The sequence below is a fragment of the Ancylobacter sp. VNQ12 genome (assembly GCF_049445835.1).
Lineage (GTDB): Bacteria > Pseudomonadota > Alphaproteobacteria > Rhizobiales > Xanthobacteraceae > Ancylobacter.
On the sequence record NZ_JBMSDU010000003.1, the window covers coordinates 1 to 55,464 of the forward strand.

The window sequence follows — 55,464 nt, forward strand, 5'->3', positions numbered from 1 at the left end:
CGTCATTCAGACCGATGTCGCGCTGGCCATCGTCATCATCGCCGAAATCAACGGCGCACCGGCGTTCCTCGCCATCGCGGCCCCGGCAGAGGACGCTTGATCAAACTGCTACTTCGTCACCGCGCTGCTATGGTCGCGCCCTGCGGGTTGCGGTGGCCGTAGCTCCAGATTTCGGGCCGCGCGCCCGGCGTGTTGAGGAAGGGGTTGTCGCCCGGCACGCCGCCATCGGGAAGCAGGCGCACCACCTTGCCGAGATGGGTCGAGAGGTCCTGCGCTCTTGCGCGCTGCGACTGGCGCTCGCCCAGGGTCACGAACAGCGTGCCGTCGCGGCCGAACGCCAGCCGCGCGCCGTAATGCCCGCTCCCGGTGACGGCGGGCTGCTGGCGGAAGATGACCTCCACATTCTCCAGCCGGGCATTGCCGGCCTCCTCGATGAGCCGCCCGCGCGCCACGCTGGTACCGGAAGCCCCTTCGCGCGGCTCGGCATAGGAGAGATAGACGAGGCGGCTGCTGCCGAAATCCGGCGCCAGCGCGACGTCGAGCAGGCCGCCCTGGCCACTGGCGAAGACCGGGGGCAGGCCGGCGACAGGGCTGGAGACCGTGCCGTTGCGGCTGACGATGCGCAGCCGGCCCGGCCGTTCCGTCACCAGCATCCGTCCGTCCGGCAGGAAGGCGAGGCTCCACGGGTTTTCCAGCCCGCCGGCCACGGTTTCCACTTCGATGGGGCCGGCGGAGGAGGGCAGGCGTGCCGCGTCCTGCGCATGGCCTGCCGCGGGAGCGAAGAGGATCGCACACAGGACGACGGCAGGGAGGAGTCTCATCGTGCGTGCGCTCCGGATCCATCAAGACCGGTGCGCATGGTTAGATGAGAGCCGCCTGCAGGCCAACAGCTTCCCGCTGACAACGCGGTGAACGCGGCCGCGTCGAGACGCCTCAGCGCCGGTACCTCAGCCTTTGCGCCTCAACCCTGGCGTCCGGGCGTACCCTCGCGCCGCGCCGTCTGCAGCGTGTCGCGCAGCATGAAGCTGGTCAGCCCGCACAAGGCCACGAAGACCGACAGCAGCACCGCACCGACCGCGATGCGCGTGTCGTCGCCGGGCACCATGGACAGTTCAAAGGCCGACGCCTTCTGCAGGCCGAACATGCACAGCACGGCGACGATGGCGAGCGTGAGCGAGAGCACGACGCCGGCTTCCATCAGCGCGCGCCGCAGGCGGCGGGCACTGTGGCGCACCTCATCGGTTCCGACAGCGGTCTTCGCGGCAGCCTTGCTCATCGTCCTGCTCGTCATCATGCCCGACATGGCGAACTCCTCATCGTCGACGGCGTGTGTGCGTCTTCCGATGACAGGTAAATTCGCTGGCGATCCCGGCCCGGCTTCGGCGCGACTATGCTGGAGCCGGTATCATTTCAGGGCTATTTAGGGGCAAATAGTTAAGCGTTGCTAACCATTTGCCCCGCCGTCTGCGGGCGCCATTCGATTCCGACATGCTGCGGCTGCATGGCGACGCGGGCGAGCCAGTCGCGCACATTCGGGAAGGGGGCGAGGTCGAAGTCGCCTTCCTCGGCCACATGGGTGTGGGCGTAGAGTGCGATGTCGGCGATGGTCAGCGCCCCGTCGACGAAGAAGGGGCGGCGGGAGAGGTGCCGTTCCATGCTGCCGAGCGCGGCGTAGCCTTCCTCCAGCCAACGGTCGACGTCGTGGGTGCGCAGTTCGCGCCCGCCGCGCACCAGCTTGAGCCAGAAGCGGGCAGCGGCGATGGCCGGCTCGTGCGAATGCTGCTCGAAGAACATCCAGCGCAGCACGTCCGCTCGCGCCAGCGGCTCATCGGGCAGGAAAGGCGTGCCGTCCGCGAGATAGAACAGAATGGCGTTGGATTCGGCGAGGAAGCGCCCGCCCGGAAGTTCCAGCAGCGGCACCCGGCCTTCCGGGTTCTTCATCAGGAATTCGGGCGTGCGATTCTCGCCCCGGAACAGGTCGACGTCCACGAGCTGGAACGGCCGCCCGAGCTTTGCCAGCAGCAGGCGCACCTTGTAGCTGTTCCCGGAGCTCTGCATGGAATGGAGCTTCAGCACGCAAAAACCCCGGCATAATCGGATTACGGAGCGGCAGCGGCAGCTTATCGCATCAAACGGCCGGTCCGCAGGTGGGGAATCGCTTGCCGCGGCGCAAGGGCTCGACTAGTTGTCGCGCGCAAAACATCCTCCAAGGGAGTTCGGCCATGAGCCTGATATCCGCTGCCCTGAAGCGCATCAACCCGTCGCAGACGATCGCCATTTCCAATAAGGCGCGGGAGCTGAAAGCGACCGGTCGCGATATCATCGCGCTGTCGGCCGGCGAGCCGGACTTCGAGACGCCGGACAACATCAAGGAAGCCGCCATCAAGGCGATCCGCGATGGCCAGACCCGCTATACCGCCGTGGATGGCATTCCCGAGCTGAAGGCGGCCATCGTCGCCAAGTTCAAGCGCGAGAACGGCCTCACCTACAAGCCGAGCCAGGTGACGGTCGGCACCGGCGGCAAGCAGGTGCTGTTCAACGCGCTGGTGGCCACGCTCGACGCGGGCGACGAGGTCATCATCCCGGCGCCGTACTGGGTCAGCTATCCCGACATCGTCCAGTTCGCCGGCGGCACGCCGGTGCCGGTCGAGACCAGGCTGGAGGACAACTTCAAGCTCCAGCCGGCGGCGCTCGAGGCGGCGATCACGCCGAAGACCAAGTGGCTGATCTTCAACTCGCCGTCGAACCCGACGGGCGCGGCCTATTCGCGGGCAGAGCTGAAGGCGCTCACCGATGTGCTGGTGAAGTATCCGCATGTATGGATTCTCACCGACGACATGTATGAGCACCTGGTCTATGACGATTTCGAGTTCGTCACTCCGGCCCAGGTTGAGCCCGCCTTGTACGACCGCACGCTGACCATGAACGGCGTTTCCAAGGCCTATTGCATGACCGGCTGGCGCATTGGTTATGCCGCGGGCCCGGAAGTGCTGATCAAGGCCATGGGCACGCTGCAGTCACAGTCGACCTCGAACCCGAGCTCCATCGCCCAGTGGGCGGCGGTCGAGGCGCTGAACGGTCCGCAAGACTTCATCGCCGCCAACAACAAGGTGTTCAAGGAGCGCCGCGACCTCGTGGTCTCGATGCTCAACCAGACCAAGGGTCTCACCTGCCCGAAGCCGGAAGGCGCGTTCTACGTCTATCCGTCCTGCGCCGGGCTGATCGGCAAGACGACGCCGTCGGGCACGGTTATCGAGAATGACGAGATCTTTGCCAGCGAACTTCTGGAAGCGGAAGGGGTTGCCGTGGTGCACGGCTCGGCTTTCGGCCTCGGTCCGGCGTTCCGCATTTCCTATGCGACCGCCACCAAGGACCTGGAAGAAGCATGCCTTCGCATCCAGCGCTTCTGCGGTTCGTTGCGCTGAGTTTTTCACCAGACATCCGGCCGGGACGCGCGCCCCGGTCGGGTTCCGCCGCATGGCGGTGGGGCGCCGGTTCCCGAGAGCCGGTCATGCGCATCAGGGAGAGTGACCAATGATCCGTTCCGTTCTGTCGCGCGGGCTTCTCGCGGCTACCCTCGTCGCCGGCTTCGGCATGCTCGCCGCCGCCCCGGCTTCGGCCCAGAGCCGGGTTCAGGTCGGCGTGCTGGAATGCATCGGCTCCAAGTCGGTGAGCTTCATCATCGGCTCGAAGCGTACGCTGGACTGCACGTTCCGCGCCCCGCGCGGCAAGAGCTTCAAGTATGAGGGCTCGATCCGCCGCTGGGGTCTCGACGTCGGCGTCACCGGCCGCAACGCGCTGGTGTGGAGCGTGCTCGCTCCGTCGCGCGGCGTGGCCTCGTCCGACCTCGACGGCACCTATGCCGGCGTGTCCGGCAGCGTGGCGTTGGGCCTCGGCGTCGCCGGCAACGTGCTGGTCGGCGGTTCCAACAAGACTATCGCCCTGCAGCCGGTCAGCGTCGAAGGCCAGACCGGCGTGAACCTCGCGCTCGGCGTGGGCGATCTGCGCCTCACCTCGAAGTGAGCGTTTTCGACTGAGCCAGAGGCGGTCCCTCGCGGGATAGTCTCAGGTGAGGATCAAGGCCCGGCGTCATGCCGGGCCTTTTTTCGTCGTGCACGTTCTGTTGATGGCGGGCGATGAAATTTTCGACCATGACGTGGCGTATTCTCCTCATTGAAACCGTGGGAGAACCCTCATGTTTATCCGCCGCCGGCGTTCCTGGGAGTTGCCGGAAAGCGCCGCAACGCCCGAGTCCATCTATCTCTCGCGCCGTCATCTGCTGGGTGCCGGCGTCGGCCTCCTTGCCGCCGCGGGCGTCGGTGCCGTGGCCGGGATCGCGCCCGCCCAGGCGGCCGCACCGGGCGATCCGGCCAATGATCCGACGAACGACCTCTATCCGGCCAAGCGCAATCCCGCCTTCACGCTCGACCACCCGGTCACGCCGGAAGACATTTCGGGCAACTACAACAATTTCTACGAGTTCGGTTCCGAGCGGACCAACTACCAGTGCACAGCCGCAGCGGCCCGCATGCCGCGCCGGCCGTGGACGGTGAAGATCGACGGGCTTGTCGAGCAGCCGCGCGAGGTTGGTATCGACGACATCATCCGCGCCATGCCGCTGGAGGAGCGGCTCTACCGCCACCGCTGCGTCGAGGCGTGGTCGATGGCGGTGCCGTGGACCGGCTTCCCGGTGCGTGAGCTCGTCGCCTGGGCGAAGCCGCTGTCCGGGGCGAAATATGTCCGGCTGGAAACCTTCCTGAACCCGAAGGTGGCGCCGGCGCAGAACGGCTTCATCTATCCTTGGCCCTATGTCGACGGGCTGACCATGGCGGAGGCGGCGAACGACCTCGCCTTCTTCGTCACTGGCGTCTACGGCAAGCCGGCGCCGAACCAGTTCGGCGCGCCGCTGCGTCTTGCTTTGCCGTGGAAATACGGCTTCAAGTCGGTGAAATCGATCGTGCGTATCTCCTTCACCGCCGACCGTCCGATCGGACTGTGGGAGAAGGTGCAGGGTCGCGAATATGGCTTCTGGGCCAATGTGAACCCGGAGGTGCCGCATCCGCGCTGGAGCCAGGCCAGCGAGCGCGACATCGGCACCGGCGAGCGCCGCCCCACGCTGCTCTATAACGGCTATGCCGAGCAGGTCGCGGGTCTCTACGCCGATCTGAAGGGCGAAAAGCTCTTCATGTGATTGTCACAAACCTTTCCGGCCCCAGAAAAGAAAAAAGCCGGGCTCCAAGGAGCCCGGCTGAGTCTCGCCGCCGAAGCGGCGAACCTTCCAGAGGGGAACAGCCGAGGCAATTGCTTCGGTGTCTGTCTCCATATGATCAATGTGGAGGCAAGTTGCAATAAAATATGCCGACATACCAGGCATGCACATTTGTATGTGCGGCATTATTGTTTCAAAATTGCACGGTATTTGAGCGGTCGCAGCGGGGCACGACCGCTGCCATGCCCGGATGCGACCCGGCACGGGTGGTGTTAAGCTCCCTCCGCACTCCCCGCAGAGGGAGGCGGAGGATCGCCATGGCAAACACGTTTCGTGCGGTTCTGGTCCTATCGGCCCTGAGTCTCGGCCTGCCGCTCGTCGCGGCGGCGGAGCTGAAAGCGGCCCCGCGGCGCATCGCCGTCGTCGATATCGGCTTCACCGATTCGTCCGGCGAATCCCGCAACCAGCTCGACGAGCACGCGACGCGCCAGCGCGTCCTGACCGAGGGGCTCTACCGGCAGGTCGCGCAGCCGGGGCGGCTGGAGAGCCTGCACCTCGACTGCGGGGCAGGCTGCTCGCTGGACGCGGCAGGCGTCGAAGCGCTGCGCCAGCGGGCGCGCGAGGCAGGTGCCGCCTATGTACTGGTAGGCAAGGTGCACAAGATGAGCACGCTGGTCATGTCGATGCGCTTCGCCGTGCTCGACACGGCTTCCGGCAAGCTGGTGCTGGAACGGTTGCTCAGCTTCCGCGGCGACAATGACGAGGGCTGGCGCCATGCCGGCGACTATGCCGCGCGTGAGGTGGCGGGCGCCTTGCCCTGACGGGCGTCAGAAGCTCCAGCGCTGCGCCTTGGCGACGAGGAAGTCGCGGAACACCTGGATGCGCGCGACCGAGCGCATTTCCTGGGGGTAGACGAAATAGGCTTCCAGCGTCGGCGTCTCGCGCTCGGGGAACAACTGCACCAACGTCGCGGAGTCTTCCAGCAGATAATCCGGCACGATGCCGATGCCGACGCCGCGCTCCACGGCGCGCTTCAGCCCCAGCACGTTGTTGACGGAAAGCGCCGGCACCCGGCCTTCCTGTCCGTCCTCCAGCCCCGCGCGCTCCAGCCAGTTCAGTCCCTGGAAATAGGAGGGGATGGGGCCGCCGAGCAGGATGATGCGGTGCTTCTCCAGCTCGTCCAGCGTGCGCGGATGGCCGTTGCGCTTCAGGTACTCGGCAGAAGCGAAGGCATGGAAATGCACCGTGAACAGCTTGCGCTGGATCAGGTCCGGCTGCACCGGCTGGCGCAGGCGGATGGCGACGTCGGCTTCACGCATGGCGAGGTCGAGTTCGTCGTCGGTCAGGATCAGCGTGATGCGGATATCGGGATAGAGTTCGAGAAACTCACCGATGCGCGCGGTCAGCCAGTGGGTGCCGAGGCCCATGGTGGTGGTGACGCGCAATTCGCCATTCGGCTTCTCGCGCGAATCGGTCAGCTTGGCCCGCGCGGCCTCCAGCTTCATGAACACTTCGTGCGCGGTGCGGTAGAGCAGGTCGCCCTGCTCGGTCAGGATCAGCCCGCGCGCATGGCGGTGAAACAGCGGGATGTTGAGTTCCTGCTCCAGCGCCGAGACCTGCCGGCTGACCGCCGACTGCGACAGTCCGAGCGCCTCGCCGGCATGGGTGAACGAGCCCGCTTCCGCCGCGACGTGGAAGACCTTGAGCTTGTCCCAGTCCATGTCGCGGGCTCGGTTCGCCTTGTTTTCCATGTGCTGGGGGTTCCGCGTCATTCGGCTGCGTGGGCTAGGGGCTCGCGGGCGGCGAGGAAGCGCTCGGCTTCCAGCGCGGCCATGCAGCCCATGCCGGCGGCCGTCACCGCCTGCCGGAAAGTGTCGTCGGCGACGTCGCCGGCGGCGAACACGCCTTCCACCGAGGTCTGGGTGGAGTAGGGGGCGGTCCAGACATAGCCGGAAGGCTTGAGCTTGAGCTGGCCCGCCACCAGTTCGGTCGCGGGGGCATGGCCGATGGCGATGAACACGCCGTCCGCCGCGCGTTCATGGAAGGCGCCGGTGACGACGTCCTTCAGCACGACGCCGGTCACCTTTGGCGGCTCGTCCTGGCCCTTGATCTCGTGCAGGGCCGCGTTCCACACCACCTCGACCTTGGGGTGGGCAAACAGGCGCTCCTGCAGGATCTTTTCGGCGCGGAAACCGTCGCGGCGGTGCACGATGGTGACCTTGGCGGCGAAATTGGTGAGGAACAGCGCCTCTTCCACGGCGGTGTTGCCGCCGCCGACCACGATGACTTCCTTACCGCGATAGAAGAAGCCGTCGCAGGTGGCGCAGGCGGAGACACCATAGCCGCGATAGGCCTGCTCGGAGGGCAGATCCAGCCAGCGCGCCTGTGCGCCGGTGGCGAGGATGACGGTCTCGGCGATCCACACCTGCCCGGAATCGGTCTCAAGTCGGAACGGACGCTGCGAGAAATCCGCCTTGGTGACGATGTCGGTGACGATGCGGGTGCCCATCTTCTCGGCCTGGGCCTGCATCTGTTCCATCAGCCACGGACCCTGGATCGGGTCGGCGAAGCCGGGATAGTTCTCGACATCGGTGGTGATGGTGAGCTGGCCGCCGGGCTGGATGCCCTGGATCAGCACGGGCTCCAGCATGGCGCGCGCGGCATAGACCGCCGCGGTATAGCCGGCCGGGCCGGATCCGATGATCAGCACCTTGACGTGGGTGGCGGCTGAGGTGGAGGCCGACGACATGCTGAGCTCGTTCAATCTGCGGCAGGGACGGGTGTCCGTTGCCGACACGGGAATCGTGCAACGTGGCGACTCATGCACAGCCCGCAAGGGAGGCCTGGGTCAGCCATGCGAAAATGTAGGGTCTCGGTGGCCCCACCGCAAGGCAGGCCTCAACTATCCAATAGTTTTCCAGTGGGAAGATTGCGCCGGGCCTGCGCGCAAGATAATTGCTCACGCTGGCCGCTGCGCTATCTTCGCGGCCGACTTTGGCGTGTCTCTGTCGCGCCGCAACCGGAGGCGCCGCGTGGCTCGCCGAATTGACGCGATCGACTGGCATATCCTGCGCGAACTTCAGGATGATGGCCGCATCACCAATGTCGAGCTGTCGCAGCGCGTGGGCATTTCCGCCCCTCCCTGCCTGCGCCGCGTGCGCTCGCTGGAGGAGGAGGGCATCATCAAGGGCTACCGCGCCCTGCTCGAGGAGAAGAAGCTCGGCTTCGACCTGATGGCCTTCGCCATGGTGCATCTCATCAGCCAGGCGGAGGCCGATCTTTCCGCCTTCGCGGCGCAGGTCGAGCGCTGGCCGCTGGTGCGGGCGTGCTGGATGCTTTCGGGCGAGACCGACTTCATCCTGCTCTGCGTCGCCCCGGACCTGCGGACCTTCCAGAACTTCGTGCTCGAGCTCACCGGCGCGCCGAATGTGCGCAATGTGAAGACCGCCCTGACGCTCAAGCAGACCAAGGACGCGGCGGTCGTGCCGATGGAGGACGTCTCCCTATGATCGTGGCCACCGCGACCGACACCGGCTATGTCGAGCTGACGGCGGTCCTGCTCGCCTCGCTGGCCGCCAATGCGCGGGACGACTACAACCGGGTCTATGTCTTCGGCGACCGGCTTTCCGCCGACGAGAAGCAGAAGCTGCGCGCGAGCTACCGGCTCGACAATCTCGAAATCATCGACCTGACGGAAGACGACATGCGCTACCTCGCGGGCATGCCGATCTCGCTGCATGTGTCGCGCACCACCTATGCCCGCTTCCTGATGCCGTTCAAGGTCGACCAGAGCGAGACGCGCCTGCTCTATATCGACTGCGACGCGATCGTGAATGACAGCCTGGCGTCGCTGCGCGATCTCGACATGCAGGGCCTCGCCGTCGGCGCCGTGCATGACGATGCGCGCCGCCGCGAGAACCGCCATTTCGAGCGCAACCTCGCCATCGGCCTGCCGGAAGACACCAATTATTTCAACGCCGGCATCCTCTTGATCGACCTCGTGCGCTGGCGCGAGGAGAAGCTCACCGAGCGCGCCTCGCAATTCGCCACCGAGCACCCGAACCTGCCGGTGCTCGACCAGGACGCGCTCAACGGCGCCCTGCGTGGAAACTGGCTGGAACTGGACGAGCGTTGGAACCTGCACCGCCGGCTGGAGAAGGGGCACTATAAGGGCCCGCCGGTCGACTGGGAGGGCGCGGGGATCATCCACTATATCGGCCAGATCAAGCCGAACCACGCGGATTCGCTGCATCCCGCGCGCGACATCTTCCTGAAACACCGCAAGAACACGGCCTATGACGGCGCGCCCATGAAGGGCAAGCTCGACCGCAAGATCGAGAAGCGCGTGCGCAAGCTGAAGCGGCTCGTCGCCCGCGTGCGCCGGCTGTTCACGCCGTCGGCAGCCTGAGCGGCGCCCGCGTGAAGCGCGTCCTCATCCTGCGCGACGCCAAGCCCGGCCATTTCAACCAGGCCGAGGGGCTGGCGCTGGCCGTGGCGCGCCTCACGCCCATCGAGACCGACCGGCTGGAGGTCAGGCCCGCGCGCTTCGCCACCAGCGACATGCGCAAGCTGGTCATGCGCCGCTGGGGCCGCGACGCGCGGTTCTGGCTGAAATGGCTCTACGGCATCGATCTCGACGCGGTGGCAAAGCCGGACGTGATCGTCGCCTCGGGCTGGCCGACCATCGCCTGCGGCCTGCTGCTGTCGCGTCATTTTGAGGTGCCCTTCATCTTCGCCGGGCCGCTCGACGGCTATGAATCCGGTCCGCTGACGCTCAGCATCGTCTCCTCGCCGCGACAGGCGGGCGATCCCGGCACCGCCTATGCGCCGATCCCCTCCACCATCGCCCCCGAGGCCTATGGCCCGCCGCGCCGGCTGGCGACGCCGGAGGATCTTCGCGGCGCCTCGCTCGCTTTGCTGATCGGCGGTTCGGCCTATCGGCGCGAATTCCCAAGGGATGAGTGGGAGGCGTTGCTCGCCTTCGTGCCGGCCATGGCGCAGCGCTATGGCGTCAACTGGCGCGTGTCGAATTCGCGCCGCACGCCCGATGCGGTGTCGGACCGGCTCAAGGCGCTGGCGGCCTCCGGCGCGGTGGCGGAGTTCGTCGACTACCGCGACGCGGGTGCGGGTTCGGTGCGCGAACTGTTCGGCAGCGATGCCGTGATCGTCACCGAGGATTCCATGAGCATGCTGGCCGAGGGGCTGGCGGCGCGCCGGCCGGTCATCGGGCTGAAATCGCGCCTCGTGCACAAGCACTACGCCAATGAGGTGATAGCCGGCATGGCTGGTCCGCACCTCGCCATCCTGCCCATGGCCAGCGTGACGCCGGAGCATTTCGCACGGACGCTGCTGCGCCTCACGCCGCCGGTGGAGGATGCGCGCGACCTGCTGGCCCGCGCCCTGGCGCCGGCGCTCGGCCTCGAATTTTCAGGAAGTCCATCGTGACGACGCGTGCGCCAACCCTTGCCTTCGTCTGCATCAAATGGGGCGAGGCCTATCCGGCGGAGGATGTGAACATCCTCTATCAGGGCGTCGCCGACCATGTGAGCGAGCCGTTCCGCTTCATCTGCCTCACCGACCGGCCGGACGGGCTGCGTCCCGAGGTGGAGGTGGCGGACCTGCCGGCGACGGGCGCGCTGGCCCTGCGCTGGCGCGGCTGCTGGCCCAAGCTCGGCATGTTCGCGCCCGGCATATTGGCGGGGGTCGATCTCGCCGTCTATCTCGATCTCGACATCGTCATCCTGCGCTCGCTCGATCCCATCATCGCGCATGTGCGCGCCCGGCCGGGGCTGCATGTGCTGCGCGAGTGGAACCCGAATATCTGGGAATTGCTGCCGGTCTCGCTGCGGCCGGATCGCGGCGCGCAGAGCTCCATGGTCGCCTGGCGGCCGGGCGAGCAGGACCACCTCTATACCGACGTCATGGCCGATCCCGAGGCGGCCTATGCACTGGTGAAGAACGACCAGCTCTATATCGGCATCAAGGCGCATGAGCGGCACTATTTCCCGCCGCATTTCGCCGTGTCGTTCCGCCGCCACCTCGTGCCGCACTACCCGCTGAATCTCTTGTTCAAACGCATACGCAAACCCTCCCGCGCGGCGGTGGTGGTGTTCCATGGCGCGCCCAAGCCGCTGGAGGTCGCGGTGGACAATGCCGGCGCCTGGGGCACGCGCATGCGTCCCGGCTTCGGGCCGGTGGACTGGGTGCGCGATTACTGGAAGCGCGGGCGCGAGGGCGCGCGCGAGGCGCTGGCGCGCAGGACTGGAGCCGGTAAGGGCTAGTCCCCGCGCCAGATGTCCTCGTAGACGGCGTTGATCTTCTGCGCCTCGCGCTCGATGGAGAATTCGGCGAGCACATGCGCGCGCGCCGCGCGGCCGACGCCTTCGCGGGCCTGCTCGTCCAGCGCCATCAGCCGGGCGATGGCCGCCGTCAGCGCCGCCTGATCGTCGACCGGCACGAGATGGCCGGTCTCGCCTTCCTTCACCAGATCGGGCGCGGCGCCCGAGCGGGCGGCGACCACCGGCGTGCCGCTCGCCATCGCCTCGATCGGCACCAGCCCGAAGCCTTCCCAGCGGGCGGGAATGACGCCGATGGAGAGGCAGCGGAACCACTCCGGCATCTTCGCGATAGGCTGCTCGCCCAGGATGAGGATGCGGTCGGTGAGCCCGGCGCTGGCGATGCGCGCCTTGAGAGCGGCGAGGAAGGGCTGCTCGGTGGGCGTCGACAGGCCGATGACCACCGCCGTCCAGTCGGGATGGCGCGGCAGCAGCTCGGCCATGGCCTCGACGAACAGGTCCTGCCCCTTCTGGTGACGTACGCGTCCGAACACGCCGATGCCGTAGCGGCCGGGCAGTCCGGTGGCCTTCCACGCCAGCGCGCGGTCGGGGGCGGGGTGGTAGCGCTCGGTATCGACGCCGTGCACCACGACGGTTGCCGGGCGATCGAGATAGGAGGCGGCCTGCGGCGAGGTGGCGATGATCCGGTCCATCTGGCTGATCAGGAAGCGCAGGAACGGGCCATGGCGCTTCTGCGCCGCCGAGGTGAAGACGAGCTTCCAGGGCTGGCGCAGTACATCGCGCAGCAGCATGCCGAAGATCATCTCGGTGTCGCGACGCGCATGCCAGATGCGCCAGCGGCGCCCGCGCGGCCGGCGCCAGCTGCCGAGCCGGAAGTCGCGCCAAGTGATTTGCGGCACCGAGGCGGGCAGGGGACCGAGGGCGCGAATGGCGACGTGCTTCGCCTGCGCCGGCACGACGCCGATCACCGTGGCGACGACGCCGGAGAAGCGCCGCTTGAAGCTCGGCGCCACCGCCTCAATGCCATCCGGCCAGAGGCCGCGTTCATCCGGGTGCATGTTGGGACAGGGAAGGTGAGGGGCCCGCGCCTTTGCTGCGCGGGCCGGAGTGTCATCAGGCGAAGCGGACGCCGGCGATCTCATAGGAACGCGCGCCCTTGGGCGTGACCACCTCCACCGAGGTGCCACGCTTCTTGCCGATCAGCGCGCGCGCCAGCGGCGAGGAGATGGAGATGCGGCCGGCCTTGGCGTCGGCTTCCATGTCGCCGACGATCTGCCACACGCGCTCTTCTTCGGTATCCTCGTCGATGAGGGTCACCGTCGCGCCGAATTTCACGACATCGCCGCTAAGCTTCGCCACGTCGATGATCTCGGAACGCGACAGCTTGTCCTCGAGTTCGGCGATGCGTCCCTCGTTCAGGGCCTGCTGTTCCTTGGCGGCGTGATATTCGGCGTTCTCGGAAAGATCGCCATGCGCGCGCGCCTCGGAAATGGCCTCGATGATACGCGGACGCTCGACCTGCTGACGCTGCTTGAGCTCAACTTCCAGCGCGGCATGGCCGCTGGCGGTCATCGGAATCTTTTCCATCGGTCTTTATCTGACCTCCCAAAAGCAAATGAACCTCCCGCGGGGGCTCTCCGGGCGGTGACGCCTCGAAGAACCATCCGCGACAGGCCAATTTTTCTGTCGTTTCCGACCGTGATGCGCGCCGCTGGCGCGATCAGTGCCGGCCGGAGATGAAGTAGTCCTGCAGGGCGCGCACTTCCAGATCGCCGCCGATATAGGCCTTGATCCCGCGCGCCGCTGCAATCGCTCCGGACAGCGTGGTGTAATACGGCACTTTGTGCAAGAGGGCGGCGCGGCGCAGCGAACGCGAATCCGAGAGCGCCTGCGCGCCTTCGGTGGTGTTGAAAACCAGCTGCACGCCGCCGTTCTTGATGGCGTCGACGATGTGCGGCCGGCCTTCCAGCACCTTGTTGATCTTGTCGCTGGGGATGCCGTGCTCGGCGAGGTAGCGCTGCGTGCCCGAGGTGGCGATCACCTTGAAGCCGAGCGAGACCAGCAGGGCTGCGGTGTCGAGGATGCGCGGCTTGTCGTCCTCACGCAGCGAGATGAACACGGTGCCGGAGGTCGGCACCTTGGTGCCGCCGCCCAGCTGGCTCTTGGCGAAGGCCACCGCGAACGACTTGTCGAGGCCCATCACCTCGCCGGTCGAGCGCATCTCCGGGCCGAGCACCGTGTCGACGCCGGGGAAGCGGGCGAAGGGGAACACCGCTTCCTTCACCGCGACATGATCTCCGCTGAACGGCTTCAGGCCGAAGGAGGCGAGGCTCTCGCCCGCCATCACCCGCGCTGCGATCTTGGCGATCGGCTCGCCGATCACCTTGGCGACGAAGGGCACGGTGCGGGAGGCGCGCGGGTTCACCTCGAGGACGTAGATGTGGCCGTCCTTGATGGCATACTGCACGTTCATCAGCCCGCCGACCTGTAGCGCCAGCGCCATGCGCCGCGTCTGCGCCTCCAACTCGGCGATCATCTGCGGGCTCAGCGAATAGGGCGGCAGCGAGCAGGCCGAATCACCCGAATGGATGCCGGCTTCCTCGATGTGCTCCATGATGCCGCAGACGAAGGTGTCCTTGCCGTCGGCGAGGCAGTCGACGTCGACCTCGATGGCGTCAGAGAGGTAGCGGTCGAACAGCAGCGGGTTCTTGCCGAGCAGCGTGTTGATCTGGCCGGTCTTGTCGTTGGGATAGCGCGCCTTGATGTCGTTCGGCACCAGCCCCGGCAGCGTCTCCAGCAGGTAGTCGCCCAGTTGGCTCTCCTCGCGGATGATCTGCATCGCCCGCCCGCCCAGCACATAAGAAGGGCGCACGACCAGCGGGTAGCCGAGATCGGCGGTGACGAGGCGCGCCTGCTCGACCGAATAGGCGATGCCGTTGGCCGGCTGGCGCAGCTTCAGCTTGTCGAGCAGCGTCTTGAAGCGGTCACGATCCTCGGCGAGGTCGATGGCCTCGGGCGAGGTGCCGAGGATCGGGATGTCGGCCTCTTCCAGTGCGCGGGCGAGCTTCAGCGGCGTCTGGCCGCCGAACTGCACGATCACCCCGTGCAGCGTGCCGTTCGCGCGCTCGCGCTCCAGCACTTCCAGCACGTCCTCGGCGGTCAGCGGCTCGAAATAGAGCCGGTCCGAGGTGTCGTAGTCGGTCGACACCGTCTCCGGATTGCAGTTGACCATGATGGTCTCGTACCCGGCGTCCTTCAGCGCGAAGGCGGCGTGGCAGCAGCAATAGTCGAACTCGATGCCCTGGCCGATGCGGTTCGGCCCGCCGCCGAGAATGACGACCTTCTTCCTGTCGGTCGGGCGCGATTCATCCGCCAGAACGCCGGCGAACGGCGTCTCGTAGGACGAGTACATATAGGCGGTCGGCGCGGCGAACTCGGCGGCGCAGGTGTCGATGCGCTTATAGACCGGGTGCACATCGAGCGCGCGGCGCTGCGCAGAGACTTCCGCCTCGTGCAGCCGGGCAAGGCCGGCGAGACGGCTATCGGAAAAGCCCATCGACTTGAGCCGACGGAAGGCGCCGGCGGTCTTCGGCAGGCCGTGCGTGCGCACCTTGTTCTCGGTGTCGACGATCTCGCGGATCTGGTCGAGGAACCACGGGTCGATCTTGCAGCCGGCGTGGATCGCTTCATTGTCGAGGCCGAGGCGCATGGCCTGCGCCACTTTCAGCAGGCGGTCCGGCGTCGGCGTGCCGATGGCGGCGCGGATGGCGTTCTTGTCGTCGCCCTGGCCGAGGCCCTCGATCTCGATCTCGTCGAGGCCGGTGAGGCCGGTCTCCAGCGAGCGCAGCGCCTTCTGCAGGCTTTCCTGGAAGGTGCGGCCGATGGCCATCGCCTCGCCGACCGACTTCATCGAAGTGGTCAGCACCGGGTCGGCGCCGGGGAACTTCTCGAAGGCGAAGCGCGGGATCTTGGTGACGACGTAGTCGATGGTCGGCTCGAACGAGGCCGGGGTGGCGCCGCCGGTGATGTCGTTGGCGATCTCGTCCAGCGTGTAGCCGACGGCCAGACGCGCGGCGACCTTGGCGATGGGGAAGCCGGTCGCCTTGGAGGCCAGCGCCGAGGAGCGCGACACGCGCGGGTTCATCTCGATGACGATCATGCGGCCCGTTTCCGGGTCGATGGCGAACTGCACGTTGGAGCCGCCGGTTTCCACCCCGATCTCGCGCAGCACCGCCAGCGAGGCGTCGCGCATGATCTGGTATTCCTTGTCGGTCAGCGTCAGCGCCGGGGCGACGGTGATGGAATCGCCGGTGTGCACGCCCATCGGGTCGATGTTCTCGATGGAGCAGATGATGATGCAGTTGTCCGCCTTGTCGCGGACGACCTCCATCTCATACTCCTTCCAGCCCAGCACGCTCTCTTCCACCAGCACTTCGTTGGTGGGCGAGGCGTCGATGCCGCGCTCGATGATCTCGATATATTCCGACTTGTTGTAGGCGATGCCGCCGCCCTGGCCGCCCATGGTGAAGGACGGACGGATGATGGCCGGCAGGCCGATCTCGTCCAGCGCTTCCAGCGCCTGCGGCAGGGTCTTGATCTGGCGCGAGCGCGGCGTGTCGAGGCCGATCTTGGTCATCGCGTCGCGGAACAGCTCGCGGTCCTCGGCCTTGTCGATGGCCTCGGCGGTGGCGCCGATCATCTCGACGTCGAATTCGTCGAGCACGCCCATCTTGCGCAGCGACAGCGCGCAGTTCAGCGCGGTCTGGCCACCCATGGTCGGCAGCAGCGCGAAGCCGCCGGGGATCGCATAGCGCTCCTTGGCGATGATCTTGGCGACGATCTCCGGCGTGATCGGCTCGATATAGGTCGCGTCCGCCAGGTCCGGGTCCGTCATGATGGTCGCCGGATTGGAGTTCACCAGCACCACGCGATAGCCCTCGGCCTTGAGGGTCTTGCACGCCTGGGTGCCTGAGTAATCGAACTCGCAGGCCTGGCCGATGACGATGGGGCCGGCGCCGATGATGAGGATGGTGGAAATATCTGTGCGTTTCGGCATCGGATCCCGTGCGGCTCGCGCATTTGTCCGGGCGCACGAAAAAGGACGCGTGGGAAACGCGTCCTTGGGGCGGACCCGGATTGAACTTTCTGGGCGAGGGGGCTCCCCGCAATTGGGGGCTTCCCTTAACCCAGATTCCCTCAGGGGGGAAGGGCGCGCGGTGCGGGCGCCCCTCCCGTTGGCGAAAGGCGTAGCTCAGGCCGCCTTCTTGGTCTTCTCGATCAGCTCGACGAAACGGTCGAACAGGTAGTGGCTGTCCTGCGGGCCGGGGCTGGCCTCGGGGTGGTACTGCACCGAGAACACCGGCTTGTCCGACAGGGCGATACCGGCGTTGGAGCCGTCGAACAGCGAGACATGGGTCTCCTGCGCGGTGGCCGGCAGGCTGTCGCGGTCGACCGCGAAGCCGTGGTTCATCGAGGTGATCTCGACCTTGCCGGTGGTCTTGTCCTTCACCGGATGGTTCGCGCCGTGGTGGCCCTGGTGCATCTTCATCGTGCGCCCGCCGACCGCGAGGCCGATCATCTGGTGGCCGAGGCAGATGCCGAAGGTCGGTACGCCGGCCTCGATGATCTCGCGGATCACCGGTACGGCATACTCACCGGTCGCCGCCGGGTCACCCGGACCGTTGGAGAGGAACACGCCGTCGGGCTGCAGCGCGAGGATCTCCTCGGCGGACGTGGTGGCGGGCACCACCGTCACCTTGCAGCCAGCGCGTGCGAGCAGGCGCAGTATGTTGCGCTTGATGCCGTAATCGACCGCCACGACATGGTGCGCCGGCGCGGTCTGCTGGCCGTAACCCTCGGGCCACTGCCACGGCGTCTCGTCCCAGGTGAAGCGCTGCGCCGAGGTGACCATCGGCACGAGGTCCATGCCGACGAGGCCCGGCCACTCCGCCGCTTCCTTCTTCAGGGCGGGCAGGTCGAAATTGCCGTCCAGCGCATGGGCGATCACCGCGTTCGGCATGCCGCCGTCGCGGATCAGCGCGGTGAGGGCGCGGGTGTCGATGCCGGAGATGGCGATGATGCCGCGCGCCTTCAGCCACAGGTCGAAATGGCGGGTGGCGCGGTAGTTCGACGGGTCGGTGATGGCCGAATGCAGCACCACGCCGCGCACGCCGGAGGCGCCGGCCATCGAGATGGTCTCGATGTCGTCCTCATTGGTGCCGACATTGCCGATATGCGGGAAGGTGAAGGTGATGATCTGCCCGGCATAGGACGGATCGGTCAGCACTTCCTGATAGCCGGTCATGGCGGTGTTGAAGCACACTTCGCCGACCGCATGGCCCGTCGCCCCGAGCCCGAAGCCTTCGAGGACGGTGCCGTCGGCGAGCACGAGGAGGGCCGTCGGGCGGGGCTCGGCCCACACGTCGTCGCCGGAGAGCTGTTCAGCGCTACCGCTCATCTGATCTTGTTCCCTGTCGTTGTGTGCCCTAATTAGTCGGTTGCCGCGTCGGACGCCAGCCTCCCGGCTGCGTATCTGTCCTTCGACCAGCGGATGGCTGCGCCACAATGGGAGGCGCGGCGGTCGAAACGAGGCGGCGACCCCACAGGGGTTCTGGGGCGATAATCGGCTCACGGGCGGCGAAGCGGCGGGGGTAGTGCCCCGGCCCGGCTGGCCCAAAAATTTGCGAAGAGGCGGACAAAGTGCTGCGCGACGAAATCAATACCTCCCTCAAGGAGGCCATGAAGGCTCAGGACAAGCGGCGCCTCGGCACGCTGCGGCTCGTCAACGCCGCGATCAAGGATCGCGACATCGAGGCGCGCGGCCATGGCAAGGACCCGCTGTCGAATGACGAGGTGCTCGGCCTGCTGACCAAGATGATCAAGCAGCGCGAGGAATCCGCCAAGGTCTATGAGGAGGCCGGCCGCGTCGATCTCTCCACGCAGGAGCGCGAGGAAATCGCCGTCATCCAGTCCTTCCTGCCGCAGCAGATGAGCGAGGCCGAATCGCAGGCCGCCATCGCCGCGGTGATCGCCGAGATCGGCGCGCACGGGCTGAAGGACATGGGCCGCACCATGGCGGCGCTGAAGGAGCGCCACACCGGCGTGATGGACTTCGGCAAGGCCAGCGGCACGGTCAAGAGCCTGCTCACCGCGTGAGTGGACATGGCCGGGCGTCGGCCCGGCCATCCTGCCGTCTCCTACGCAGAGCCGGGTGGCACGCCCCGGTGGATAGCGGGGATTTCGGGCATATGGGGACTCGGCTCGCGGCCATTTAAGCGCCACCATATCCGCGTCAGAATGTCCCTGCGGCCTGGCTCTTGCCTGTGCGAGTCGGCTCGGCCGCGAAGAGAACCATTCCCGACATGCGCTTCCCGCCCTCGTTCCTCGACGAGATACGTGCCCGCCTTCCGGTGTCGGAGGTGGTGGGCAAGCGCGTGCAGTTGAAGAAGCAGGGGCGCGAATGGCGCGGCCTCTCGCCCTTCAATGCGGAGAAGACGCCGTCCTTCTACGTCAACGACCAGAAGGGCTTCTACCACTGCTTCTCCTCCGGCAAGCATGGCGACCAGTTCGATTTCCTCATGGAGGTCGAGGGGCTGCCGTTCCCGGAGGCGGTGGAGCGGCTCGCCTCCATGGCCGGCGTGCCGATGCCCGTGCAGTCGCGCGAGGAAGAGGTGCGCGAGAGCCGGCGCAAGTCGCTGCACGAGGTGATGGAGCTCGCCACCAAATATTTCGAGGCGACATTGCAGGGCAGGGGCGGCGCCAAGGGGCGCGGCTATCTCGCCGATCGCAGTCTCGGCCCGGCGACGCAGGCGCGTTTTCGGCTCGGCTATGCGCTGCCCGAGCGCTTCGCGCTGAAGGAAGCGCTGGGCGCGCGCGGCGTCAGCGTCGAGGACATGATCGAGACCGGGCTGCTCATCACCGCCGAGGATGTCGCGATCCCCTATGATCGCTTCCGCGACCGGGTGATGTTTCCCATCACCGATCTGCGCGGACGTGTCGTCGCCTTTGGCGGCCGCGCGCTGGAGAAGGAGGTCTCGGCCAAATACCTCAATTCGCCGGAGACCTCGCTCTTTCACAAGGGCTCGCTGCTCTATAACGGCTTCAACGCCCGCGCCGCCGCCCACAAGGGCGCGCCGGTGATCGCGGTGGAAGGCTATGTCGACGTCATCGCCTTGGTCGAGGCTGGTTTTGCGGGTGCGGTCGCCCCGCTCGGCACCGCGCTGACCGAGGATCAGCTCGGCCTGCTGTGGAAGATGGCGCCCGAGCCGCTCCTGCTGTTCGACGGCGACAAGGCCGGGCGGCGCGCCGCCTATCGCGCGCTCGACCTCGCTTTGCCGCATCTGAAGCCGGGCGTGAGCCTGTCCTTCGGCACGCTGCCCGACGGACAGGACCCGGACGATCTGGTGCGGGTCGGCGGCCGCGAGGCGGTAGATGCGGTGCTGGCGCAGGCCCGCCCGCTCGCCGATGTCCTTTGGGCCCGCGAGATGGAGAGCGCCAGTGTCGACACGCCCGAGCGCCGCGCGGCGCTGGAGGCGCGCATCGGCGAGATTATCCGCGTCATCGCCGACGAGACGGTGCGCAAGCATTACCGCAACGAATTGATGGAGCGCTTCCGCCGCCTGTTCGCACCCGTCGTGGTGCAGGGCGGCGTCTCGCGGCGCGAGGGCGGCGGCAATTTCTCCAACCGGTTCTCCGGGAGGGGCGGGCGCCGGCCGGCCGGTCCGCGCGAGATGATGTCCGGCACGGCGGGCGAGGGCATGCGCCGCTCGGCGCTGGTGCGCGGCGCGGCGGCGGAGATCCCGCGTAACGAGGCGCTGCTGCTGTTCGCGGCGATGAACCACCCGTTCCTGCTCGACCAGTTCGCCGAGGAACTATGCGACCTGCCGTTCCAGAATAAGGAAGCCGCGCAGTTGCGCCGGGCGCTGCTCGACGCCCATACCGCCGGGGCGGAAGACGCGCAGGCGATGGCTGGCTGGCTGGAGGCGGCGGGGTTCGCTCCCCTGGCCGCACGTCTCGCCCAGGTCGCGGTCGCGCGGCACGATTGGCCGGTGTTCGCCGATGCCGGCCGCGCCGACGTCGAACTTTGGTGGCATCAGCGCATGGTCTTGCACCGGCGCAGCCGTGCCCTATCTAAGGACTTGAAGGAAGCGGAGAAACGCCTCGCGGAGGAGCCCACCGAGATGAATTGGGCACGCTTTCTCGACATACAAAGACAGCTGGCGGCACTTGACGGAACCGAAGCTTTGGTAGAGGGGTTCGGCGCCGCGTCGGGTCGCCCGGGGCGGTCGATGTAGGAAGTCCCACGGGTCGCCGCCCGCGTGCGTTGCAAGCGCCGTGGTGCGAGTGGCCTTCTTTGCGTCTCGTCCGCCCTCGGCGGAAGGGTCGGGGTTGAAGATCGATGGGCAGAGTCGGTCCGTCCGATGATGTCACTCGCCGGGCGGTGTGGCCGCACGGCGCTTGAGGAGCACACGCATGGCGAAGCAGGCAGCGGACGCGACGGAAGCCCCCGAGAAGGATGGCGACACCCCGGATAGCCCGTTGCTGGACCTTTCGGATGCCGCCGTCCGGAAGATGATCAAGCTCGCCAAGAAGCGCGGCTATGTCACCTATGACGAACTGAACGAGGTTCTGCCCTCCGAGCAGAACACCTCCGACCAGATCGAGGACATCTACGCGATGCTCAACGAGATGGGCATCAATGTCGTCGAGGCGGAAGAGGCCGAGGCGGAAGCCGAGGGCGAGGAGCCGGCCGAGGCGGCCGACGACGAGGAAGAGTCCGGCGGCGAGGTTGCTGAATCGGCGCCGCGCGCGGTCATCCGTTCCGAGACCAAGTCCGAGCCGGGCGAGCGCACGGACGACCCCGTGCGCATGTACCTGCGCGAAATGGGCTCGGTGGAACTGCTCTCCCGCGAGGGCGAAATCGCCATCGCCAAGCGCATCGAGGCTGGTCGCGAGGCGATGATCGCCGGCCTGTGCGAAAGCCCGCTGACCTTCCAGGCCATCATCATCTGGCGCGACGAGCTGGTGGAGGGCAAGGTCCTCCTGCGCGACATCATCGACCTCGAGGCGACCTATGCCGGTCCCGAGGCGAAGAACGGCCCGATCGTCGAGGGCGGCTCGCTGGCGCCGGAAGGCGAGGAAGAGCGCGAGCCGACGTTGGGCGAGACCATCGCTTCCGACGATGACGACGACATGGAGAACTCGCTCTCCCTCGCCGCCATGGAAGCCGAGATCAAGCCGAAGGTGCTGGAGACCTTCGACGGCATTGCGGACAACTACAAGAAGCTGCGCCGCCTGCAGGACCAGAACGTCGAGTCCAAGCTCAAGAACGAGAGCCTCTCGCCGTCGCAGGACCGCAAGTACAAGAAGCTCAAGGATGACCTGATCCTCGACGTGAAGTCCCTGTCGCTCAACCAGGCGCGCATCGACAACCTCGTCGAGCAGCTCTACGACATCAACAAGCGTCTGGTGTCGCTGGAAGGCCGGCTGATGCGCCTCGCCGAGAGCTTCGGCGTGACCCGTGAGGACTTCCTCAAGCAGTATCAGGGCTCCGAGCTCGATCCCAAGTGGATCAGCCGGGTGAAGAACCTGACCTCGCGCGGCTGGAAGGGCTTCGTCGGCCAGGAACTCGACGGCATCCGCGATCTGCGCTCGGAAATCCACGCCCTCGCCACCGAGACCGGGCTGGAGATCCAGGAATTCCGCAAGATCGTGCAGATGGTGCAGAAGGGCGAGAAGGAAGCCCGCCAGGCGAAGAAGGAAATGGTCGAAGCGAATCTGCGCCTCGTCATCTCCATCGCCAAGAAGTACACGAACCGCGGCCTGCAGTTCCTCGACCTCATCCAGGAAGGCAATATCGGCCTGATGAAGGCGGTCGACAAGTTCGAGTACCGGCGCGGCTACAAGTTCTCGACCTATGCGACGTGGTGGATCCGTCAGGCCATCACCCGTTCGATCGCCGATCAGGCCCGCACCATCCGCATCCCGGTGCACATGATCGAGACGATCAACAAGATCGTGCGCACCTCGCGCCAGATGCTGCACGAGATCGGCCGCGAGCCGACCCCGGAGGAGCTGGCCGAGAAGCTCGGCATGCCGCTGGAGAAGGTCCGCAAGGTCCTGAAGATCGCCAAGGAGCCGATCTCGCTCGAAACCCCGATCGGCGACGAGGAAGACAGCCACCTCGGCGACTTCATCGAGGACAAGAACGCGATCCTGCCGATTGATGCGGCGATCCAGAGCAATCTGCGCGAGACCACGACGCGCGTGCTGGCGTCGCTCACGCCGCGCGAGGAACGCGTGCTGCGCATGCGCTTCGGCATCGGCATGAACACCGACCACACGCTGGAGGAAGTCGGCCAGCAGTTCTCGGTGACGCGCGAGCGTATCCGCCAGATCGAGGCGAAGGCGCTGCGCAAGCTCAAGCACCCCTCGCGCAGCCGCAAGCTGCGGTCCTTCCTCGACAATTGAGGAACACACCGGTTCGGACGGAAAAGGCGGCCGCGAGGCCGCCTTTTCTTTTGCGCGCAGGTCACCGCTAACGCGTCGGTGTTTCCACCAGCAGGCCGACGATGCGCCGCACCAGCGGCAGCACCAGCAGCAGCGTGGGGAAGGCGACGAGCCAGGACAGCCCCCAGGCCGTCGGCCAGGTGGAGAGGAAGTCCGGGCCGGGCCCGAGGCTGCGCAGCGTCGCGATGGCCGAGACCACGAAGGTCATCAGCACCGAGAGCACGAACGGCATGAGAATGCCGGCATAGCGGGCCGGCAGCCTGAAGGATGAAGAACGGGTCGATGAGGGAGAAGGCATTGGCCATCCTCGTTCGGATGGTCCCGGCAGTCCGGATGGCAAGAGCATCCGCCGGCCGGAACCGGGTTGGATGCGTTGCCTGACGTCGGACGCTTACGGCCGGCGCGCATGCGCGTCGACGCCAAACTCATAGCCGAAGCACTGTTGCCGCGCCAGCGGCGTTTCGTCCTTTCCGGGTGGTTGCTCCGCCGGGCGCGCTTTAGCGTCGCGTCATTCCCCGTGGAGGATGGCCGGCCATGTCGCTTGAGTTCCTGCTCGTCACTTTGCTCGTCGTCGCTTCACCGGGTACGGGGGCGCTCTACACGCTGGCGGCCGGGCTGGGGCAGGGGGCGCGGGCGAGCGTGCTCGCGGCCTTCGCCTGCACGCTGGGCATCGTGCCGCATCTGGTTGCCGCGCTGTGCGGCCTCGCGGCGCTACTGCATGCGAGCGCGCTGGCCTATGAGACGGTGAAATATGCCGGCGTCGCCTATCTGCTGTTCATGGCGTGGCAGACGCTGAAGGCGGACGGCCCGCTGCGGGTCGCTGCGGCGGGCAGCCGGCGGGCGCCGTTGCGGGTGATCGGCGACGGCGTTCTGCTCAACCTGCTGAACCCGAAGCTGTCGGTGTTCTTCGTGGCCTTCCTGCCGCAGTTCATCGCAGTGAACGAGGCCCATCCACTCCAGCGCATGCTGGAACTGTCCGGCGTGTTCATGGCGATGACCTTCGTGGTCTTCGCCCTCTATGGCCTGTTCGCCGCCGCGGCGCGCGACCGGCTGATCGAGCGCCCGGCGGCGATGGCATGGCTGCGGCGCAGCTTCGCGGCCGCCTTCGTGGCCCTTGGTGCCAAGCTCGCCCTGAGCGAGCGGTAAGGCTGCCGTCCGCTCACTCGCCCGGAATCGGATGGTTCTTGCGCCGCACGGCGCGCGTCGACATCTCTACATAGGCGATGGTGAAGGCGAAGCCGCTGAAGGCGATCACGGTCGCCGTGAGGAAGATAACGGTTTCGATGGGCATGGCGTCCTCCCTTGTTTCCCAGGGGAAGGCTACGCCGTGGTGCGTTCCGCGCCTTGCGGTAGGTCAAATACCCGCCATGCGCGTCGTCGCCACGGGCTCCCAGTGGCGGCGTTCAGGCGCCGTCGGAGCGGCCATCCTGCTCGGTCGGGAAGCTCCCGTCCTCGCTCGCCTCGCGGGCCGGTGCGGCCGGGCGGGGGGCGGACCTGCGCGCCGGTGCCGGGGCGGCGGGCGCGTCGTCATCGGGCGCGGGCACCGTTCCGGTGGCGGGAGAGGCGGCTGAAGGCTCGTCGACGAGCCCGGCATGTGCCGGGACCACGGGCTTGCCGGTGGCGCCGAAGCACAGGAACCACACCACGAACAGCAGCAGGAAAGTGTGCGAGGCGGCGGTGAAGAAGAACAGCGCCCCCGGCCCGTAGTGTTGCATGCCGAAGGAGGCCAGGGCGGGACCGACCACCGAGCCGATGCCGTAGAGCAGCAGCAGCCCCGCGGCGGTCTCCACCGCGTCGGCCGCGGCCGTGCGGTCATAGGCGTGGGCGGCGGCGAGCGAATAGGCCGGCAGCGACAGTGCGCCATAGGCGAGACCCAGCACGCACAGGCCGAGCAGCCCGAACTCGAACATGCCGAGGGCAAGGCCCGCCATCATCGCGCCGACCATCAGGGCGCCGAGGATGCGCCGCCGGTCCATGCGGTCCGACAGGAAGCCGACCGGCCATTGCGCCAGCGCGCCGGCGACGACGATGGCGCTCATGAAGGTCGCCGCGCCGTCGGCGGTCAACCCACGGCCGATGCTGAAGATGGGGCCAAGGCTCCACAGCGAACCGTTCGCCAGTCCGATCACGAAACAGCCCACCATGGCGACGGGGGCGGCGCGGAACAGGCGGAACACGCGGATGCGCGCGGTCTCGATCGGCGCCGGCTGGCCGCTGCTGGACACCACCACCGGCAGCGTCGCCAGCGAGAACAGGATGGCTCCCAGCGCGAACAGCTCGAAGCTGCGCACCGGGTAGAGCGTGATCATCATCTGGCCGGCGGTGAGCGCGGCGTAGTCGACGATGATGTAGGCGCTCATGACGAAGCCGCGCGTCTGGTTGGTGGCGCGGTCGTTGAGCCAGCTTTCGATCACCAGATAGAGGCCGGCGAAGCAGAAGCCGGTGATGGCGCGCAGCCCGAACCAGACATAGGGGTCGATGAACACCGGATGCGCCAGCATCGTCGCCACCACGCCCGAGGTCAGTGCGGCGAAGGCACGGATGTGGCCGGAGCGGCGCACGAGGTGCGGAACGGCAAGACAGCCGATGACGAAGCCGAGATAGTAGCTCGACCCCAATATGCCGAGGCTGATGGCGCTGAAGCCCTCGAATGCCCCGCGCAGCGGCAGCAGGGTGTTCTGCAGGCCGCTGCCGGTAACGAGGAAGAACACGCCGAGCAGCAGCGCGGCGACAGGGCCAAGAGTCTGGGCCATTATGGAACCAGCTGTGAACGGGTGATTGCGAAGGCGCGATTCGAGCACCTTCTCGAATCATACCGTTCCGGTAGCTGTGTTCTAAGGCGATGTCGAGACGGCGAAAGGCGAGACGGGTAAAGGCATGGTTGATCAGCCGGTGAAACTGAAATCGCGTCTGCTGAGCGCTGAAATCGCCCCGCTGGGCGCGGAACTCGTCCGCCTCGCCGACGGGGAAGGGCGCGACCTGCTGTGGAACGGCGACCCCGCCTTCTGGACTGGCCGGGCGCCGCTGCTGTTTCCCATCGTCGGGCGCCTGCCGGGCGACCAGCTGGTGCACGAGGGCGTGGCCTATCCCATGTCCCAGCATGGCTTTGCGCGCCGGCGCACGTTCATCGTCGAGGAGGCGACCAGTTCCTCCGTGCGCTTCGCGCTGCACGCGGATGAGGAGACGCGCAAGCAGTATCCGTTCGATTTTGCGCTCACCGTGACCTACACGTTGATCGAGGCGACGTTGACCATCGAGGCGGTGGTAAGCAATCCCGGCACTGAGCCGCTGCCGGCGAGCTTCGGCTTTCACCCCGCCTTTCGCTGGCCGCTGCCCTATGGCGGCACGAGGGTCGAGCATCGGATCGTGTTCGAGAAGGCCGAGGTCGAGCCGGTGCATCGCCCGGTCGGCGGGCTGCTGTCGGCGGCGAGCGAGCCGAACCCGGCGGTCGATGCCGTCTTCGCGCCGGACGATGCGATGTTCGAGCGCGACGCGCTGATCTTCCTCAATCCGCGCTCGCGCCACATCCGCTTCGGCGTGCCGGGCCAGCCGGGGCTGGAGATCGCGTTTCCCGGTATGGGGCAGCTCGGCATCTGGTCGAAGCCGGGCGCGCCGTTCCTCTGCATCGAGCCGTGGTCAGGCTATGCCTCGCCGGAGGATGCGCCGGCCGAATTCACCGGGAAGCCGGGCCTGTCCTTCGTTGCGCCGGGCCAGAGCCGGAGCTTCGGCATGGCGGTGCGCTGGCTCACCGATTCCGGCGACGATATCGGCGCCTGAGCGTGCTGCGGGAGAGCTTCACGCCTTGGGCTGAGCCAGGGACTGCGGCGCGGCTGGCGGGCCGCGCCACTGGCTGTCCGAGGCGACGATCCTGTTACGGCCGGAACGCTTGGCCTCATAGAGGGCCGCATCGGCTTCGCTGAGCAGCTGCTCTATGTCGATGTCGTTTCCGGGCTGCGAGGCGATGCCGACGCTGAGCGTCAAGGCGCCGCGCGTCGGATGCTGCAGGCCCGCTGCCTGCACTGTTTCGAGGATGCGTTCGGCGATGCCCACCGCGTCCGAGGCGCCGATGCCGCTGACGATGAAGGCGAATTCCTCGCCGCCATAGCGTACGGCCACGTCGTCCGGCCGCAGCGGCACGCTGGCGAAGATGGCACCGATCCGCCGCAGCACCTCGTCGCCGCTGCGGTGTCCGGCTAGGTCGTTGAGTTCCTTGAACTGGTCGATGTCGGCCATCATCAGCGTCAGCGGCGTGCCCATGCGCTGGCAGCGCAGCCGTGCGCGCTCGATCTCCTCGTCGAAGCAGCGGCGGTTGCCGAGGCCGGTCAGCGCATCGATGCGGGTGAGGCGGGTCAGGTCGAAATTGAGACTGCGTAGTTCGATCTCGTCGACCGCGATCGCCGCGAGCTTCTGCAGCACCCTTATATCGAAGCCCTCGGGAACGCCGGGCTCGTGGCGCATGATGCACAGCGAGCCGATGACGAGGCCGGGCGGCACGATGAGCGGCACGCCGGCATAGAAGCGCAGCGAGAGCTGCGGCAAGGCCGGGTGCCCCTCGAAGCGCTCGTCCGTGCGCAGGTCGCTGACGACCAGCGGCTCGCCGCTCGCCACGATGAGCTGGCAAATCGAACTGCGCCGCTCGATTGAAACGCCGATCGCGCTCGACGTGACGGATTTGAGCCATTGGGTGTCGGCGTTGATGAAGCCGATGAAGGCGAGATCCGCCCCATAGAAGCGCTGCGCCAGCCAGCTCAGCCGGTCGAAGCGCTCCTCGCGCGGGGTGTCGAGGATGTTGCACGCGACGAGCGCCGCCACGCGCTCCGTCTCGTTGGCAGGAGGATCGGGAATACGCCACATCTCGGTTCTCCACGCTCCGGTCGACGCGTCGCAGATGCCTAACCGTCAGAGCCTAGATTCAACCGCTTCGCCGAAATCTTCAACCGAATGTGAGAGATCAGCGATGAAGCGTTCGCACCAACGGTGAATCGTGTTGGTCTCCACCCGATCCATGTTTGTACGCCAACGCTCGCGCCGCTCTTCGATGGGCATGGTCAGCGCGGTGTTGAACGCATCCGCCATGCCCTCGGCGTCATAGGGATTGACCATCAGCGCGCCGGTCAGCTCGTCGGCGGCTCCCGCGAAGCGCGAGAGGATGAGCACGCCGGGATCGCGGGGGTCCTGCGCGGCGACATATTCCTTGGCGACGAGATTCATCCCGTCGCGCAGCGGCGTCACCACCCCGAGCCGCGCCATGCGGTAGATCGCCGCCAGCGTCGCGCGCGGGAAGGGCCGGTTGAGGTAGCGCAGCGGCACCCAGTCGAACTCGGCATATTCGCCGTTGATCGCCCCGCCCAGTTCCTCCAGTTCGCGTCGCAGCGCCCGATACTCGGCGACCTCGCCGCGCGAGAGCGGGGCGATCTGCATCAGCGTTACCTGCGACCGGTGCTCGGGATAGTGCTTCAGCAATTCGCCGAAGGCGGCGAACTTGTTCGGCAGGCCCTTGGAATAGTCGAGCCGGTCAACGCCGACCGCCAGCGTGCGTCCGGCGAGGCTGGAGGCGAGCCTTGCCTCCTCCTCGCTGCCGACAGAGGCCGCCGCGTCCTGCACGAAGGCCTCGGCATCGATGCCGATCGGGAAGGCGGCGACACGGAAGCGCCGCTCGCGCAGGCCCACCACCCCGGCGGGCGCGATCCAGCCGCGCGCCTCGGACGAGATGTAGGTCAGCAGCGCGCGCACATCGTGCTCTGTCTGTAGCCCGACCAGGTCGTAATGCGAGAGGTCGTTCACCAGCGCGGCGTGCGAGGGCAGGCTGAGGAACACCTCGGGCGTCGGCCACGGAATATGGTGGAAATAGCCGACCCGCCCCATGAAGCCGAGCTTGCGCAGTTCCGCCGCCAGCGGAATGAAATGGTAGTCATGCACCCAGACGATGTCGTCCGGTTTCAGGAGCGGCAGCAGCGAGCGGGCGAAATGCTCGTTGACGCGCCGGTAGCCCTCCCAGTCGGAGCGGCGGAACGAGAGTGAACCGAGCCGGTAATGGCAGAGCGGCCACAGCGTGCCGTTGGCGTAGCCGGCGTAATGCGCGCGCTGGTCGTCGGGATCGAGGTCCTGCAGCGCGTAGGTCACGCGGCCGGAACGGAAGATCTTCGGCTTGGCGGCGGCGCCGACCTGGGTCTCCCCGCTCCAGCCGAACCAAAGCCCGCCGCGCTGGCTGAGCGCCTCGCGCAGGGCCACGGCGAGACCGCCGGCCTTGGCGGCGCGCTCCCGAGGGGACGCCACCCGGTTGGATACAATTACGAGCCTCGCCAGAACGCTTCCTCCCATGTCTTCGACAGACGCATGGCCGTGTCGATCAGGCCGACCATCGAGTAGGTCTGTGGAATGTTGCCCCACAGTTCGAGTGTCTGGTTGTCGATGTCCTCCGACAGCAGGCCGGCCTCGTTGCGCCGGTCGAGCAGGCTGGTGAACATCTCGCGCGCTTCGTCGCGCCGTCCGATCAGGTCGAGCGCGCCCGCGTACCAGAACGAGCAGATGGTGAAGGAGGTTTCCGGCAGGCCGAAATCATCCTCGCCGGCGTAGCGCATGAGATAGCCGTTGCGCTTCAGCTCGCGGCCGATGGCGTCGACGGTGGCGACATAGCGCGGGTCGTCGGGCCGCACGAAGCCGAGCTCGGCCAACAGCAGCAGGCTGGCATCGAGCTGCCCGTCCACATCCGCGTCGACGAAGCTGCCCAGCTTCTCGCTCCAGGCGAAGGTGAGGATGCGGGCACGGATCTCGTTGCGGCGGTCGAGCCAGAACTGCACGCGGTCGGGTAGTTGCAGCACGCGGGCAATGCGGGCGAGCCGGTCGCAGGCGGCCCAGCTCATCACCGCCGAGAAGGTGTGGACGCGCTTCTTGCCGCGTAGCTCCCACAGCCCGGCATCGGGCTCGAACGCATAGTCGAACGCCTTCGCGCCGACGCCCTCCAGCAGGTTGAACAGCGCCGTATCGCCGCGATTGGGCAGCCTGGCGTCAAAGAACATCTGCGCCGCGGCGAGGATGACGTGGCCATAGCCGTCATTCTGCACCTGCTCGGCGGCCTGGTTGCCCACGCGCACCGGTCCCATGCCGGAAAAGCCGGCCAGCGCGGGGGCGAAGCGCTCCTCCAATGGCGTGCCGGGCACGATGGAATAGACCGGCGCCAGCCGCCCGGAGGGGTCCGAGGCGATCACCGTGGTGAGGTAGCGGATATAGTCTTCCATCGTGCGGGTGGCGCCGAGCAGGTTCAGCGCGCGCACGGTGAAATAGCTGTCGCGCAGCCAGCAGTGCCGATAGTCCCAGTTGCGGATGGAGTGCGGCGCCTCGGGGATCGAGGTGGTGAGCGCGGCGACGATGCCGCCGGTCTCCTCATAGGCGCACAGCTTCAGCGAGATGGCGGCGCGGATCACCTCGTTCTGCCATTCGAAGGGAATGGAGAGGTAGCGCACCCATTCCCACCAGTAGTCGCGCGTCTTCTCCTCAAAGCCGCGCGCGGTATCGGCGAGGCTGGAGGCGAAGGGCTCGTCCGGACCGAGCACGATTGTCGCCGCCTTGCCGAGCACGAAGGGGCGCTCCTCGCTGACATAGACGATGGGCAGATCGGTGGTGGCGCGCAGGGTGAAGTCGTCGCCGGCGAAGCGCATGTGGTTGGACCCGCGCACCGGGCTGGGGCGCTGCTCGCCCCATTTGAAATGGGGGCGCAGGCGGATGGTGACGCGGCAGGTGCCACTGAGCGGCTCGATCCGCCGCACCAGCATGGCGGGGCGGTAGATGCGGTCATAGAGCTTGAAGCGCGGCGCGAAGTCGGTGATGCGCAGCTTCGCGCCGGCCTCGTTCTCGAGAATGGTCTCGATGATGGCGGTGTTGATCTGGTAGCGCCGCGTCGCCTTCACCTCGCCGTCGAGCACGACGTCGAAGAAGCCGGATTCCGGCTCGGTCCCGCCGAGCAGCGAGGAGAAGATCGGGTCGCCGTCGATGCGCGGCCAGCAGCACCAGCTGATGCGGCCCCTCGGGTCGATCAGCGCGGCGATGGTCGAATTGCCGATGGCGGCGAGATTGAGATTGGCGCTCACGAGCCGACGCGCTCCAAAAGCTCGGGGATGCCGGCGAGCCAATGGCGCACCTCTTCCGGCGTGTCGAGGCGGAAATCCGCCTGCTGGGTGGCGCGCGGGCCGACGGCGACGGCAAGCCCGCCAGCGGCCCGCGCGGCGCGGAAGCCGTCCTCGTCGGTGACGTCGTCGCCGAGGAAGACCGGCTTGCGGCCGGTGAACAGCGCGGTGTTCATGAACTGGGCCACCGCCGTGCCCTTGTCGTGCCCGCCCTGCCGGACCTCGATGACGAAGCGGCCCTTGAGGAATTCGACGCTGCCGTCGAGGCCGCTGCCGAGTTCGATCACCTTGGCCATGATGGCCTCGCCGGACGACGCCACCGCGCGGAAATGCACGGCGAGCGAGAGCGGCTTGTGCTCGATGAACACGCCCGGCCAGGCGGCCAGCTCGCGCTCCAGCGCCTCTTCCAGAGGCCGGCGCCATGTCGGCGTCGGTATCGGCACGGAAGGCGCGTCGGGCGCGAGCCGGATCTCGGCGCCGTGCTGACCGGAAGCGGGGAGCCGCGCCGGTGCGAAGCGCTTGTCCATCCAGTCGATCGTCCGCCCGGAAACCAGTGCGACCGCGCCGTCCAGGGCGAACTGGAGGCGCGTCAGCACGTCGGGGAGATGGTCCGGAATGGAGACGCCTTCGGGATGGTCGGCATGCTCGATCAGGGTGCCGTCAATATCGAGAAAGAGCGCCCAGTCGGCTCGCGGCAGAGGTTGCAGGCGGTCACCTGCTGCGGTCCTTGCTGTCACCATGCCGATCTTTGATGCCTTTGCGTGTAGCTTTGAGGTATCTAAGTAGGGATATGTCTCCCATGCCCTCGACAACGCCTATCTCGAGATGGCGTTCCAATACCCCCGACAAGAAATCTCTGACGGCGCCCGAACAGTCCCGGCCGGCCGGTCGCTACGGCGTGGGAAGCGCCTCGGCGTGGAGCCGGATGCCGTCGCGGCCTTCCGACTTCACCGCGTAGAGGGCCTGATCCGCACCGTGCACCAGGGCGGTGCGGACGGTCTCGACATCGGCATCGGGCACCACCCCGTTCAGGCTCGCCACGCCGATGCTGATGGTCACCCGGCCGAGATGGCTGGTCGCGTCGGCGATAGCGCGCGCGGCGACCGCGCTTCGGAGATGGTCGGCGACCTGCAGCGCCGCCGCCGCATCGGTGGTCGGCAGCACCACGAGGAATTCCTCGCCGCCATAGCGGGCGATCAAGTCGCCCGGCCGGTGCAGCGCTTCCTCCATCGCCTGGGCCACCGAGCGCAGGGCGATGTCGCCCGCGAGATGGCCGTAGTGGTCATTGTACTTCTTGAAGTAGTCGATATCGACCATCAGCACTGAAAGCGGCGTGCCATCCCGCCGGCTGCGGGCGATCTCGCGCGGTAGCAGTTCCTCCAGCGCACGCCGGTTCCACAGCCCGGTGACCGGGTCGATGCGCGCGGCCTCCTCCAACTGGCGGTTGACGGCGCTGAGCTGTTCGTTGGCAAGTTCGAGCCGCTGTTCGAGCGTCTTCTGCTCGGTGATGTCGGTCAGTACGATGCACAGGGCGAAGACCCGCTGCCGGCTCGGCTCGGTGAGGGGGCGTATCGCCACGATGAAGGTTCGCCCGCCGAAGCCGAACTCCTTGTTCGGCACGCAGCCGCCCGCATCGACGGTCGCGAAGTCACGCACCACTTGTTGATAGAGGGCTTCGCCGCACAGGTCGCGGAAGTGCCGACCGACCACGCCGCCCTCCGGCTCCCCGAGCAGGCGCGCATATTCGCGGTTGGCCGCGATGAATAGGCCGGTGCGTCCTATGAGGCAGGTCGCGACCGGGAAGTTCAGATAGACGTGGCGGATGATGTCCGCCGAAATATACGAGAGCATGCGACCGAGCCAATCGACAAGAGTGGGCGCCTGCCGGTATGCAACTGATCCGGAACTCCCGTTCTGACATACCACAATACGTAACCGCCCGAACGGCGCGGGCATAGTCTGGGCATCGCGATGCCCGATTGGCCCCGTCGCGCAGCGCGAGACCTTGCCGCTCGCGGGCGCGCGGTTTACATAGCGCCCGACCCATTCTCATCGGCTTCGAGGGCGTAGCGCGGCGGCGCCGCGCCGCGCGCCCACTACGCGCCGCAGGCGCAGGATCTGGCACATGGCTTCGTATCAGTACGTCTATCACATGCACGGCATGTCCAAGGCCTATCCGGGTGGCAAGAAGGTGCTCGACAACGTGCACCTCTCCTTCTACCCGACGGCCAAGATCGGCATCCTCGGCCCCAACGGCTCGGGCAAGTCGACGCTGCTCAAGATCATGGCCGGCATCGACAAGGATTTCTCCGGCGAGGCCTGGGTCGCGGAAGGTGCGCGCGTCGGCTACCTGCCGCAGGAGCCGCTGCTCGATCCGACCCTGTCGGTGCGCGAGAACGTCATGCTCGGCGTCGCCAAGCAGAAGGGCATTCTCGACCGCTACAACGAACTCGCCATGAACTACTCGGACGAGACCGCGGACGAGATGACGGCCCTGCAGGACCAGATCGAGGCGCAGGGCCTGTGGGATCTCGACAGCAAGGTCGACCAGGCAATGGACGCGCTCGGTTGCCCCGAAGAGGGCTCCGACGTCGCCAGCCTCTCGGGCGGTGAGCGCCGCCGCGTCGCGATGTGCCAGCTCCTGCTCTCGCAGCCGGAACTGCTGCTGCTCGACGAACCGACCAACCATCTCGACGCCGAGACCACCAACTGGCTGGAAGGCCATCTGCGCAACTATCCGGGCGCGATCCTCATCGTCACCCATGACCGCTACTTCCTCGACAATGTGACCGGCTGGATTCTCGAACTCGATCGCGGTCGCGGCATCCCCTATGAGGGCAACTATTCCTCGTGGCTGTCGCAGAAGGCCAAGCGCATGGCGCAGGAAAACCGCGAGGACGAGGCCCGCCAGCGCGCGATCGCCTCCGAGGCGGAGTGGATGGGGGCCTCCCCGAAGGCCCGTCAGGCCAAGAACAAGGCCCGTATCCAGCGCTATGACGAGCTGGTGAAGAAGGCGTCGGAGAAGGCGCCCACCACCGCCCAAATCGTCATTCCGGTGTCGGAGCGACTCGGCAATAACGTCATCGAATTCAACGGCCTTACCAAGTCGTTCGGCGACAAGCTGCTGATCGACGATCTCTCCTTCAAGCTGCCGCCGGGCGGCATTGTCGGCGTCATCGGCCCGAATGGTGCGGGCAAGACCACGCTGTTCCGCATGATCAACGGGCTGGAAAAGCCGGATGCCGGCGAGATCAAGATCGGCGACAGCGTGCAGCTCGGCTATGTCGACCAGAACCGCGATGCGCTGGACGACAAGAAGACCGTCTGGGAGGAAATCTCCGGCGGCAACGAAATCCTCTATCTCGGCAAGCGCGAGATCAATTCGCGCGCCTATTGCGGTGCCTTCAACTTCAAGGGCGGCGACCAGCAGAAGAAGGTCGGCATGCTCTCGGGTGGTGAGCGCAATCGTGTGCACCTCGCCCGCATTCTCCAGCAGGGCGCCAACGTGCTGCTGCTCGACGAGCCGACCAACGACCTTGACGTCGAGACGCTGCGCGCCCTGGAAGAGGCGCTGGAAGACTTCGCTGGCTGCGCGGTCATTATCTCGCATGACCGCTTCTTTCTCGACCGCATCGCCACCCACATGCTCGCCTTTGAGGGCGATGGCCATGTCGAGTGGTTCGAGGGCAACTTCCACGACTATGAGGAAGACAAGAAGCGCCGCCTCGGCGTCGACGAGATCATCCCGCACCGGATGAAGCACAAGAAGCTGATGCGCTGACGTGAAGGGCGGGGCGGCAGGTTCGCCGCTCCGCGCTGTCGCGGCCCTGGCCTGCCTCAGGTCGTGTAGCTCAGGGCCGCGTAATAGCGGTTGCCGTAGTCGGCGATCAGCTGAGCCTTGTCGAGGCCGTTTATGATGCGGCGGGCATTGACCCAGTCGCCCCTGGTTCCCGCGAAGTGGTCGCCCAGCTTGCGGCCGGTGAACCAGCCGTCGATCATGCCGGCGAACAGGATCCGCGTCGCGATGGCCGGATCCAGCGCCAGATCGGGATTGTCGACTAACCGAGTGCCGAGGCCCAGCTTCTGGCCGGCGGTACGATAGTTCAGCTTCCAGGTCAGCTGCACGAAGCCGCGTCCGTGGTATTTAACGCCGTCGCCCGGGGTGGTGTTTTCCATCTTTTTGGCCAGGATCGGCCGCTCGCCCGTGATGTCATAGAGGCGGCGAAACCGTTCATCCGATCCGTATTCGTTGATCGGTCTCATCTGCCGATCGGTCTCGTGATGGGTCGTCGCCAGCATATAGGCCAACCAGCGATCGTCTTTGCTGGCGTGGTTTATGTCCCATTCGTCCAGCATGGCGGACAGGCCGCTCCGCTGCGAGGGCTTCAGCGCACCGCCGAAGAGGTGAAGGCCGACCTGATAAAAGAAGAAGTCGCGATTGAGCGGCATTTCAACCTCCGATTGCGATAAGATCGCGACCATATCTTACGATGTGGATATTGGAAGCTGCATTATGCAATCTATGGGTGTATTTCTGGCGCCGCCACCGGTGCGGCACGCGGATCTCCGTGGGCGGTGACGACAGGGCGTGATGGGTTGGCAGCGGCGCGTGCCTGCGGCATGTTGCCAGCCCCAGGCGGCAATCCGGTCATCCCATGCGCACCACTTCCGAGGACTGGAGCCCGAAGCTCTATTTGACGTTCGAGGACGAGCGCACCCGTCCGCCGCGCGATCTGCTCGCGCAGGTGCCGCTGGCGCAGGCGCGCCGCGTGGTCGATGTCGGCTGCGGGCCGGGCAACTCGACCGAATTGCTGGCGCGGCGCTGGCCGGACGCCGAGGTGATCGGCATCGATTCCTCGCCCAGCATGGTGACGCAGGCGACCGAGCGGCTGCCTGCCGCCCGCTTCGAGGTGGCGGATGTGGCGAAATGGGCGCCGCCGGCCGGCACCGACCTCATCTTCGGCAATGCCGTGTTCCAGTGGGTGCCGGACCATCCCGCCGTGCTGGTCCGCCTGCTCAAGGCGCTGCCGGAGGGCGGCGTGCTGGCGGTGCAGATGCCCGACAATGTCGAGGAGCCCTCGCACCGGCTGATGGCGGAGACCGCCGCCAGCGGCCCATGGGCGGCCAAGCTCGCCGGCGCGGCGCGCGATGTGCTGCCTTCGGTCGGTGCCTATTACGACCTGCTCAGGCCGCACGCCCGGCATGTCGACATCTGGCACAGCGACTATAACCACCCGCTGGCGGGGGCGCCGGCCATCGTCGACTGGTTCAGGTCGACCGCGCTGCGGCCCTATCTGGCGCCGCTGGACGAGGCCGAGCGCGCCGCCTTCATCACCGACTACACTGCCCGCATCGCGCAGGCCTATCCCGCGCGCGTGGACGGCAAGGTGCTGCTGCGCTTCCCGCGCCTGTTCATCCTCGCGGTGCGGTGAGGGGCGTTTCAGGCGCCCCAGAAACTCTTCATCTCGTCGGCATCCGCGAGACCGCGCTCATTGCCGTTCTTCAGGCATGGGCCGATCCATTTCGGGTCCATGATGCTGTCGATACGGGTGGCGCCGGGCATCAGCCCCACTACCTTGAGGATGACCTGCGTGCCCTGCGCCTTGAGGTCGGCGACCTCCTGCTGCAGCGTGTTGGGCAGGCTGGAGGTGCGCAGCCCCACCTTGGAGGCGTCCGCGCCACCATCGGTCAGCGAGATGATCAGCGCCTTCTTCACGCCGGCCACCACGTCGGAATGCGTGCTGGTCTGGCAGATGCCGCCATCCATGCACAGGCGGTTTCCGAGCCAGGTTGGGCCCATCGAGCCCGGCAGCGAGGAACTCGCTGCGCAGGCGTGGTTCACCTCGATGCCATCGTCGGCGGACACCACGATGCGTTCGCCCGTGTAGCAGTCGTTCGCGGTGGTGTGCAGCTTGGGCGAGGGCCATTTCTCCTCGCCGATGACCCGCTTCACCGCGTTGAAATAGTCGCTGGGTCCGTCGCTGTTGCGGGCCGCCATGGCGGCGCGGCCGATCGCCTGGATGGTGGCGGGATCGGCGGAAACGGCGGTGTCGGCGATCCCTCGCGCGCGCAACTGGCTGGGATTGGGCGCCATGGTCGGCACGATCATGGTGAAGATCTTGGGGAACTCGACGAAGAAGTCGAGCTCGGCACCGAAGCGCCACAGATGGCCGCCGGTCAGCAGCGCGCCGATCAGCGAGCCGGCGGACGTTCCGACCACGATGTCGGCGGTGGACATGTCGACGCCCTTGGACTTCAGCGCGTGGAAATAGCCCGCCATCCACGAGGCGAGGTAGATGCCGCCGCCGCCGAGAACCAGGCCGCGCTCTTTCCCCGCGCCGAGCTGCGGCTGGTAGGGGATCGGGTGGGCGAGGCCGTCATCCCATCCCTCCGTGCTCGTTGGAGCAACTGCGGGTGCCGCTTGCTGGGCCAGGGAAACGCCGGTGGAGGCGGCAAGGACGGCCGTGGTGCCGGCGGCGAGCAGGTCGCGACGTCTGAGCATGTGGGGAGGTCTCACGCTGGTGATGGCGCCATGGTTTCACACCCGGCGATAGCTGGGAAGCGGCTCGGCCTGTTCTCGGAGAGGTTCTCATCGTCCGCCGATTCGGCTATGTCCGGAGTATGCGACGTCTTCTGACGGGTCTTGTCTTTCTCGCCCTGAGCGCTGTTCCCCTTTCCGGAACCGCCCTCGCCGATGCCGCCTTCGACCGCTGGCTGGCTGCGCAATGGCCGGCGGCGCAGGCCATGGGCATTTCCCGCGCCGCCTTCGAGCGCGAGACGCGCGGGTTGGAGCCGGACTATTCGCTGCCCGACCTCGCCATTCCCGGCAAGCCGAGGAAACCGGATGCGCAGGCCGAGTTCGTGCAGACACCGGCGGCCTATGTCTCCGACAAGGCGATCGCAAACTATGCCGCGCGCGGGCGCAAACTGGCGGCGCAGTACGGAAGCGAGCTTGCCGCCATCGAGAAGCGCTTCGGCGTGCCCGGCCCTATCCTGTTGGCCATCTGGGCGCGCGAGACCTCCTTCGGCGGGGCAAAGCTCAATTATGACGCGCTGCGCGTGGTGGCGACGCAGGCCTATGTCGGCCGGCGCAAGGACGAGTTCCTGCCCGAATTCCTCGCCGCGCTGAAGATTCTCGACGACGGCCACGTCACGCGCGCGCAGATGAAGAGCTCGTGGGCCGGGGCCATGGGCCTCACCCAGTTCATGCCCACCGGCTATCTCTCTTACGGTGTCGACCTCGACGGCGACGGCACGGCCAATATCTGGGCCTCGGTGCCCGAGGCGCTGGCGGCGACGGCCAGTCTTCTCAAGGAGAAGGGTTGGCAGGGCGGCAGGCGCTGGGCCTATGAGATCACCGTGCCGGCCGGCTTCGACTGTACGCAGGCCGAGCCCGACGCCAGCGCGCCGATCAGCGAATGGCTCAAGCGCGGGGTGAAGGTGGCGGACGGCCGGCGTATTCCGCCTGCGGCGATGAAGGACCCGGCCTCGATCATCATGCCCGCCGGCCCGTTCGGCCCCGCCTTCCTGACGCCGGCGAACTATTTCGTGCTCAAGAGCTACAATTTCGCGGATCTCTACGTGCTCTATGTCGGCCACCTCGCCGACCGCATCGAGGATGACCGCCCCTTCGCGCAAGGGTGGAAGGACATCGCGCTGGTGAAGACGCGCGATCTCGAATTCATGCAGAAGGTGCTGACCCGCGACGGCTTCTATGCCGACAAGATCGACGGCAAGGCCGGCATGAAGACCCGCGCCGCGCTCGGCGCCTACCAGAAGGCGAACGGGCTCAACCTCGACTGCTGGCCCGACGCGCAGGTGCTGGAGCACATGAAGCGCGGCGGGTGAGAGCACGGATTGAATATTCGTCCGCTTTAGGTTGCTCTTCGCTCGGCTGGGACAAGCTGCGGGAGCATTCATGTTCAAGGTCGGGTTCCGTCAGGGCGTGCTGGACGATCCCACGCGGCGCGACTGGGACGATGACGGTCCACGCCCGATCCGCTGGTCCGCCTGGTATCCCGCCATGTCGGAGGCGGTGGAGCGGCGAGTGGAACTGCCGCCGGATGCCCCGCTCTTCGTCATGGGCGATGTCGCCCGCGAGGCGCCGCTGGCGCGGCAGGAACGGCCGTTTCCGGTCGTTTTGCTCTCGCATGGCACCGGCGGCACCGCCGCCGGCCTCGGCTGGCTGGCGCAGGGGCTCGCGCGGGCCGGCCATCTGGTGGTCGGCGTTGACCATCATGGCAACACCGCCAGCGAGCCTTATCGTGCCGAGGGCTTCCTGTGCTGGTGGGAGCGCCCGCGTGATCTCACCGTGGCGCTCGACAGGCTACTGGTGGAAGGCCCCTTTGCCGGTCGGCTCGATGCCGGGCAAGTGAGCGTTGCCGGCTTCTCGCTCGGCGGCCATGCGGCGCTGGCGCTGGCCGGAGCGATCACCGAGATGCCGCGCTTCCTGGCGTGGGCGCGTCACCGGAATATGGGCGAGGGTCCGCGCGAGTTTCCCCACCTCCCTGACCACATCGAGCCGCTGTTGGAGAGTAGCGAGGTGTTCCGCGCCTCATGGCAGCGCCAGTCCGCCAATTATCTTGATCGGCGCGTGCGGGCCGTCTTCGCCTGCGCTCCCGCGCCGACCGTGCGCGGCTTCACTCCGGAAAGCCTCGCCACCATCGATCTACCCGTCATGCTGGCGGTGGGTGGTGCCGATCACGAGGCGCCGGCGCCGGAATGCGTCGGCTGGCTCGCCGCGCACCTGCCGCGCGTGCGGGTCGAGCCGCTCGGCGAGGAGGTCGGACATTATGTCTTTCTCGCCGAGGGCACGGCGCGTGGGCGGGTCGAGATGCCCGAGCTGTGGCAGGATCCGCCGGGCGTCGACCGGTGCGCCGTGCAGGCACATGTGGTCGCGCTCGCGCGGCAGGCGCTGCGCCAGACAATCGCCTGAGCGCGCCCTATTTAACGGTGTCGAGCCGCCCCGGCAGTTCCGCGAGCATCGCGTCCCGCGCCCGCCAGCTGGTCGGGGTCTCCTGCCGAGTGGCGTCGCGGTCGAGGCGGGCGAAGGTGATGGTCCGCCCGTCCTTGGTGGCCCAGCCGACGAACCAGCCATAGGGCTTGCCGCGCACCGGCTTGCCGGCCTTGTCGAGCGCGAAGCCCATGCCGGTCTTGCCGTGCACTTCCCAGCCATTCGTGGTGTCGGGGACGCGGGTGATCGCGGCGGTCATTGTCACCGCATGGGCGGAGACAGGCAGCCTGCCGTTCAGCATCCGGCCGAGGAAGGCGACCTGCTCCAGCGGCGAGATGGTGAGCGAGGAACTGAGCCAGGCATTGGTCAGCCCGTTATGCCGGCCCTTGTCGCCGGAAATGTCCGCGTTGCCATAGCCGAAGCCGTCGACATAGTGCTTGAAGCGCGGGGTGCCGAGCTTGGTGGTGATCTCCTGCGAGTACCAGACCACGGATTCTTTCATCCACCAGGTCGGGTCGGTGTCGCGCTTCCACTCCTCGCGCCAGGCGGCATGGCCGGGCTTGAATGGCCAGCTCGGTTGGGTCGCGTTGATGAGGATGCCGGCATCATAGCCCATCAGCGCGAGGGGGATCTTGAAGGTCGAGGCTGGCGTCACGCGCGCTTCGCAGCCGGTGCCCTCCTGCGCCAGCACCTTGCCGCTCGCCGCCTCGGCGAAGACGGTGCACAGCGTCTCCGCCTGCGCGGCGGCCGGGACGAGGCCAAGAACAAAGAGAGCGGCGGCAATGCGCGGGAACATGGGTGCGGGCTCGCGGCTGATGCGGGGCCGACAACCCATCAGCCCGGCATGGCGACAATCTGGCAGCGGCGGGTCAATCCACCGCCGCTGCGGCCGCCGCCCGGTACTCTCAGCGCGGCATGCGGCTGATGACCCGCAGGTCCTTGCCCGCGCCGAGGTCGCGGGCGGTGAGCCAGAATACTTCGCCCTCGCTGTCCTCGGTGTCGAGCCAGAGGAAGGGCAGGTCGGGATATTCGGCTTCGAGTATTTCCTTGCCGGTGCCGATCTCGCAGATGATGCCGCCGCGCCCGGTCAGGTGGGCGGGCGCCTGATTGAGGATGCGTCGCACGATGTCGAGCCCGTCGGGTCCTCCGTCGAAGGCGAGCGTCGGCTCGTGGCGGTATTCCGGCGGCAGCGAGGCCATCGCCTCGGCGTCGACATAGGGCGGGTTGGTGATGATGAGGTCGTAGAGCCGGCCTGTCAGCGGGCCGAACAGGTCGCCCTCGATCAGGGTAATGCGGTCGCCCATCTCGTGCTCGGCGACGTTTTCCGCCGCCAGCGAGAGCGCGCTTGCGGAAATGTCGACCGCGTCGACCTGCGCATTGGGGAAGAACATCGCCGCGAGGATGGCGAGGCAGCCGGAGCCGGTGCACAGATCCAGCACGCGGCCCACCGCCTCGGGGTCCTCGATCAGCGAGAAGCCGGCGCCGCCGAACAGGTCGCTGGCCATCAGTTCGCCGATGAAGGAGCGCGGCACGATGGCGCGGCGGTCGCTCTTGAACGGCACCGAGCGGATATAGGTGCGGCCCAGGAGATAGGCGGCGGGTTCGCGGGTGAGGCAGCGGCGGTCTATCAGGTCGGTGAGGTGGTCGCGCTCGGCCCGCGTCAGCCGGGCGTCGAGCCAGGGCGAGAGGTCGTCCACCGGCAGATGCAGGCCCTCCAGCATGATGAAGGCGGCCTCGTCCAGCGCACTCGTCGTGCCGTGGCCGAAGGACAGGTTCGCCGCGTTGAAGCGACTCACCGCGTAACGCACGAAATCCCGCACCGTCCTCAGTTCGTCGGCTGCCGTCATCTGCCCGTCTCCCTCTTGCCGATGAGGGTCAGCACGGCGCGCGCGCGAAAGCAAGCTGTCCGGCAGGCGTAGGGCTGGTGCGCCGGCGGCGGGCCCCGCTTGTAATCGTCACGTCATGGATCGATAGGAATGAGACGCGACATCGAGAGGAATGCGAATGGGCCAGCCGGCGAACGACGAAGTCACCCTTGTCATCGACCGTTCCGTGGCGGTCGTGCTGTTCGAGTTCCTGTCGCGCACCGTGGACGATGCCGATGGCGAGGCGCTGCTCGACTTCATAGAGGACGAGGCGGAGATCCCCGCGCTCTGGGCGCTGCTGGCGGGGCTGGAAAGCGTGCTCACCGAGCCGATGGCGGAGGATTACGAGCGCCGCGTCCTCGCCGCCCGCGAGGCGGTGATGAAGCGCTTCGGCGGCGCCTTCTCCGACAAGGGCGAGGACTGATCCCGGAAAGCCCCGCTCGCGGTGGCGGCGCGTTTAGGCCGCGTGCGGGTCGGCCTGGAGCCTGGGCACGACGGTGACGGAAGCGCCCGGCAGCAGCGCGGCGATCTCCCCGGCCACGCGGTCCACCGCCGCCTGAACGTCGGCCATCGTCCGCCCCGCGGCAAAGCCGAGCTCGATGTCGATATAGGGCGTGTTGCCCGACAGCCGCGAGCGCACCGAGGCGAGGGTGTCATAGACGTCGAAATGGGTGACGAGCGCCCGGTTGATGAGGATCTGCTGGCGCTCCTCCAGCGCACGGTCCAGCAGCGAGGGAAGCGCCTGCTTCCACATCGACACGGCGAGCTGAAGCATGACCACGGCCACGAATACCGAGCCGGCGACTTCGGCGATCAGCCCGATGCCGGAGCCGCTGAACAGCGCGTTGGTCAGCAGGGCGAGCAGCACGATCGCCGAGGAGATCAGCTTGGCGAGGCGGGTGCGCACCTGCCCGGTAATGATGACCGATGAACCGTCGCTGCCGGCCTTCCACAGCGAGCGCAGGACGAGGGCGTTCTGGCCGAGATTGACCGCGCTCAGCACGACGGCGGCCATCAGGCCGAGTTCCGCCTGTTCCGGCGGGTGCCACCAGCGATAGCTCGCCGCGACGGCGATCGACGCGCCGGCAAGCCCCATCGCCGTGCCGAGGCCGGCATTGGCGAACTGCTCCAGCTTGCCCGCGCCATAGTCGAAGTCGTGGAACTGGCCGCGCTGGATCCGGCGCAGCAGCACCAGCAGCACGAGTTCGAGCGCGAGCAGGATATAGCCGCGCACCACCTCCGCCAGCATCATGAGCGAGTTCGCCCAGATCGCCACGGCGAGGAAGAGCAGGCCCAGCACGAAGTCGGAGATCGCGCCGAGGAGCATGGAGCGCTCGCGCGCGATCGAGGCGGAATCCACCATCAGTTTACCGAGTGCCCGCTGTGTGTTCGCACATGAACCACACCGTGCAGGAAGGCGGAGCCGTCTTGCAAGCCCGACGATCTTCCGTGCCCGCGTTCCGCGACGAATGTTGCGGGGAAGGCCTCATGGCGCCGCGCGTTCCGGCGCGCCGGCCTACGGCGTGGCGCTGGCGGGAACGGGCGCCGGTGTCGCCGCCGACCTGGCCGACTTGGCCGAGGGCGTCAGGTCTGCGGCGCGCTGCTGCGAATCGATGTTGGCGACCATGGCCCGGCCGAGATCGCGCGCGAAGCAGTCATAGCTCCAGTCGTTCATGTGGAAGCTGTCCTTGGCGAGGAAAGCATCGAACGGCAGGCTGGCGCCCTCGTGCCAGTCGCGCATCAGCGCGAAGCGGTGATAGACGTCGACGCCTTCCTCTTTCGCCACCGCGTCGATCAGCCGGATCATCGGGCTGGTGTCGTCATCGGCCAGCACGCGCGGGGAATATTGCGGATCGACCAGCACGAGGTCGGCGTCCAGCGCCCGCACGCGGGCGATCGCCTCGCGCAGCTGTCCCTCGGCTGTGGCGAGGCCGTCGGCGCGGAACAGCGCGTTCACGCCGGCCTGCCAGATCACCAGCGTCGGACTGTGGGCGGCGACGTCGCGGTCGAAGCGGGCCAGCATCTCCGGCGCGTCCTGCCCGTTGGCGCCGGCATTGACCACGGTGATGTCCGCGCCGGGGAAGCGTTGGCGCAATGTGTCCTCGAGCCGGCTGGGATAGCTCGCCGCCCGGCTCGTGGCGCCGGCGCCGGCGGTGGAGGAGGAACCGATCGCCACGATCACCACCGGCTCGCCGGCGCGCAGTCGCGCCGCCGTCCGGGCGAGCGGGGCAGTCAGCTTCGCCGCGACCTTCGGGGCCGGGCAGGCATTGGGAACAAGGCCCTGCGCGCTGGCGGGCAGGGTGCAGGCAAGGCTCAGCAGTGTGGCGAGCACGAAGGTCGGGTGGCGCATGTCAGGGGGAACCGGCGGTGCGAATGTTGACGCCATCGACGATCATGCCGACCAGAAGCCGGCCGATGCAGCGATGGACGTCCTCGAAGAGCGAGGGGGAGGGACGTGCGGCCTCGAGGTCGAAGATGCCTTCGTCCTCCCAGAACCGCATGATGTCGTAGCGATCGAAGAACGGCACGCCGCTGGAGCGCGCGGTCCAGCGCAGCGCATTGGTGTAGGGCGCGACGTCGAAGGCGAAGGCGGTGCGCGGGCTGTATTGCGGGCTGACGATGATCACGTCGGCGCCCGCGTCATGGGCGAAGTCGATGCCGGTATTCACCGCGTCGGAGAAGGCGGAGGTGTCGGCGCCCAGAATGGCGTCATAGGTGCCGGTCTGCCAGATCATCAGCGCCGGGCGGGTCTCGTCCAGCATGCGCGGCAGGCCGGCGAGGATGGTCTCGGCGGTGGCGCGCGGCTGGTTCCGCGTGGTCAGCACGATGCCGCCCTCGGGATAGCGGGCGCGCAGCGTCTCCTCGATGAAGCTCGGAAAGCTGCGCGGAGTCGCGTCCTTCTCCGCGGCGGACTTGGCGCCCGGCTTGACGACAGAACTGGCCGGCGGCTTCTTGCCGAGGGCGGAGCTGTTCAGCACGAGGATGGTGGTAGGGGTCCTGGCCGCCAGCGATTTCGCCAGACGCGGCAAGGCGAAACCGGCTCGGGTCAGCTCGGAAGGCGCCGCGCACACGGACGTACCCTCGGCATGAGCGGCAGGGCCGCCAGCCAAGGCCAACGCGAGAAAGAACCCAACGAGCCAGCGTTTCACAGCGAACCGCGACGATCAACCATATTTTCGCGCGGCAAGCTCGCGCTCGACGCGACCATACCACGAAAGCAATGAGGACAGGGTGACCATAAGTACGATGCCGGTCACGCTCACCACGAACTGCATGGTCAGCGTGCCGCTGATCTCGTTGAGCACGAAATGTGCGGCAAAAGAAAGGAAGACGCCGAAACAGAAGACTTCCAGCGAGTGCTGGCCGCACAGGATCATCGGCCGCAGCAGCGTCGCGCGCAGCACCGGAAGATCGACCGGCACCAGTCGCACCACCACCACCGCCAGCGCGAGGAAATGCGCCAGGCGCAGGACCGAGAGGTCGGTCTTGCTGATCGGGTAGATGATCTCGGCGATGAAAGGCGGCACGATGCCGTCGAGCGGGGGCCACCACCAGCTGATGACCACCAGCAGCGAGATGACGAGATAGAGCGCCGACACCGCCAGCACCAGCGGCGACTGGATGAGCCCGGACAGCCGGTCGCCGCCGCCCAGCCCGCACCAGCCGCCGAACACGAACAGCACCTGCCAGGCGAAGGGATTGAAGAACCACATCCGGTCGTCCGGATAGGCCTGCAGGTTGAAGCCGGTGGTGGTGGCGAACAGCCAGAGCAGGACGGAAGCCGCCAGCGTCAGGTCGGCGCGCCTCTTCAGCGCCCACAGGATCGGCGGGAACGTCGCCAGCAGCACGATGTAAAGCGGCAGCACGTCCATGTTGGCCGGGCGGAACTTCAGCAGCAGCGCCTGCACCAGCGCCACGTCGGGCTCGGAGAGAAACTGCAGCGCGCCCATCTCCTCCGCATAGAGCGGGTTGGCGAAGCTGCCGACGATGTACGAAATCTCGGCGAGGTAGATGACGAACAGGAAGATGAAGGCGACGTAGAGCTGCCACGCCCGACGCAGGATGCGGGCGGAGGTGACGATCGCGCCATTCGTCTCCATCTGCCGGCCATAGACCATGGCGGCGGTGTAGCCGGAGATGAAGACGAAGATCTCGGTGGCGTCGGAAAAGCCGAAGTTCCGGTTGGTGATCCAGTTCACCACGTTGTTGGGCACGTGGTTGAGGAAGATGAACCACAGCGCCAGGCCGCGGAACAGGTCGAGCCGCAGGTCGCGGCCGGAGGTCGTGGGCGGGGCCGGCCTTTCGGCCAGCTCCGCAGACATCTCCGCCGAAACGGCGGCAGCCGGCTTCACCGCGCCGGGCTCATTTCTTCAGCCCGAAGCCGAGGAACAGCACAGCAATGCCGTTGAAGATCAGGTCGATGCCGAGCAGCAGGCCGAGCACCCACAGGCCGCTCACCGGCCAGCCGGCGATGATCTCGATGCCCAGCAGGATGGCGATGACGGCGGAGAAGGCAATCCAGCCCCAGCCGGTGGCCGGACGCAGCTTGAAGGCTGCGATGAGGCGGAACACGCCGCCGACGATCAGCGACACGCCGAGGAACAGCGTGAGGAATTCCGCCGCCACGAGCGGCAGCACGATGGCGAACACACCGGCGATGAGGAACAGCAGGCCGTCCAGCAGCCAGAAGGAGAAGGCGCCCCACCCCTTGACCTGGAAGGCGTGGATGATCTGCGCGCCGCCGGTGACGGCCATCATCACCCCGATATAGAGCACCGTGGCGACGGTGCTCAGCACGAGATTGCCGAGCGCGATGGCGCCGGCGATGATCATCAGCAGGCCGAGGGCGACGAACCAGCCCCATTTGGCGCGAAGCTCGCCGAGGTGGCCGGCAAGCACGCGGCCCGGCGTCGGGGTCAAGGAATCGGTTGGCAAAGACATGGATCGATCCTCATGCAATGTGCGCCACGCCGGCGCCGCGGTAACGCATTCCCGCTTCCGGAGTTCCAGCGACTCGCCATTCGGCAAGCGGCCCATGGTAAGGTGGTCGGGCGTCCACCGTAATCGCGGATAGCACGGACTCCACCCTGTCCGAGGTGCTCCATGTCCAGAATACACGATATTTCCGCGCGCGACCTGTTTGGGGAGCCGGTCGCGCTCGTGCCTCAGCGCTTTACCGCCCGGCTCGCCCGCGCGCTGATTGCCGACGGCGAGGGTTTCGCCACCCGCGATGTGCCGCGGCTGCCGGTGACGCTGGAAGGCATTCCCGGCGATCGCCATGCCGGCTTTGCCCGTCCCGCGGATTCGCGCGTGCCCTGGTATCCGCGCGGCACGCCGATCCGCAACAGCCGCCAGCTCTCGCTGGTGGCGATGGACGAACTGGCGGAGATCGCTGGCCGGCTCGGCATCACCGAGGTGCGGCCGGAGTGGATCGGCGCCAATCTGGTGATCGAGGGCATCGGTCGGCTCACAAGCCTGCCGCCAGGCACGCGCCTTCACTTCACCGGGGGCGGTGCGCTGGCGGTGGAGGGCGAGAACGCGCCCTGTCGGCACGCGGGTGCGGCGGTCGGGGCGTTCCATTCCGGCAAGCCGGGGCTCGACCTCGCCTTCGTCCAGCAGGCGAAGGGGCTGCGGGGGCTGGTCGCCTGGGTGGAGCGCGCAGGTGAACTCGTGGCCGGCAGCGAGATCGAGGTCCGCGTTCCCGCCCAGCGGCCCTGGACGCGTTAGGCGGCAGGTGGTCCGCCGCCTCCCGCGCTTGCGGGTCTGCCAGAAAGCAAAATCCCCGGGGCCAGCCCGGGGATTTCGGTATTAATTGAAAGTTGTGGCCAGAGCGTCAGCGGACGGCGACGCCGTTCGACGCGCTCACCGAGGCGCTGACCGGCATCGGCTGGACCGTCTCAGCCGGCGCGGCGGCGGTCTTCGGCGCGCTGCCCGGCAGGACGACGACCTTGGTGCCGACCTTCACCTTGTCGTACAGCGCCTCGACATCCTCGTTCAGCATGCGGATGCAGCCTGAGGACATGAACTGGCCGATGGTCGAGGGCTGGTTGGTGCCGTGGATGCGGTAGATGGTGCCGCCGAGATACATGGTGCGCGCGCCGAGCGGATTGCCCGGGCCACCGGCCATGAAGCGCGGCAGATAGGGTTGGCGCTCGATCATCTCCGCCGGCGGGCGCCAGTCGGCCCACTCCTTCTTGGCGGAAATCTTCTCGGTGCCGGCCCAGGTGAAGCCATCGCGGCCGACGCCGATGCCGTAGCGCTCGGCCTTGCCGCCGCCCAGCACGTAATAGAGGTAGGTGTTCGGCGTATCGATGACGATGGTGCCGGCCGGCTGCGTGGTCACGTAGTCCACCACCTGACGCTTCAGGTTGGCCGGCAGCTCCTTCGGCGTGCCTTCTTCCGGCTGGTCTTCCGGCGGCAGCATGGCCACGCTGGCGCCATTGGTGCCGTAATTGTTGTTCAGGTCCTGACGCGGCACGGCGGCCACGGGGGCTTGCCCATAAGCGGGCTGGGCGACGCCGGCCGCCGGGGCGGCAGCCGCCGCGCCATAGGGCGCGGGCGTGCCGGCGGGCTGCTGGCCCGAGAAGGCGCCCGGCGGGTAGCCGGCCGGCTGGCTCTGAGGATTGGCATAGGGGGCGTTGGCGACCGAGCCGGGCGGCACGGCGCCGGGCTGCGCGGGATACGCCGCGCCGGGGGCCTGCTGGGCATAGGGGTCGCTGACGCCCGGCGGCGGCACGGCCGGGGCGGCGATCTGCGGCGTGCCGCCGGTCGTCGTCGATCCATACGGATCGTAGGCGGCGGGGACTTCCACGTCTTCGACGGCCCGGCTGCCGGTGGCGGCCTCATAGGCCGACGAATTCTGCTGTTCAGCCGGATAGGATTGCGCGCTGACGCCGCTCGCGGATGCGAGAACTGTAAGGGCGACAGCAGGAACGAAACCGAGGCGAACGACCATCATCTTGCCTTAACTGGATCTGCCGGAGCGGGATTTCATATGCTTGTCGTGAGGAGATGACCTAGGATCAAGGCAGGTTCAAGACCAGACTGCGCCATCGGTCGCCTCGCTCGCCCGAGATATGCGTCTCACGCATTGCCGATGCATTCATGCCACACCTTGGTTAGCGAAGCGTTGCCGGGATAAAGCGCCGGGCGGCGAAACGTTCCCTTCGCTCAGCCCTGCTGCTCCCCGCGCTCGCGGGCATAGTCGACATGCCAGCCTACCACCGCCTCGGGAAAGCAGTCGGTCGAGGCGAAATAGGGCTTGATGTCGAGCAGCGGCGTTCCGTCGAGGCAGTCGAGCCCGACCACCGACAGGCGGGCGTCCTCGATGCCGAGGAGGCGGACCGCGCTCATCGCGATCGGGTTGGGCCGGGCCGGGCTCCTCAGCGCGAAGGTGCCGCGCCCCCGGCCATATTGCTTGGGCACCTGCACCACGAGGTTGCGCGGCGCCTTGTCCATGAAATAGAGCAGCCAGAGATGGGTGGTGCCCTCCAGCCCCTCCAGCGCGGGGCGGAACGCCGGATCGACCTCCACCGTGCACACCGCCTGCGACTCACGCGCGTTGCGCGGGCATTCGGATCGGCTCTTCCATGGCGTACGGAGGCGGCCGATAAAATGGAGCCCAGCGTCGGGTGTCGCGGGAAGCTCGACCGTCACCTCGCCGGGGCGGACGCCGAATCCGGTCGTGCCGTCCACGCCGTCTGCGGCCGTCCCTGTCCGGGTAGAGTCGCCTGAGGTCACCTTTTTCTCCCGATCGTCACTATCGACGTCATCACGCGCCGGCATGTGCCGTGTATGTGAGCGGCGGGCCGATGACCGCCCCTTGCGCTCTCTTGAAATAAGACATAAAGATATCTTTATATCTTGTTTGGAGATCCCGTGTCCGCTGCCTCGCTCAATTTCGCGTCCCTGCTCGACGGCCTCAAGGCGGCCGGCGAGGACACGCGCCTGCGCCTGCTGGCGCTGATCGGCGAGGGCGAACTGACCGTGTCGGAGCTTACCGAGATTCTCGGTCAGTCGCAGCCGCGAATCTCGCGCCATCTCAAGCTGCTGGCCGAGGCCGGGCTGGTCGAGCGCTTCCGCGAGGCGAGCTGGGTGTTCTATCGCCGCGCCACGGAGACGCCCGCCGCCGCGCTCACCGATGCGCTCATCGAGCTGATGGCGCCCGATGACGACGTATTGCTACGCGATCGCGAGCGGCTGGAGGCGGTGCGTGCTGCCCGCGCCGCGCACGCACAGGATTATTTCCGCGCCCATGCTCATGAATGGGACGCCATCCGCCGCCTCCACGCTCCCGAGGAGGAAGTTGAATCGGCAATCAAATCAATCCTCTCCGGTGGGTGGATCGGCAGCCTTCTCGATCTCGGCACCGGCACGGGGCGCATTCTCGAACTGTTCTCCGGCCAGATGGAGCGCGGCCTCGGCATCGACCTGTCGGCTGACATGCTCGCCGTAGCCCGCGCCAATCTGGAGCGGGCCGGCGTGCGCAACGCCACCGTCCGGCAGGGCGACATCTACAATCTCGCTTTGCCGCGCGATGCCTTCGACGTGGTGATCGTGCATCAGGTGCTGCACTTCCTTGAAGACGCGCCGCGTGCGCTGAAGGAGGCGGCGCGGGTGCTGCGGCCGGGCGGGCGGCTGCTGGTGGTTGATTTCGATCCGCATGACCTCGAATTCCTGCGCGACGAGCACGCCCATCGCCGTCTCGGCTTTGCCCCCGAGATCATGGAGAGCTGGCTCACCCAGGCGGGCCTCGTGCCGCAATCGCATCGCCTGTTGTCGCCTGAAAACAATGGAAAATCCGGCGAGGGCCGGCTCACCGTCTCGCTCTGGCTGGCGCGCGATCCGCGCATCGCGCTCGCCGACACACCGCATAAAAAGGAGGTCGCCTGATGTCGTCCGAAGTCGAGCGCCGCAGCCGGCGCAGCGGAGGAAAGCCGATCTCCGTTTCCTTCGAGTTCTTCCCGCCGAAGACGCCGGAGATGGAGGCAACCCTTTGGAATTCCATCACGCGCCTTGCGCCGCTGGCGCCGAAATTCGTCTCGGTGACCTATGGCGCCGGCGGCTCCACCCGTGAGCGCACCCACGCCACGGTCGAGCGCATCGTCAAGGAGACCCGCCTCGCCCCGGCGGCGCACCTGACCTGCGTCTCCGCCTCTCGGGCGGAGGTCGACGATGTCGTGCGCGGTTATTGGGATGCCGGCGTGCGTCACATCGTGGCGCTGCGCGGCGATCCGCCCGGCGGGGTCGGCCATGCCTATGAGCCTCATGCCGAGGGCTACAAGACCTCCGCCGATCTCGTCGCCGGCATCCGCCGCATCGCCAATTTCGAGGTCTCGGTCTCGGCCTATCCAGAGAAGCACCCGGAAAGCCCATCCTTCGACACCGATCTCGACATTCTCGCCGCCAAGGTGGACGCGGGTGCGACCCGCGCCATCACCCAGTGTTTCTTCGATAACGATTTGTATTTCCGCTACCTCGACAAGGTGCGGGCGCGCGGCATCGACGTGCCGGTAGTGCCGGGCATCCTGCCGGTGTCGAACTTCAAGCAGGCGCGCAATTTCGCGGAGAAGACGGGGACCTATGTGCCGGAATGGCTCAGCGGCCGCTTCGAGGGCCTCGACAACGACCCGGAGACGCGCAAGCTGATCGCGGCGGCGGTGGCGGCCGAGCAGGTGTTCGACCTCGTCGACCGCGGCGTCACCGAGTTCCACTTCTACACGCTCAACCGCGCCGACCTCGTCTACGCCGTCTGCCATCTGCTGGGCCTGCGCCCGCCGCAGGAAGCGGGAGCCGGGCAGGGCAACGGGCAGGCGGCGGCGTAGGGCGGCGTTGAAGACTCCTCACCCGCCCCTCTTCCCGACGGGGGAGCGGTAGGTTCATCCGGGTAAGGCGTGAGAGGAAAGTAGCATCTTTCACCTCTCCCCGAGGGGGAGAGGTCGGCCCGCAGGGCCGGGTGAGGGGGCATGGACGGTCGGATTGAGCGAGCCCGGAGTCTGCGCCGCGATCAGACGGAGGTCGAAAAGCTCCTCTGGTCGCATCTCCGCAACCGGCAGCTCGACGGTTGGAAATTCCGGCGGCAGGAGCCAATCGACCGTTTCACGGTCGACTTCCTCTGTTCCGACGCCAAACTGGTGATCGAACTCGACGGCGGCCAGCACGCCGTCGAGAAAGACGCCGGCAGAACGAGGATGATCGAAGCCTGTGGCTATCTGGTCATCCGTTTCTGGAATAACGACGTGCTGACGAACATAGACGGCGTGCTGCTGCGCATTCTTGAAGTCCTGCGCGGTGGCACCCCTCACCCCAACCCTCTCCCCGACGGGGAGAGGGAGCAGAAAGTGCTCCGCCATGATTGACGCTGCGTTCCAGTCCGACACCTTCTCCGCCCTCCGCGAGGCCGCCGCGCAGCGCATCCTGGTGCTCGACGGTGCCATGGGCACGATGATCCAGCAGCTGAAGCTGGACGAGGCCGGCTATCGGGGCGAGCGCTTCAAGAGTTGGAACCGCGACCTCAAGGGCAATAACGACCTGCTCAACCTCACCGCCCCCGAGGCGGTGCGCGACATCCACCTGGCCTATTTCCTCGCCGGCGCGGATATCGTCGAGACCAACACCTTCTCCGGCACCACCATCGCCATGGCCGATTACGGCATGGAGAGCCTGGTCTACGAGATCAATTTCGAGGGCGCGAAGCTCGCCAAGGACGCAGCGAAACTCGCCGAGGCGAAGGATGGCCGTCGCCGCTTCGTGGCCGGCGCCATCGGGCCGACCAACCGCACCGCGTCCATCTCGCCGGATGTCAACGATCCCGGCTTCCGCGCCACCTCGTTCGACGAACTCGCCACCGCCTATGGCGAGCAGGCTGGTGCGCTGATCGATGGCGGAGCGGACCTCCTGCTGATCGAAACCATCTTCGACACGCTGAACGCCAAGGCGGCGGTGTTCGCCATCGAGCGGCTGTTCGAAGAACGCGGCATCCGCCTGCCGGTGATGATCTCCGGCACCATCACCGATCTGTCCGGCCGCACGTTGTCGGGCCAGACGGCGGCGGCGTTCTGGTATTCGCTGCGCCATGCCGAGCCGTTCTCCATCGGCTTCAACTGCGCGCTCGGCGCCAAGGAGATGCGCGCGCATATCGACGAGCTGTCGCGCCTCGCCGACACCTTCGTCTGCGCCTATCCCAATGCCGGCCTGCCGAACGAATTCGGCCTCTATGACGAGAGCCCGGAGGCGATGGCCAAGCTGGTCGGCGAGTTCGCCGCCTCGGGCCTCGTCAACATCGTCGGCGGCTGCTGCGGCACCACGCCGGACCATATCCGCGCTTTGGCGCAGGCGGTGGCGCCGCACAAGCCCCGCGTGATCCCGCAGATCGAGCGGCGCCTGCGGCTGTCGGGCCTCGAGCCCTTCGAGCTCACGCCGATCATCCCGTTCGTCAATGTCGGCGAGCGCACCAACGTCACAGGCTCGGCGCGCTTCCGCAAGCTCATCACCAATGGCGACTACACCGCTGCGCTGGCGGTGGCACGCGACCAGGTGGAGAACGGCGCGCAGGTCATCGACATCAACATGGACGAGGGCCTGCTCGATTCCGAGAAGGCCATGGTGACCTTCCTCAACCTGCTGGCCGCCGAGCCGGACATCGCCCGCGTGCCTGTCATGGTTGACAGCTCCAAGTGGAGTGTGATCGAGGCTGGGCTGAAGTGCATCCAGGGCAAGGGCATCGTCAACTCTATCTCGATGAAGGAGGGCGAGGACGCCTTCCGTCACCATGCCCGCCTCGTGCGCGCCTATGGCGCCGCCGTCGTCGTCATGGCCTTCGACGAGAAGGGCCAGGCCGACACCTATGAGCGCAAGGTGGAGATCTGCGCGCGGGCCTACCACATCCTCGTCGACGAGGTCGGCTTCCCGCCCGAGGACATCATCTTCGATCCCAACATCTTCGCGGTGGCGACCGGCATCGAGGAGCATGCGGGCTATGGCGTCGCCTTCATCGAGGCGACCCGCGCCATCCGCCAGCAGCTGCCGCACGCCCATATCTCCGGCGGCGTGTCGAACCTGTCCTTCTCGTTCCGCGGCAACGAGCCGGTGCGCGAGGCGATGCACGCCGTGTTCCTCTACCACGCCATTGCGGCGGGCATGGACATGGGCATCGTCAATGCCGGTCAGCTTGCACCCTATTCGGAGATCGAGCCGGCGCTGCGCGAGGCCTGCGAAGACGTGGTGCTCAACCGCCGCGACGACGCCACTGAGCGTCTGCTGGCGCTGGCGGAGAATTTCCGGGGCGGCGCCGGCAAGGAGAAGCGCGAGGCCGATCTCACCTGGCGTACCTGGCCGGTGGAGAAGCGTATCGCGCATGCGCTGATCAACGGCATCACCGACTTCGTCGAGGTGGATACCGAGGAGGCGCGCCTCCAGGTGGCCCGGCCGCTGCACGTCATCGAGGGGCCGCTGATGGCCGGCATGAACGTGGTCGGCGACCTGTTCGGCGCCGGCAAGATGTTCCTGCCGCAAGTGGTGAAGTCGGCCCGCGTGATGAAGCAGGCGGTGGCTTATCTCATGCCCTTCATGGAGCAGGAGAAGCTCGATAACGGCGTCACCGAGGATTCCTCGGCCGGCAAGGTGCTGATGGCGACGGTGAAGGGCGACGTGCACGACATCGGCAAGAACATCGTCGGCGTCGTGCTCCAGTGCAACAACTACCAGGTGATCGACCTCGGCGTGATGGTGCCGACGGCGAAGATTCTCGAAGTCGCGCGCGCCGAGAAGGTGGACGTGATCGGCCTCTCCGGCCTCATTACCCCCTCGCTCGACGAAATGGTCCACGTCGCCGCCGAGATGGAGCGCGAGGGCTTTTCCGTGCCGCTGCTGATCGGCGGGGCGACGACCTCGCGCGTGCACACGGCGGTGAAGATCGCCCCACAATATGTGCGCGGGCAGGCGGTCTATGTCACCGATGCCAGCCGCGCGGTCGGCGTCGTGTCGAACCTGCTCAACGACAACACCAAGCCGGACTATGTGGCGAGCATCCGCACCGAATACGCCAAGCTCGCCGACGCGCATGCGAAGTCCGACCGAAACAAGGTGCGGGTGAAGCTGCAGGAGGCGCGCGCCAATCGGCTCGCCCTCGACTTCAGCGACTATCGGGCGCCGGTGCCGACCTTCCTTGGCACGAAGGTGTTCGAGGCCTACGACATCGGCGAGCTGGTGCCCTATATCGACTGGTCGCCGTTCTTCCAGTCGTGGGAGCTGGCAGGGCACTATCCCGCCATTCTCGACGACGCGAAGGTCGGCCCGGCGGCCCGTGCGCTCTATGAGGATGCGCGCCGGATGCTGGACCGGATCGTCGCGGAGAAGTGGCTCACCGCGCGCGCCGTGGTCGGCTTCTGGCCGGCCAATACGGTGGGCGACGACATCGTGCTCTACACCGACGAGACCCGCTCGGGCGAGCTAGCCACGCTCCACACGCTGCGCCAGCAGATGGCCAAGCGCGAGGGGCGCACCAACCTCG

Annotated in this window: 51 protein-coding genes (1 of these 51 only partly in view); 23 read left to right on the top strand and 28 right to left on the bottom strand. The window is 67.1% G+C overall.

Annotated elements, in window-relative coordinates:
• Positions 1 to 116 precede the first annotated feature (116 nt).
• The 3 genes from ACO2RV_RS06585 to ACO2RV_RS06595 all read right to left on the bottom strand — a co-directional run bounded on the left by ACO2RV_RS06585 (position 117) and on the right by ACO2RV_RS06595 (position 2,076).
• Positions 117 to 821 (bottom strand): PQQ-dependent sugar dehydrogenase, encoded by a 705-nt coding sequence (locus tag ACO2RV_RS06585; RefSeq protein ID WP_423291076.1) that lies wholly within the window; start codon positions 819 to 821, stop codon positions 117 to 119.
• 140 nt (positions 822 to 961) lie between these two features.
• Positions 962 to 1,276, bottom strand: a complete 315-nt coding sequence (locus ACO2RV_RS06590; protein ID WP_423291078.1) for a hypothetical protein — start codon at positions 1,274 to 1,276, stop codon at positions 962 to 964.
• Between the two features lie 158 nt (positions 1,277 to 1,434).
• Positions 1,435 to 2,076 (bottom strand): glutathione S-transferase family protein, encoded by a 642-nt coding sequence (locus ACO2RV_RS06595; protein ID WP_423291080.1) that lies wholly within the window; start codon positions 2,074 to 2,076, stop codon positions 1,435 to 1,437.
• A 146-nt stretch (positions 2,077 to 2,222) separates the two neighbouring features.
• On the opposite strand from ACO2RV_RS06595, the gene ACO2RV_RS06600 reads away from it, so the two are divergent.
• The 4 genes from ACO2RV_RS06600 to ACO2RV_RS06615 all read left to right on the top strand — a co-directional run bounded on the left by ACO2RV_RS06600 (position 2,223) and on the right by ACO2RV_RS06615 (position 6,030).
• The gene (locus ACO2RV_RS06600; RefSeq protein ID WP_423291082.1) at positions 2,223 to 3,425 is read left to right on the top strand and encodes a pyridoxal phosphate-dependent aminotransferase; all 1,203 of its coding nucleotides are present in this window, start codon (positions 2,223 to 2,225) and stop codon (positions 3,423 to 3,425) included.
• A gap of 109 nt (positions 3,426 to 3,534) precedes the next feature.
• On the top strand, positions 3,535 to 4,023 hold the full coding sequence (locus ACO2RV_RS06605; RefSeq protein ID WP_423291084.1) for a DUF992 domain-containing protein: 489 nt from the start codon (positions 3,535 to 3,537) through the stop codon (positions 4,021 to 4,023).
• A gap of 172 nt (positions 4,024 to 4,195) precedes the next feature.
• The gene (gene msrP, locus ACO2RV_RS06610) at positions 4,196 to 5,191 is read left to right on the top strand and encodes a protein-methionine-sulfoxide reductase catalytic subunit MsrP (protein WP_423291086.1); all 996 of its coding nucleotides are present in this window, start codon (positions 4,196 to 4,198) and stop codon (positions 5,189 to 5,191) included.
• 335 nt (positions 5,192 to 5,526) lie between these two features.
• On the top strand, positions 5,527 to 6,030 hold the full coding sequence (locus ACO2RV_RS06615) for a DUF2380 domain-containing protein (RefSeq protein ID WP_423291088.1): 504 nt from the start codon (positions 5,527 to 5,529) through the stop codon (positions 6,028 to 6,030).
• A gap of 6 nt (positions 6,031 to 6,036) precedes the next feature.
• Here ACO2RV_RS06615 and ACO2RV_RS06620 read toward each other — a convergent pair whose 3' ends face one another.
• Positions 6,037 to 6,930: a LysR family transcriptional regulator gene (locus ACO2RV_RS06620; protein WP_423291552.1), complete on the bottom strand. Its 894-nt coding sequence runs from the start codon at positions 6,928 to 6,930 to the stop codon at positions 6,037 to 6,039.
• Positions 6,931 to 6,977: 47 nt separating this feature from the next.
• Positions 6,978 to 7,958: a thioredoxin-disulfide reductase gene (gene trxB / locus ACO2RV_RS06625; RefSeq protein ID WP_423291090.1), complete on the bottom strand. Its 981-nt coding sequence runs from the start codon at positions 7,956 to 7,958 to the stop codon at positions 6,978 to 6,980.
• A 283-nt stretch (positions 7,959 to 8,241) separates the two neighbouring features.
• On the opposite strand from trxB, the gene ACO2RV_RS06630 reads away from it, so the two are divergent.
• From ACO2RV_RS06630 to ACO2RV_RS06645, 4 genes are read left to right on the top strand one after another with little or no spacing between them, the layout of a single operon-like run.
• Positions 8,242 to 8,718 carry an Lrp/AsnC family transcriptional regulator gene (locus tag ACO2RV_RS06630; protein ID WP_423291092.1) on the top strand — a complete coding sequence of 159 codons (477 nt, stop codon included), beginning with the start codon at positions 8,242 to 8,244 and terminating at the stop codon, positions 8,716 to 8,718.
• Positions 8,715 to 9,617 (top strand): glycosyltransferase family 8 protein, encoded by a 903-nt coding sequence (locus tag ACO2RV_RS06635; RefSeq protein WP_423291094.1) that lies wholly within the window; start codon positions 8,715 to 8,717, stop codon positions 9,615 to 9,617. The genes ACO2RV_RS06630 and ACO2RV_RS06635 overlap by 4 nt, the downstream gene beginning before the upstream one ends.
• 11 nt (positions 9,618 to 9,628) lie before the next feature.
• Positions 9,629 to 10,654, top strand: a complete 1,026-nt coding sequence (locus ACO2RV_RS06640) for an ELM1/GtrOC1 family putative glycosyltransferase (protein WP_423291096.1) — start codon at positions 9,629 to 9,631, stop codon at positions 10,652 to 10,654.
• Positions 10,651 to 11,490, top strand: a complete 840-nt coding sequence (locus tag ACO2RV_RS06645; RefSeq protein WP_423291098.1) for a hypothetical protein — start codon at positions 10,651 to 10,653, stop codon at positions 11,488 to 11,490. The genes ACO2RV_RS06640 and ACO2RV_RS06645 overlap by 4 nt, the downstream gene beginning before the upstream one ends.
• Here the strand turns inward: ACO2RV_RS06645 and ACO2RV_RS06650 are convergent.
• The 4 genes from ACO2RV_RS06650 to carA form a co-directional block, all read right to left on the bottom strand.
• A complete protein-coding gene (locus ACO2RV_RS06650; protein ID WP_423291100.1) occupies positions 11,487 to 12,563 on the bottom strand; it encodes a glycosyltransferase family 4 protein in 1,077 nt (358 codons plus the stop codon). The genes ACO2RV_RS06645 and ACO2RV_RS06650 overlap by 4 nt on opposite strands.
• A 55-nt stretch (positions 12,564 to 12,618) precedes the next feature.
• Complete coding sequence (gene greA, locus ACO2RV_RS06655; RefSeq protein WP_423291102.1) at positions 12,619 to 13,092, bottom strand: transcription elongation factor GreA; 474 nt, start codon at positions 13,090 to 13,092, stop codon at positions 12,619 to 12,621.
• A gap of 133 nt (positions 13,093 to 13,225) precedes the next feature.
• Positions 13,226 to 16,561 (bottom strand): carbamoyl-phosphate synthase large subunit, encoded by a 3,336-nt coding sequence (carB, locus tag ACO2RV_RS06660; RefSeq protein ID WP_423291104.1) that lies wholly within the window; start codon positions 16,559 to 16,561, stop codon positions 13,226 to 13,228.
• Between the two features lie 195 nt (positions 16,562 to 16,756).
• Positions 16,757 to 17,962 (bottom strand): glutamine-hydrolyzing carbamoyl-phosphate synthase small subunit, encoded by a 1,206-nt coding sequence (carA, locus tag ACO2RV_RS06665; RefSeq protein WP_423291106.1) that lies wholly within the window; start codon positions 17,960 to 17,962, stop codon positions 16,757 to 16,759.
• A 242-nt stretch (positions 17,963 to 18,204) separates the two neighbouring features.
• Between carA and ACO2RV_RS06670 the strand changes: the two genes are divergently transcribed.
• The 3 genes from ACO2RV_RS06670 (at position 18,205) to rpoD (ending at position 22,974) form a co-directional block, all read left to right on the top strand.
• Complete coding sequence (locus tag ACO2RV_RS06670) at positions 18,205 to 18,660, top strand: GatB/YqeY domain-containing protein (protein ID WP_423291108.1); 456 nt, start codon at positions 18,205 to 18,207, stop codon at positions 18,658 to 18,660.
• Positions 18,661 to 18,866: 206 nt separating this feature from the next.
• Entirely contained in the window at positions 18,867 to 20,798 is a 1,932-nt protein-coding gene (gene dnaG, locus ACO2RV_RS06675; protein ID WP_423291110.1) for a DNA primase, read from the top strand.
• A gap of 178 nt (positions 20,799 to 20,976) precedes the next feature.
• Positions 20,977 to 22,974, top strand: coding sequence for an RNA polymerase sigma factor RpoD (rpoD, locus tag ACO2RV_RS06680; RefSeq protein ID WP_423291112.1), 1,998 nt, complete (start codon positions 20,977 to 20,979; stop codon positions 22,972 to 22,974).
• Between the two features lie 67 nt (positions 22,975 to 23,041).
• On the opposite strand, the gene ACO2RV_RS06685 is transcribed toward rpoD, so the two are convergent.
• Positions 23,042 to 23,311, bottom strand: a complete 270-nt coding sequence (locus ACO2RV_RS06685) for a DUF2798 domain-containing protein (RefSeq protein ID WP_423291113.1) — start codon at positions 23,309 to 23,311, stop codon at positions 23,042 to 23,044.
• A 236-nt stretch (positions 23,312 to 23,547) separates the two neighbouring features.
• On the opposite strand from ACO2RV_RS06685, the gene ACO2RV_RS06690 reads away from it, so the two are divergent.
• Positions 23,548 to 24,159: a LysE family translocator gene (locus ACO2RV_RS06690; protein WP_423291115.1), complete on the top strand. Its 612-nt coding sequence runs from the start codon at positions 23,548 to 23,550 to the stop codon at positions 24,157 to 24,159.
• A 13-nt stretch (positions 24,160 to 24,172) separates the two neighbouring features.
• Here the strand turns inward: ACO2RV_RS06690 and ACO2RV_RS06695 are convergent, their stop codons facing one another.
• Both ACO2RV_RS06695 and ACO2RV_RS06700 read right to left on the bottom strand, forming a co-directional pair.
• Positions 24,173 to 24,304, bottom strand: a complete 132-nt coding sequence (locus ACO2RV_RS06695) for a hypothetical protein (RefSeq protein ID WP_423291117.1) — start codon at positions 24,302 to 24,304, stop codon at positions 24,173 to 24,175.
• Positions 24,305 to 24,416: 112 nt separating this feature from the next.
• Positions 24,417 to 25,766: an MFS transporter gene (locus ACO2RV_RS06700; protein ID WP_423291119.1), complete on the bottom strand. Its 1,350-nt coding sequence runs from the start codon at positions 25,764 to 25,766 to the stop codon at positions 24,417 to 24,419.
• A 124-nt stretch (positions 25,767 to 25,890) separates the two neighbouring features.
• On the opposite strand from ACO2RV_RS06700, the gene ACO2RV_RS06705 reads away from it, so the two are divergent.
• Complete coding sequence (locus tag ACO2RV_RS06705) at positions 25,891 to 26,790, top strand: aldose 1-epimerase family protein (protein ID WP_423291121.1); 900 nt, start codon at positions 25,891 to 25,893, stop codon at positions 26,788 to 26,790.
• Between the two features lie 18 nt (positions 26,791 to 26,808).
• On the opposite strand, the gene ACO2RV_RS06710 is transcribed toward ACO2RV_RS06705, so the two are convergent.
• The 5 genes from ACO2RV_RS06710 to ACO2RV_RS06730 form a co-directional block, all read right to left on the bottom strand.
• Positions 26,809 to 27,867, bottom strand: coding sequence for a diguanylate cyclase (locus ACO2RV_RS06710; protein WP_423291123.1), 1,059 nt, complete (start codon positions 27,865 to 27,867; stop codon positions 26,809 to 26,811).
• Positions 27,868 to 27,912: 45 nt separating this feature from the next.
• A complete protein-coding gene (locus ACO2RV_RS06715) occupies positions 27,913 to 29,319 on the bottom strand; it encodes an alpha,alpha-trehalose-phosphate synthase (UDP-forming) (RefSeq protein WP_423291554.1) in 1,407 nt (468 codons plus the stop codon).
• The gene (locus tag ACO2RV_RS06720; protein ID WP_423291125.1) at positions 29,304 to 31,100 is read right to left on the bottom strand and encodes a glycoside hydrolase family 15 protein; all 1,797 of its coding nucleotides are present in this window, start codon (positions 31,098 to 31,100) and stop codon (positions 29,304 to 29,306) included. The genes ACO2RV_RS06715 and ACO2RV_RS06720 overlap by 16 nt, the downstream gene beginning before the upstream one ends.
• The gene (gene otsB, locus ACO2RV_RS06725; RefSeq protein WP_423291127.1) at positions 31,097 to 31,876 is read right to left on the bottom strand and encodes a trehalose-phosphatase; all 780 of its coding nucleotides are present in this window, start codon (positions 31,874 to 31,876) and stop codon (positions 31,097 to 31,099) included. The genes ACO2RV_RS06720 and otsB overlap by 4 nt, the downstream gene beginning before the upstream one ends.
• Positions 31,877 to 32,027: 151 nt before the next feature.
• On the bottom strand, positions 32,028 to 32,987 hold the full coding sequence (locus ACO2RV_RS06730) for a diguanylate cyclase (protein WP_423291129.1): 960 nt from the start codon (positions 32,985 to 32,987) through the stop codon (positions 32,028 to 32,030).
• Between the two features lie 274 nt (positions 32,988 to 33,261).
• On the opposite strand from ACO2RV_RS06730, the gene ettA reads away from it, so the two are divergent.
• A complete protein-coding gene (gene ettA, locus ACO2RV_RS06735) occupies positions 33,262 to 34,917 on the top strand; it encodes an energy-dependent translational throttle protein EttA (protein ID WP_423291131.1) in 1,656 nt (551 codons plus the stop codon).
• A gap of 56 nt (positions 34,918 to 34,973) precedes the next feature.
• Here ettA and ACO2RV_RS06740 read toward each other — a convergent pair whose 3' ends face one another.
• Positions 34,974 to 35,585: a glycoside hydrolase family 19 protein gene (locus tag ACO2RV_RS06740; protein WP_423291133.1), complete on the bottom strand. Its 612-nt coding sequence runs from the start codon at positions 35,583 to 35,585 to the stop codon at positions 34,974 to 34,976.
• 206 nt (positions 35,586 to 35,791) lie between these two features.
• Here ACO2RV_RS06740 and tam point away from each other — a divergent pair, with 206 nt between their 5' ends.
• Positions 35,792 to 36,568 (top strand): trans-aconitate 2-methyltransferase, encoded by a 777-nt coding sequence (tam, locus tag ACO2RV_RS06745; RefSeq protein WP_423291135.1) that lies wholly within the window; start codon positions 35,792 to 35,794, stop codon positions 36,566 to 36,568.
• Positions 36,569 to 36,576: 8 nt separating this feature from the next.
• Here the strand turns inward: tam and ACO2RV_RS06750 are convergent, their stop codons facing one another.
• Positions 36,577 to 37,638 carry a patatin-like phospholipase family protein gene (locus tag ACO2RV_RS06750; protein ID WP_423291137.1) on the bottom strand — a complete coding sequence of 354 codons (1,062 nt, stop codon included), beginning with the start codon at positions 37,636 to 37,638 and terminating at the stop codon, positions 36,577 to 36,579.
• 119 nt (positions 37,639 to 37,757) lie between these two features.
• On the opposite strand from ACO2RV_RS06750, the gene ACO2RV_RS06755 reads away from it, so the two are divergent.
• Together ACO2RV_RS06755 and ACO2RV_RS06760 are read left to right on the top strand one after the other, a co-directional pair.
• Positions 37,758 to 38,984 carry a lytic murein transglycosylase gene (locus ACO2RV_RS06755; RefSeq protein WP_423291139.1) on the top strand — a complete coding sequence of 409 codons (1,227 nt, stop codon included), beginning with the start codon at positions 37,758 to 37,760 and terminating at the stop codon, positions 38,982 to 38,984.
• A 70-nt stretch (positions 38,985 to 39,054) separates the two neighbouring features.
• Entirely contained in the window at positions 39,055 to 40,071 is a 1,017-nt protein-coding gene (locus ACO2RV_RS06760) for an alpha/beta hydrolase family protein (protein WP_423291141.1), read from the top strand.
• Positions 40,072 to 40,078: 7 nt separating this feature from the next.
• Here ACO2RV_RS06760 and blaOXA read toward each other — a convergent pair whose 3' ends face one another.
• Positions 40,079 to 40,885: a class D beta-lactamase gene (gene blaOXA, locus ACO2RV_RS06765; protein WP_423291143.1), complete on the bottom strand. Its 807-nt coding sequence runs from the start codon at positions 40,883 to 40,885 to the stop codon at positions 40,079 to 40,081.
• A gap of 109 nt (positions 40,886 to 40,994) precedes the next feature.
• The gene (prmB, locus tag ACO2RV_RS06770; protein WP_423291145.1) at positions 40,995 to 41,936 is read right to left on the bottom strand and encodes a 50S ribosomal protein L3 N(5)-glutamine methyltransferase; all 942 of its coding nucleotides are present in this window, start codon (positions 41,934 to 41,936) and stop codon (positions 40,995 to 40,997) included.
• A 157-nt stretch (positions 41,937 to 42,093) separates the two neighbouring features.
• Between prmB and ACO2RV_RS06775 the strand changes: the two genes are divergently transcribed.
• A complete protein-coding gene (locus tag ACO2RV_RS06775) occupies positions 42,094 to 42,378 on the top strand; it encodes a hypothetical protein (protein WP_423291147.1) in 285 nt (94 codons plus the stop codon).
• 33 nt (positions 42,379 to 42,411) lie between these two features.
• On the opposite strand, the gene ACO2RV_RS06780 is transcribed toward ACO2RV_RS06775, so the two are convergent.
• From ACO2RV_RS06780 to ACO2RV_RS06800, 5 genes are all read right to left on the bottom strand, one after another.
• Complete coding sequence (locus tag ACO2RV_RS06780; protein ID WP_423291149.1) at positions 42,412 to 43,317, bottom strand: cation diffusion facilitator family transporter; 906 nt, start codon at positions 43,315 to 43,317, stop codon at positions 42,412 to 42,414.
• Positions 43,318 to 43,470: 153 nt separating this feature from the next.
• Positions 43,471 to 44,304: an SGNH/GDSL hydrolase family protein gene (locus ACO2RV_RS06785; RefSeq protein WP_423291151.1), complete on the bottom strand. Its 834-nt coding sequence runs from the start codon at positions 44,302 to 44,304 to the stop codon at positions 43,471 to 43,473.
• Between the two features lies 1 nt (position 44,305).
• The gene (locus tag ACO2RV_RS06790; RefSeq protein ID WP_423291153.1) at positions 44,306 to 45,025 is read right to left on the bottom strand and encodes an SGNH/GDSL hydrolase family protein; all 720 of its coding nucleotides are present in this window, start codon (positions 45,023 to 45,025) and stop codon (positions 44,306 to 44,308) included.
• A gap of 93 nt (positions 45,026 to 45,118) precedes the next feature.
• Positions 45,119 to 46,306, bottom strand: a complete 1,188-nt coding sequence (locus ACO2RV_RS06795; protein WP_423291155.1) for an OpgC family protein — start codon at positions 46,304 to 46,306, stop codon at positions 45,119 to 45,121.
• 10 nt (positions 46,307 to 46,316) lie between these two features.
• The gene (locus ACO2RV_RS06800) at positions 46,317 to 46,895 is read right to left on the bottom strand and encodes an HdeD family acid-resistance protein (protein ID WP_423291157.1); all 579 of its coding nucleotides are present in this window, start codon (positions 46,893 to 46,895) and stop codon (positions 46,317 to 46,319) included.
• Positions 46,896 to 47,057: 162 nt separating this feature from the next.
• On the opposite strand from ACO2RV_RS06800, the gene ACO2RV_RS06805 reads away from it, so the two are divergent.
• Complete coding sequence (locus ACO2RV_RS06805) at positions 47,058 to 47,681, top strand: MOSC domain-containing protein (RefSeq protein ID WP_423291159.1); 624 nt, start codon at positions 47,058 to 47,060, stop codon at positions 47,679 to 47,681.
• A gap of 106 nt (positions 47,682 to 47,787) precedes the next feature.
• Here the strand turns inward: ACO2RV_RS06805 and ACO2RV_RS06810 are convergent, their stop codons facing one another.
• Both ACO2RV_RS06810 and tsaA read right to left on the bottom strand, forming a co-directional pair.
• Positions 47,788 to 48,912, bottom strand: coding sequence for a L,D-transpeptidase family protein (locus ACO2RV_RS06810; RefSeq protein WP_423291161.1), 1,125 nt, complete (start codon positions 48,910 to 48,912; stop codon positions 47,788 to 47,790).
• 212 nt (positions 48,913 to 49,124) lie between these two features.
• Entirely contained in the window at positions 49,125 to 49,649 is a 525-nt protein-coding gene (gene tsaA, locus ACO2RV_RS06815; RefSeq protein ID WP_423291556.1) for a tRNA (N6-threonylcarbamoyladenosine(37)-N6)-methyltransferase TrmO, read from the bottom strand.
• A gap of 183 nt (positions 49,650 to 49,832) precedes the next feature.
• On the opposite strand from tsaA, the gene ACO2RV_RS06820 reads away from it, so the two are divergent.
• From ACO2RV_RS06820 to metH, 4 genes are all read left to right on the top strand, one after another.
• Positions 49,833 to 50,846, top strand: coding sequence for an ArsR/SmtB family transcription factor (locus ACO2RV_RS06820; protein ID WP_423291163.1), 1,014 nt, complete (start codon positions 49,833 to 49,835; stop codon positions 50,844 to 50,846).
• The gene (gene metF, locus ACO2RV_RS06825; protein ID WP_423291165.1) at positions 50,846 to 51,778 is read left to right on the top strand and encodes a methylenetetrahydrofolate reductase [NAD(P)H]; all 933 of its coding nucleotides are present in this window, start codon (positions 50,846 to 50,848) and stop codon (positions 51,776 to 51,778) included. Before ACO2RV_RS06820 ends, metF begins: the two co-directional genes overlap by 1 nt.
• Positions 51,779 to 51,919: 141 nt before the next feature.
• Positions 51,920 to 52,312 carry an endonuclease domain-containing protein gene (locus ACO2RV_RS06830; RefSeq protein WP_423291167.1) on the top strand — a complete coding sequence of 131 codons (393 nt, stop codon included), beginning with the start codon at positions 51,920 to 51,922 and terminating at the stop codon, positions 52,310 to 52,312.
• On the top strand, positions 52,305 to 55,464 hold the 5' portion of the coding sequence (gene metH, locus ACO2RV_RS06835) for a methionine synthase (protein ID WP_423291169.1). The gene runs 584 nt beyond the window's last position; the window shows 3,160 of its 3,744 coding nt (coding positions 1–3,160); its start codon is at positions 52,305 to 52,307; the stop codon falls past the right edge of the window. The genes ACO2RV_RS06830 and metH overlap by 8 nt, the downstream gene beginning before the upstream one ends.

What these genes read in the sequence shown, in the direction of transcription:
- ACO2RV_RS06695 (WP_423291117.1), bottom strand. Translation starts at nt 24,304, where the DNA reads ATGCCCATCGAAACCGTTATCTTCCTCACGGCGACCGTGATCGCCTTC.
- ACO2RV_RS06650 (WP_423291100.1), bottom strand. Translation starts at nt 12,563, where the DNA reads ATGCACCCGGATGAACGCGGCCTCTGGCCGGATGGCATTGAGGCGGTG.
- metF (WP_423291165.1), top strand. Translation starts at nt 50,846, where the DNA reads ATGTCGTCCGAAGTCGAGCGCCGCAGCCGGCGCAGCGGAGGAAAGCCG.
- ACO2RV_RS06605 (WP_423291084.1), top strand. Translation starts at nt 3,535, where the DNA reads ATGATCCGTTCCGTTCTGTCGCGCGGGCTTCTCGCGGCTACCCTCGTC.
- ACO2RV_RS06760 (WP_423291141.1), top strand. Translation starts at nt 39,055, where the DNA reads ATGTTCAAGGTCGGGTTCCGTCAGGGCGTGCTGGACGATCCCACGCGG.
- ACO2RV_RS06750 (WP_423291137.1), bottom strand. Translation starts at nt 37,638, where the DNA reads ATGCTCAGACGTCGCGACCTGCTCGCCGCCGGCACCACGGCCGTCCTT.
- carB (WP_423291104.1), bottom strand. Translation starts at nt 16,561, where the DNA reads ATGCCGAAACGCACAGATATTTCCACCATCCTCATCATCGGCGCCGGC.
- ACO2RV_RS06800 (WP_423291157.1), bottom strand. Translation starts at nt 46,895, where the DNA reads ATGTCTTTGCCAACCGATTCCTTGACCCCGACGCCGGGCCGCGTGCTT.
- tam (WP_423291135.1), top strand. Translation starts at nt 35,792, where the DNA reads ATGCGCACCACTTCCGAGGACTGGAGCCCGAAGCTCTATTTGACGTTC.
- ACO2RV_RS06810 (WP_423291161.1), bottom strand. Translation starts at nt 48,912, where the DNA reads ATGATGGTCGTTCGCCTCGGTTTCGTTCCTGCTGTCGCCCTTACAGTT.
- ACO2RV_RS06740 (WP_423291133.1), bottom strand. Translation starts at nt 35,585, where the DNA reads ATGCCGCTCAATCGCGACTTCTTCTTTTATCAGGTCGGCCTTCACCTC.
- msrP (WP_423291086.1), top strand. Translation starts at nt 4,196, where the DNA reads ATGTTTATCCGCCGCCGGCGTTCCTGGGAGTTGCCGGAAAGCGCCGCA.
- ACO2RV_RS06700 (WP_423291119.1), bottom strand. Translation starts at nt 25,766, where the DNA reads ATGGCCCAGACTCTTGGCCCTGTCGCCGCGCTGCTGCTCGGCGTGTTC.
- ACO2RV_RS06830 (WP_423291167.1), top strand. Translation starts at nt 51,920, where the DNA reads ATGGACGGTCGGATTGAGCGAGCCCGGAGTCTGCGCCGCGATCAGACG.
- ACO2RV_RS06615 (WP_423291088.1), top strand. Translation starts at nt 5,527, where the DNA reads ATGGCAAACACGTTTCGTGCGGTTCTGGTCCTATCGGCCCTGAGTCTC.
- ACO2RV_RS06590 (WP_423291078.1), bottom strand. Translation starts at nt 1,276, where the DNA reads ATGAGCAAGGCTGCCGCGAAGACCGCTGTCGGAACCGATGAGGTGCGC.
- ACO2RV_RS06600 (WP_423291082.1), top strand. Translation starts at nt 2,223, where the DNA reads ATGAGCCTGATATCCGCTGCCCTGAAGCGCATCAACCCGTCGCAGACG.
- ACO2RV_RS06690 (WP_423291115.1), top strand. Translation starts at nt 23,548, where the DNA reads ATGTCGCTTGAGTTCCTGCTCGTCACTTTGCTCGTCGTCGCTTCACCG.
- ettA (WP_423291131.1), top strand. Translation starts at nt 33,262, where the DNA reads ATGGCTTCGTATCAGTACGTCTATCACATGCACGGCATGTCCAAGGCC.
- rpoD (WP_423291112.1), top strand. Translation starts at nt 20,977, where the DNA reads ATGGCGAAGCAGGCAGCGGACGCGACGGAAGCCCCCGAGAAGGATGGC.
- carA (WP_423291106.1), bottom strand. Translation starts at nt 17,962, where the DNA reads ATGAGCGGTAGCGCTGAACAGCTCTCCGGCGACGACGTGTGGGCCGAG.
- ACO2RV_RS06730 (WP_423291129.1), bottom strand. Translation starts at nt 32,987, where the DNA reads ATGCTCTCGTATATTTCGGCGGACATCATCCGCCACGTCTATCTGAAC.
- greA (WP_423291102.1), bottom strand. Translation starts at nt 13,092, where the DNA reads ATGGAAAAGATTCCGATGACCGCCAGCGGCCATGCCGCGCTGGAAGTT.
- dnaG (WP_423291110.1), top strand. Translation starts at nt 18,867, where the DNA reads ATGCGCTTCCCGCCCTCGTTCCTCGACGAGATACGTGCCCGCCTTCCG.
- ACO2RV_RS06635 (WP_423291094.1), top strand. Translation starts at nt 8,715, where the DNA reads ATGATCGTGGCCACCGCGACCGACACCGGCTATGTCGAGCTGACGGCG.
- ACO2RV_RS06775 (WP_423291147.1), top strand. Translation starts at nt 42,094, where the DNA reads ATGGGCCAGCCGGCGAACGACGAAGTCACCCTTGTCATCGACCGTTCC.
- otsB (WP_423291127.1), bottom strand. Translation starts at nt 31,876, where the DNA reads ATGGTGACAGCAAGGACCGCAGCAGGTGACCGCCTGCAACCTCTGCCG.
- ACO2RV_RS06710 (WP_423291123.1), bottom strand. Translation starts at nt 27,867, where the DNA reads ATGTGGCGTATTCCCGATCCTCCTGCCAACGAGACGGAGCGCGTGGCG.
- blaOXA (WP_423291143.1), bottom strand. Translation starts at nt 40,885, where the DNA reads ATGTTCCCGCGCATTGCCGCCGCTCTCTTTGTTCTTGGCCTCGTCCCG.
- ACO2RV_RS06805 (WP_423291159.1), top strand. Translation starts at nt 47,058, where the DNA reads ATGTCCAGAATACACGATATTTCCGCGCGCGACCTGTTTGGGGAGCCG.
- ACO2RV_RS06685 (WP_423291113.1), bottom strand. Translation starts at nt 23,311, where the DNA reads ATGCCTTCTCCCTCATCGACCCGTTCTTCATCCTTCAGGCTGCCGGCC.
- trxB (WP_423291090.1), bottom strand. Translation starts at nt 7,958, where the DNA reads ATGTCGTCGGCCTCCACCTCAGCCGCCACCCACGTCAAGGTGCTGATC.
- ACO2RV_RS06755 (WP_423291139.1), top strand. Translation starts at nt 37,758, where the DNA reads ATGCGACGTCTTCTGACGGGTCTTGTCTTTCTCGCCCTGAGCGCTGTT.
- ACO2RV_RS06585 (WP_423291076.1), bottom strand. Translation starts at nt 821, where the DNA reads ATGAGACTCCTCCCTGCCGTCGTCCTGTGTGCGATCCTCTTCGCTCCC.
- ACO2RV_RS06705 (WP_423291121.1), top strand. Translation starts at nt 25,891, where the DNA reads ATGGTTGATCAGCCGGTGAAACTGAAATCGCGTCTGCTGAGCGCTGAA.
- prmB (WP_423291145.1), bottom strand. Translation starts at nt 41,936, where the DNA reads ATGACGGCAGCCGACGAACTGAGGACGGTGCGGGATTTCGTGCGTTAC.
- ACO2RV_RS06620 (WP_423291552.1), bottom strand. Translation starts at nt 6,930, where the DNA reads ATGGACTGGGACAAGCTCAAGGTCTTCCACGTCGCGGCGGAAGCGGGC.
- ACO2RV_RS06780 (WP_423291149.1), bottom strand. Translation starts at nt 43,317, where the DNA reads ATGGTGGATTCCGCCTCGATCGCGCGCGAGCGCTCCATGCTCCTCGGC.
- ACO2RV_RS06785 (WP_423291151.1), bottom strand. Translation starts at nt 44,304, where the DNA reads ATGCGCCACCCGACCTTCGTGCTCGCCACACTGCTGAGCCTTGCCTGC.